General features: G+C 71.8%; 47 protein-coding genes (1 of these 47 running past the window's edge). 30 read left to right on the top strand and 17 right to left on the bottom strand.

Features of this window, described 5'->3' with window-relative positions; translation table 11 throughout:
- The 7 genes from AC156L_RS04715 to AC156L_RS04685 form a co-directional block, all read left to right on the top strand.
- Positions 1–1029, top strand: the end of a protein-coding gene (locus AC156L_RS04715) for a beta-xylosidase/alpha-l-arabinosidase (RefSeq protein ID WP_330882148.1). Its footprint begins 1326 nt before the window's first position; only the last 1029 of its 2355 coding nucleotides appear in the window; its start codon lies off the left edge, out of view; its stop codon occupies positions 1027–1029.
- Positions 1026–2000: an ABC transporter permease gene (locus AC156L_RS04710; RefSeq protein ID WP_330882146.1), complete on the top strand. Its 975-nt coding sequence runs from the start codon at positions 1026–1028 to the stop codon at positions 1998–2000. Before AC156L_RS04715 ends, AC156L_RS04710 begins: the two co-directional genes overlap by 4 nt.
- Positions 1997–2932, top strand: coding sequence for a carbohydrate ABC transporter permease (locus AC156L_RS04705; RefSeq protein WP_330882145.1), 936 nt, complete (start codon positions 1997–1999; stop codon positions 2930–2932). Before AC156L_RS04710 ends, AC156L_RS04705 begins: the two co-directional genes overlap by 4 nt.
- Positions 2933–2980: 48 nt before the next feature.
- Positions 2981–4606, top strand: coding sequence for an ABC transporter substrate-binding protein (locus AC156L_RS04700; protein WP_330882143.1), 1626 nt, complete (start codon positions 2981–2983; stop codon positions 4604–4606).
- Positions 4607–4669: 63 nt separating this feature from the next.
- The gene (locus tag AC156L_RS04695; protein WP_330875070.1) at positions 4670–6181 is read left to right on the top strand and encodes a GH39 family glycosyl hydrolase; all 1512 of its coding nucleotides are present in this window, start codon (positions 4670–4672) and stop codon (positions 6179–6181) included.
- Positions 6178–6864, top strand: a complete 687-nt coding sequence (locus AC156L_RS04690; RefSeq protein WP_330875069.1) for a glycosyl transferase — start codon at positions 6178–6180, stop codon at positions 6862–6864. Before AC156L_RS04695 ends, AC156L_RS04690 begins: the two co-directional genes overlap by 4 nt.
- Before the next feature lie 46 nt (positions 6865–6910).
- Positions 6911–7426: a beta-galactosidase trimerization domain-containing protein gene (locus AC156L_RS04685; protein ID WP_330875068.1), complete on the top strand. Its 516-nt coding sequence runs from the start codon at positions 6911–6913 to the stop codon at positions 7424–7426.
- On the opposite strand, the gene AC156L_RS04680 is transcribed toward AC156L_RS04685, so the two are convergent.
- The gene (locus AC156L_RS04680; protein WP_330875067.1) at positions 7420–9387 is read right to left on the bottom strand and encodes an alpha-glucuronidase; all 1968 of its coding nucleotides are present in this window, start codon (positions 9385–9387) and stop codon (positions 7420–7422) included. The two genes, AC156L_RS04685 and AC156L_RS04680, sit on opposite strands and share 7 nt — an antisense overlap.
- A gap of 50 nt (positions 9388–9437) precedes the next feature.
- Positions 9438–10196 (bottom strand): SDR family NAD(P)-dependent oxidoreductase, encoded by a 759-nt coding sequence (locus AC156L_RS04675; RefSeq protein WP_330875066.1) that lies wholly within the window; start codon positions 10194–10196, stop codon positions 9438–9440.
- 253 nt (positions 10197–10449) lie between these two features.
- Here AC156L_RS04675 and AC156L_RS04670 point away from each other — a divergent pair, with 253 nt between their 5' ends.
- Positions 10450–11247, top strand: a complete 798-nt coding sequence (locus AC156L_RS04670; protein ID WP_330875065.1) for a S1 family peptidase — start codon at positions 10450–10452, stop codon at positions 11245–11247.
- Positions 11248–11292: 45 nt separating this feature from the next.
- Here AC156L_RS04670 and AC156L_RS04665 read toward each other — a convergent pair whose 3' ends face one another.
- From AC156L_RS04665 to AC156L_RS04650, 4 genes are all read right to left on the bottom strand, one after another.
- A complete protein-coding gene (locus AC156L_RS04665; RefSeq protein ID WP_330875064.1) occupies positions 11293–12222 on the bottom strand; it encodes a GNAT family N-acetyltransferase in 930 nt (309 codons plus the stop codon).
- Positions 12223–12290: 68 nt separating this feature from the next.
- Positions 12291–13295 carry an aspartyl/asparaginyl beta-hydroxylase domain-containing protein gene (locus tag AC156L_RS04660; protein WP_330875063.1) on the bottom strand — a complete coding sequence of 335 codons (1005 nt, stop codon included), beginning with the start codon at positions 13293–13295 and terminating at the stop codon, positions 12291–12293.
- A gap of 90 nt (positions 13296–13385) precedes the next feature.
- A complete protein-coding gene (locus AC156L_RS04655; protein WP_330875062.1) occupies positions 13386–14615 on the bottom strand; it encodes an MFS transporter in 1230 nt (409 codons plus the stop codon).
- Positions 14615–15685 (bottom strand): GNAT family N-acetyltransferase, encoded by a 1071-nt coding sequence (locus tag AC156L_RS04650; protein WP_330875061.1) that lies wholly within the window; start codon positions 15683–15685, stop codon positions 14615–14617. The genes AC156L_RS04655 and AC156L_RS04650 overlap by 1 nt, the downstream gene beginning before the upstream one ends.
- A gap of 87 nt (positions 15686–15772) precedes the next feature.
- Between AC156L_RS04650 and AC156L_RS04645 the strand changes: the two genes are divergently transcribed.
- Positions 15773–16327, top strand: coding sequence for a flavin reductase family protein (locus tag AC156L_RS04645; protein WP_330875060.1), 555 nt, complete (start codon positions 15773–15775; stop codon positions 16325–16327).
- Between the two features lie 36 nt (positions 16328–16363).
- Here the strand turns inward: AC156L_RS04645 and AC156L_RS04640 are convergent, their stop codons facing one another.
- Genes AC156L_RS04640 through AC156L_RS04630 form a run of 3 tightly spaced genes read right to left on the bottom strand, consistent with a single transcriptional unit; the run spans position 16364 to position 21135 of the window.
- Positions 16364–17224 carry an ABC transporter permease gene (locus AC156L_RS04640; RefSeq protein WP_484406624.1) on the bottom strand — a complete coding sequence of 287 codons (861 nt, stop codon included), beginning with the start codon at positions 17222–17224 and terminating at the stop codon, positions 16364–16366.
- Entirely contained in the window at positions 17221–19998 is a 2778-nt protein-coding gene (locus tag AC156L_RS04635; protein WP_414719841.1) for an alpha/beta fold hydrolase, read from the bottom strand. Before AC156L_RS04635 ends, AC156L_RS04640 begins: the two co-directional genes overlap by 4 nt.
- 48 nt (positions 19999–20046) lie before the next feature.
- Positions 20047–21135 (bottom strand): glycerophosphodiester phosphodiesterase family protein, encoded by a 1089-nt coding sequence (locus tag AC156L_RS04630; protein ID WP_330875058.1) that lies wholly within the window; start codon positions 21133–21135, stop codon positions 20047–20049.
- A 168-nt stretch (positions 21136–21303) separates the two neighbouring features.
- Here AC156L_RS04630 and AC156L_RS04625 point away from each other — a divergent pair, with 168 nt between their 5' ends.
- The 8 genes from AC156L_RS04625 to AC156L_RS04590 all read left to right on the top strand — a co-directional run bounded on the left by AC156L_RS04625 (position 21304) and on the right by AC156L_RS04590 (position 32702).
- On the top strand, positions 21304–22020 hold the full coding sequence (locus AC156L_RS04625) for a tryptophan 2,3-dioxygenase family protein (RefSeq protein ID WP_330875057.1): 717 nt from the start codon (positions 21304–21306) through the stop codon (positions 22018–22020).
- Positions 22017–23165: an aminotransferase class V-fold PLP-dependent enzyme gene (locus tag AC156L_RS04620; protein ID WP_330875056.1), complete on the top strand. Its 1149-nt coding sequence runs from the start codon at positions 22017–22019 to the stop codon at positions 23163–23165. Before AC156L_RS04625 ends, AC156L_RS04620 begins: the two co-directional genes overlap by 4 nt.
- Positions 23166–23167: 2 nt before the next feature.
- Positions 23168–24421, top strand: coding sequence for a tryptophan 2,3-dioxygenase (locus AC156L_RS04615; protein ID WP_330875055.1), 1254 nt, complete (start codon positions 23168–23170; stop codon positions 24419–24421).
- An 8-nt stretch (positions 24422–24429) separates the two neighbouring features.
- Positions 24430–26028 (top strand): FAD-dependent monooxygenase, encoded by a 1599-nt coding sequence (locus AC156L_RS04610; protein ID WP_484406622.1) that lies wholly within the window; start codon positions 24430–24432, stop codon positions 26026–26028.
- 19 nt (positions 26029–26047) lie between these two features.
- The gene (locus AC156L_RS04605; RefSeq protein ID WP_330875053.1) at positions 26048–26449 is read left to right on the top strand and encodes a Rieske (2Fe-2S) protein; all 402 of its coding nucleotides are present in this window, start codon (positions 26048–26050) and stop codon (positions 26447–26449) included.
- A 2-nt stretch (positions 26450–26451) separates the two neighbouring features.
- A complete protein-coding gene (locus AC156L_RS04600) occupies positions 26452–27219 on the top strand; it encodes a cyclase family protein (RefSeq protein WP_330875052.1) in 768 nt (255 codons plus the stop codon).
- Between the two features lie 8 nt (positions 27220–27227).
- A complete protein-coding gene (locus tag AC156L_RS04595) occupies positions 27228–29483 on the top strand; it encodes an excinuclease ABC subunit UvrA (protein WP_330875051.1) in 2256 nt (751 codons plus the stop codon).
- 108 nt (positions 29484–29591) lie between these two features.
- A complete protein-coding gene (locus AC156L_RS04590; RefSeq protein WP_484406621.1) occupies positions 29592–32702 on the top strand; it encodes an NACHT domain-containing protein in 3111 nt (1036 codons plus the stop codon).
- A gap of 16 nt (positions 32703–32718) precedes the next feature.
- Here AC156L_RS04590 and AC156L_RS04585 read toward each other — a convergent pair whose 3' ends face one another.
- From AC156L_RS04585 to AC156L_RS04570, 4 genes are read right to left on the bottom strand one after another with little or no spacing between them, the layout of a single operon-like run.
- The gene (locus AC156L_RS04585; protein WP_330875049.1) at positions 32719–33162 is read right to left on the bottom strand and encodes a cobalamin B12-binding domain-containing protein; all 444 of its coding nucleotides are present in this window, start codon (positions 33160–33162) and stop codon (positions 32719–32721) included.
- Entirely contained in the window at positions 33156–34745 is a 1590-nt protein-coding gene (locus tag AC156L_RS04580) for an acyl-CoA mutase large subunit family protein (protein ID WP_330875048.1), read from the bottom strand. Before AC156L_RS04580 ends, AC156L_RS04585 begins: the two co-directional genes overlap by 7 nt.
- Positions 34742–35548, bottom strand: coding sequence for an aminotransferase class I/II-fold pyridoxal phosphate-dependent enzyme (locus tag AC156L_RS04575; protein WP_330875047.1), 807 nt, complete (start codon positions 35546–35548; stop codon positions 34742–34744). Before AC156L_RS04575 ends, AC156L_RS04580 begins: the two co-directional genes overlap by 4 nt.
- A 44-nt stretch (positions 35549–35592) precedes the next feature.
- The gene (locus AC156L_RS04570; RefSeq protein WP_330875046.1) at positions 35593–36504 is read right to left on the bottom strand and encodes an SDR family oxidoreductase; all 912 of its coding nucleotides are present in this window, start codon (positions 36502–36504) and stop codon (positions 35593–35595) included.
- Between the two features lie 89 nt (positions 36505–36593).
- Here AC156L_RS04570 and AC156L_RS04565 point away from each other — a divergent pair, with 89 nt between their 5' ends.
- Complete coding sequence (locus AC156L_RS04565) at positions 36594–37388, top strand: arylamine N-acetyltransferase family protein (RefSeq protein ID WP_330875045.1); 795 nt, start codon at positions 36594–36596, stop codon at positions 37386–37388.
- Between the two features lie 69 nt (positions 37389–37457).
- Here the strand turns inward: AC156L_RS04565 and AC156L_RS04560 are convergent, their stop codons facing one another.
- From AC156L_RS04560 to AC156L_RS04550, 3 genes are all read right to left on the bottom strand, one after another.
- Positions 37458–38954: an MFS transporter gene (locus AC156L_RS04560; protein WP_330875044.1), complete on the bottom strand. Its 1497-nt coding sequence runs from the start codon at positions 38952–38954 to the stop codon at positions 37458–37460.
- Positions 38955–39053: 99 nt separating this feature from the next.
- Positions 39054–40655, bottom strand: coding sequence for an FAD-binding oxidoreductase (locus AC156L_RS04555; RefSeq protein WP_484406619.1), 1602 nt, complete (start codon positions 40653–40655; stop codon positions 39054–39056).
- A gap of 151 nt (positions 40656–40806) precedes the next feature.
- A complete protein-coding gene (locus AC156L_RS04550; protein ID WP_330875042.1) occupies positions 40807–41496 on the bottom strand; it encodes a GPR1/FUN34/YaaH family transporter in 690 nt (229 codons plus the stop codon).
- 190 nt (positions 41497–41686) lie between these two features.
- Here AC156L_RS04550 and pabB point away from each other — a divergent pair, with 190 nt between their 5' ends.
- The 12 genes from pabB (at position 41687) to AC156L_RS04490 (ending at position 56637) form a co-directional block, all read left to right on the top strand.
- Positions 41687–43771: an aminodeoxychorismate synthase component I gene (pabB, locus tag AC156L_RS04545; RefSeq protein ID WP_330875041.1), complete on the top strand. Its 2085-nt coding sequence runs from the start codon at positions 41687–41689 to the stop codon at positions 43769–43771.
- The gene (locus AC156L_RS04540; RefSeq protein ID WP_330875040.1) at positions 43768–45234 is read left to right on the top strand and encodes a 4-hydroxyphenylacetate 3-hydroxylase family protein; all 1467 of its coding nucleotides are present in this window, start codon (positions 43768–43770) and stop codon (positions 45232–45234) included. Before pabB ends, AC156L_RS04540 begins: the two co-directional genes overlap by 4 nt.
- A gap of 29 nt (positions 45235–45263) precedes the next feature.
- Positions 45264–45704 (top strand): DoxX family protein, encoded by a 441-nt coding sequence (locus AC156L_RS04535; RefSeq protein WP_330875039.1) that lies wholly within the window; start codon positions 45264–45266, stop codon positions 45702–45704.
- Entirely contained in the window at positions 45701–47479 is a 1779-nt protein-coding gene (locus AC156L_RS04530; protein ID WP_330875038.1) for an ABC transporter ATP-binding protein, read from the top strand. Before AC156L_RS04535 ends, AC156L_RS04530 begins: the two co-directional genes overlap by 4 nt.
- Positions 47476–49287 carry an ABC transporter ATP-binding protein gene (locus AC156L_RS04525; RefSeq protein WP_330875037.1) on the top strand — a complete coding sequence of 604 codons (1812 nt, stop codon included), beginning with the start codon at positions 47476–47478 and terminating at the stop codon, positions 49285–49287. The genes AC156L_RS04530 and AC156L_RS04525 overlap by 4 nt, the downstream gene beginning before the upstream one ends.
- Before the next feature lie 12 nt (positions 49288–49299).
- Positions 49300–50757, top strand: coding sequence for an FAD-dependent monooxygenase (locus tag AC156L_RS04520; protein ID WP_330875036.1), 1458 nt, complete (start codon positions 49300–49302; stop codon positions 50755–50757).
- A gap of 69 nt (positions 50758–50826) precedes the next feature.
- Positions 50827–51561, top strand: coding sequence for a class I SAM-dependent methyltransferase (locus AC156L_RS04515; protein ID WP_330875035.1), 735 nt, complete (start codon positions 50827–50829; stop codon positions 51559–51561).
- Between the two features lie 19 nt (positions 51562–51580).
- Complete coding sequence (locus tag AC156L_RS04510) at positions 51581–52402, top strand: DUF5602 domain-containing protein (RefSeq protein ID WP_330875034.1); 822 nt, start codon at positions 51581–51583, stop codon at positions 52400–52402.
- 2 nt (positions 52403–52404) lie between these two features.
- Positions 52405–53316 carry a thiamine pyrophosphate-dependent dehydrogenase E1 component subunit alpha gene (locus tag AC156L_RS04505; protein ID WP_330875033.1) on the top strand — a complete coding sequence of 304 codons (912 nt, stop codon included), beginning with the start codon at positions 52405–52407 and terminating at the stop codon, positions 53314–53316.
- On the top strand, positions 53313–53543 hold the full coding sequence (locus AC156L_RS04500) for an acyl carrier protein (protein WP_330875032.1): 231 nt from the start codon (positions 53313–53315) through the stop codon (positions 53541–53543). Before AC156L_RS04505 ends, AC156L_RS04500 begins: the two co-directional genes overlap by 4 nt.
- Positions 53540–55612, top strand: a complete 2073-nt coding sequence (locus AC156L_RS04495; protein WP_330875031.1) for a 2-oxo acid dehydrogenase subunit E2 — start codon at positions 53540–53542, stop codon at positions 55610–55612. Before AC156L_RS04500 ends, AC156L_RS04495 begins: the two co-directional genes overlap by 4 nt.
- Positions 55613–55626: 14 nt before the next feature.
- A complete protein-coding gene (locus AC156L_RS04490; RefSeq protein WP_330875030.1) occupies positions 55627–56637 on the top strand; it encodes a 3-oxoacyl-[acyl-carrier-protein] synthase III C-terminal domain-containing protein in 1011 nt (336 codons plus the stop codon).
- 53 nt (positions 56638–56690) lie between these two features.
- On the opposite strand, the gene AC156L_RS04485 is transcribed toward AC156L_RS04490, so the two are convergent.
- Positions 56691–57671 (bottom strand): non-ribosomal peptide synthetase (locus AC156L_RS04485; RefSeq protein ID WP_484406617.1); only part of this gene is annotated, 981 nt, incomplete at its 5' end.

The following is a 57671-nucleotide window of genomic DNA, read 5'->3' as shown; positions in this document are numbered from 1 at the left end:
GCGCACATCGGCGTGCGCCACCCCGGCACCGCGCTGGGGCTGGAGGTCCCGACCGTGCTGTCGGCGCTGCGTGACGCGCTCGGCCCGGTCGCCCACGCCCGCGGCTGCGAGGTCCGGTCCGACGAGGCCGACTTCACCGAGGCCGTCGCGGTGGCGCGGGAGGCGGACGTCTGCGTCGTGGCCGTCGGCGACCTGGCCGGGCTGTTCGGCGGCGGCACGTCCGGCGAGGGCTGCGACGTGACGGAACTCGTGCTGCCCGGCGCGCAGGCCGACCTCGTGCGCGCCGTCGCGGCGACCGGGACCCCGGTGGTGCTGCTGCTGATCACCGGCAGGCCGTACGCGATCGGCGACCTCGCGGACGAGGTCGCCGCGGTCGTGCAGACGTTCTTCCCCGGCCAGCTCGGCGGCCGGGCCGTCGCGGACGTGCTGACCGGCGCCGTGTCGCCGTCGGGGAGGCTGCCGGTGAGCATCCCGGCCGACGCCTCCGGGCAGCCGGGCACCTACCTGTCCGCGTCGCTCGGACTGCGCTCCGAGGTGTCCACGGTCGACCCGACGCCCGCGTTCCCCTTCGGCCACGGGCTCGGGTACGGCACGTTCACCTGGTCGCCGCCGCGGGCGTCCGGCTCCACGTGGGCCGTGGACGGCCACGTCGAGGTGGAGCTGGAGGTGCGCAACCCCGGCGACCGCGCGGGCGCCGACGTCGTGCAGCTCTACCTGCACGACCCCGTCGCCCAGGTGACCAGGCCGGTCGTGCGGCTCGTCGGCTACGCCAGGGTTCCGCTGGCGGCGGGCGACGGAGCGCGGGTCGTGTTCCGCGTCCCCGCCGACGTCACGTCGTTCACCGGCCGCGACGGGCGGCGCGTCGTCGAGCCCGGCGCGGTGCGGCTGCTGGTGTGCCGCTCCAGCGCCGACGTGCACGGCGAGGTGGACCTGGTGCTCACCGGCCCGCTGCGCGAGGTCGACCACACCCGCGACCGGACCACCGCGGTGACCGTGACCCCGGCCGGGCGGGAGGTCGTGGTCGCATGATCGTCGACACGAGGGGACCGGAGGTCCAGCCTGAGGGGACCACCGCGCGCAGGACGCCCGAGCGGGTCCGGCGCACGTGGCGCAAGGCTCTGCGGAGGGACTGGCAGCTCTACTCGCTCGCCCTGCTGCCGCTGCTGTTCTTCCTGGTCTTCCGCTACTTACCCATGGTCGGCAACGTGATCGCGTTCCGCCGGTTCGTGCCCGGCGGTGACCTCTTCGGCGAGACGTGGGTCGGCCTGCGGTACGTCAAGATCTTCCTGAGCGACCCCACGTTCTGGCAGGTGTTCGGCAACACGTTCATCCTGGGCGCGCTGACGCTGCTGTTCTGCTTCCCGCTGCCGGTCGTGCTGGCCCTGCTGCTCAACGAGGTCCGCTCCCGCCTGTTCAAGCAGTTCGTGCAGACCGTGTCGTACCTGCCGCACTTCCTGTCGCTGGTGATCGTCGCCGGGATGGTGCTCCAGCTGACCTCCGTCGAGGGCACGGTCAACCAGGTCATCGGGGCGTTCGGCGGTGAGCCCATCGCCTTCACGCAGGACGCGGACTGGTTCCGCACGATCTACGTCTCCTCCGAGGTCTGGCAGACCGTCGGGTGGGGCACGATCCTCTACCTCGCCGCGCTGACGACCATCGACGACCAGCTCTACGAGGCAGCCCGGATCGACGGCGCCAACCGGTGGAGGCAGACGTGGCACATCACGCTGCCGGGCATCCGGCCGACGATGGTGACGCTGCTGATCCTCAACATCGGCACGTTCATGGCGGTGGGCTTCGAGAAGATCCTGCTGCTGTACAACCCGCTGACCTACCCGACGGCCGACGTGATCTCCACCTACCTGTACCGGGTCGGCCTGGTGTCGAACAACTTCAGCTACGCCGCGGCGATCGGCCTGTTCGAGTCGATCATCGGCCTGACGCTGGTCCTGTCCGCCAACGCGATCTCGCGCCGCACAGTGGGGACGAGCCTGTGGTGATCACCCCGCCCACCGAACTCGCCGAGCGGGTGACCAAGCCCGCGGTCGTGCGACCCACGCGCGTCGGCGACACGCGGGGCTACCGGGTCTTCCGCGTGGTCAACGTCGCCGTCCTGCTCGTGGTCGTCGCGCTCACGCTCTACCCGTTCGTCAACATCGTGGCGCAGTCGTTCAGCGACGAGCAGGCCATCCGCACGGGCGGGGTGAACCTGCTGCCGCAGGGCTTCAACGTGAAGACCTACGAGGTCATCATCTCCGACTCGGCCTTCTGGAACAGCTACCTCAACACCGTCGTCTACACGGTGACCGCCACGCTGATCTCGCTGGTGCTGACGACGACCTACGCGTACGTGCTGTCCAAGCACCACCTGAAGGGGCGCGGCACGCTCGTCGGCATCGCGGTGTTCACGATGTTCTTCAACGGCGGACTGATCCCGAACTACGTGCTGATCTCCGAGCTGGGCATGAAGAACACGATCTGGGCGGTCGTGCTGCCCAACGCGATCAGCGTGTTCAACCTGCTGGTGATGAAGGCGTTCTTCGAGGCGATGCCGAAGGAGCTGGAGGAGGCGGCGACGGTCGACGGCCTCAACACCTACGGGGTGCTGTTCCGGATCGTGCTGCCGCTGTCGAAGGCCGTGATCGCGACGATGGTCCTGTTCTACGCGGTGGCGAACTGGAACTCGTGGTTCTCGGCGTTCCTGTACTTCGACCGCGCGGACCTGTTCCCGGTCACGGTCTACCTGCGCAACATGGTCGCGGGCGCCACGACGGCGGCGTCCATGGGCAGCGACCAGGGTGACGTCGCGCAGGTCAACTCCAACATCAAGGCGGTGACCATGGTGCTCACCGTGCTGCCGGTCCTCGCGATCTACCCCTTCATCCAACGGTACTTCGTGTCGGGCGTGATGCTCGGCGCGGTCAAGCAGTAGCTCGCGCTCCGCACGTCGACGACGGTGTCACACCCTGAGGAGAGCCAGATGCGAACGAAGTGGAACCGCTTAACGACGGCGTTGGCGGCCGCCGGTCTCGTGGTGGGCCTGGCGGCGTGCAGCGAGGGCGAGGGGGCGTCCGGCGGTGTCGACCTCGACGGCAAGCGGGTCGCGTCGATGACCGACTACAAGGAGGGCGACCAGTTCAGGGCGACCGAGCCGGTCGAGTTCCGGGTGCTCTACAGCGACCACCCCAACTACCCGGTGAAGGACGACTGGCTGCTGTGGTCGGAGATCACCAAGCGCACCAACGTGAAGGTCACGCCGACGATCGTGCCGTCGAGCGACTACGAGCAGAAGCGGAGCCTGGTCGTCGGCGCGGGGGACGCGCCGGAGATCATCGCCAAGACCTACCCCAACCAGGAGGACGCCTTCGTCGCCTCGGGCGCGATCCTCGCGGTGAGCGACTACCTCGACCTGATGCCGAACCTGAAGGCCAAGATCGAGAAGTGGAAGCTGCAACCCGAGTTCGACACGCTGCGCCAGGACGACGGCAAGTTCTACCTGCTGCCCGGCGTGCACGAGGCGCCGTGGCCGGACTACACCCTCACGTTCCGCACCGATGAGCTGACCAGGCTCGGCCTGGCCACGCCGAAGACGTGGGACGAGGTCCACACCGTCCTCAAGGCGATCAAGGCCGCGCACCCGGACAGCTACCCGCTGTCTGACCGGTTCGAGGGCAAGAACATCCTCAACGTGGCCTCGCAGTCGTTCGGCACCACGGCGGGCTGGGGCTACGAGCAGACGCAGTGGAACGAGAGCACGGGCAAGTTCGAGTACACCGGCGCGACCGCCGAGTACAAGGGCCTGGTCGAGTTCTTCCACAAGCTCGTCGCCGAGGGGCTGATGGACCCCGAGAGCTTCACGCAGAAGGACGAGCCCGCGATCCAGAAGTTCGCCACCGGCAAGTCCTTCGCGATCAGCGGCAACGCGCAGACCATCGTCAACGACTACCGCCCGGCGATCAAGAACATCCCCGGCGCGACCGTCGCGAAGATCCCGATCCCCGCCGGGCCCAAGGGCGACGTCCTGCGCATCACCCGCCTGGAGAACGGTCTGATGATCTCCGCGAAGGCCGTCGAGAGCGACAGGTTCGTCTCGATGATGCAGTTCATCGACTGGCTGTGGTACTCCGACGAGGGCGCCGAGTTCGTCAAGTGGGGCGTGCTCGGCACCACGTACGACAAGGACGCGTCGGGCAAGCGCGCGCTCAAGCCGGACATCGGGTTCGGCGGCATGAACCCGGACGCGCCGAAGAAGCTCCAGAGGGACTTCGGCTTCCAGGGCGGCGTCTTCTCCTACGGCGGCAGCACCGAGCTCCTCCGGTCGATGTTCACCGAGGAGGAGCTGGTCTTCCAGAAGGCCGTGGCCGGGAAGAAGAACCGGCCGCTCGCGCCCCCCGCCCCCCTCAGCGACGAGGAGCGCGAGCAGGCCACCCTCTGGGAGACCCCGCTCAAGGACCTCACCTCGCAGGCCACGCTCCAGTTCATCCTCGGCGACCGGGACCTGTCCACGTGGGACGCCTACGTGCAGGAGCTGGACGCCAAGGGGATGGGCCAGTACGTGCGGCTCGTCAACGGCGCGCACGAGCGGTACAAGCAGAAGAACGGCTGACCCCCGCGGGCCGGTCGCTCCGGCGCCCGGCCCCCCCCCCACCGACCCAGGGGAGTGGCACCCGTGAACCCCACCCATCGCCTGTCCGACTCGTGGCGCCACTGCGTGGGCACCGGGAGGCTCAACCTGGCCCTGCGGTCGGACTACCGGGAGTCGCTCGCGCTCGTCCAGCGCGACATCGGCTTCCGCCACATCCGCGGCCACGGGCTGCTGTCCGACGACATGGGCGTGCACCGCAAGTCCTCGGTGGACGGCAGCGTGCGCTACTCGTTCACCTACCTGGACCAGGTGTTCGACAGCTACCTGGAGCTGGGCGTCCGGCCGTTCGTCGAGCTGGGCTTCATGCCGACGGCGCTCGCCTCCGGCGAGGACACGGTGTTCTGGTGGAAGGGCAACATCACCCCGCCCCGCGACCCGGACGAGTGGGCCGCCCTGGTGCGGGCCGTGCTCCGCCACCTCGTCGACCGCTACGGCCTCGACGAGGTGCGCACGTGGCCCGTCGAGGTGTGGAACGAGCCGAACCTGGTGGACTTCTGGAAGGACGCCGACCAGCAGGCGTACTTCCGGCTCTACGAGAACACCGCGCGGGCCGTCAAGGACGTCGACGCGGGCCTCCAGGTGGGCGGTCCCGCGCTGTCCCCCGGAGCGGACGGGTGGTGGGAGCCGTTCGCCGACTTCGTGGCGCGCCGGGACGTGCCGGTCGACTTCGTCAGCAGGCACGCCTACGCCTCCGGTCCCGCCCAGCCCATCCCGTTCGGCACCTACCAGACGCTGACCGCGCCGCAGGAGCTGCTCGACCAGTTCGACGCGCCCCGCAAGCACCTGGCGGGCACGGCCCTCGCGGGGCTGCCCGTGCACATCACGGAGTTCAACACCTCCTACCGGCCGGACAACCCGATCCACGACACGGCCTACAACGCCGCCTACCTGGCGCCGGTCCTCGTCGGCGGCCTCGACCTCGTGGACTCCTACTCCTACTGGACGTTCTGCGACGTGTTCGAGGAGGACAACGTGCCCACCTCGGTGTTCCACGGCGGATTCGGCCTGCTGACCCACCGCCAGGTGCCCAAGCCGACCTACCACCTCTACGCGTTCCTGGCCAGGATGGGCGCGTGGGTGCTCGCGCGCGGCGAGGACCACCTGGTCTGCGCCGACGACGACGGCCGGGTCACCGTGCTGGCGTGGCAGCCGGTCGGCGGCACCGACGGCCCGGACGCGCCCGACCGGCACGAGGTCCGGGTGTCGCTGCCCGTGCGGGCCGCCCGCGCGTTCGTCCGCCGGGAGCGGGTGAACGAGCACGACGGCAACGCCTTCGCCGCGTGGCGGGAACTCGGCCGACCCGCGTCGCCGGACCTCAGGACGTTCGACCTGCTGCGCGACTGCGCCCGCCCGGCCGTCGAGCACCGGTCGGTCGCGGTCCACGGCGAGCGGGTGGAGCTGCGGCTCCCGCTGGCCCGCCACGAGGTCACGTTCGTCGAGGTGCTGCCGGTGCGCCCGCAGGGGTACGCGGGCCTGGACGACCGGCGGCTGCTCGGTGCCTCCGACGACCGGCTCGTCGCGGAGCACGAGCGGTGAGGCCCGCACCCGACCCGGCGGCCGAGATCGGCGGTGGGTTCCTGGCGCGCTCGGCGGCCGTCGTCTACTGGCTGCTCGTGATCGAGGTGCTGGTGGTGCTCACGACGGCCCCGGCGCTCGCGGCGGTCGTGCTGCTGGCGGGAGGGAGCGGGAACGCGCCGCTGATCGGCCTCTGCTTCGTGCCGGTGGCCCCGGCGCTGTCGGCGGCGATCTTCGCCTGGCGCGTGTTCCTCGCCGACCGCGACCTGTCGCCCGCCGCGCACTTCTGGCGCGGCTACCGGCTCAACTGGCTCGACGTGCTGCGCTGGTGGCCGCCCGCGCTGGTGGTGCTCACCGTGCTGGGCTTCACCCTGGCGAACCTGGACGTGGCGGGCGTGCCCGCCGGGTACGGCCTGGTGCTTCTGCTGGTGGGGCTGGCGGTCCTGCTCTGGTCGGCGCAGGCGCTCGTCCTGTCGTCCGCGCTCTCGCTGCGCACGCGGGACCTCGTGCGGCTGGCCGGGTACTACCTCGGCGCCCGCCCGGCCACCACGCTCGGCACGGCGTCGCTGCTCGTCGCGGCGGCCGGGACCGTGGTGCTGACGTCGGACTGGGTCCTCCTCCTGCTCGCCTCACCCCTCACGCACGTCCTGCTGCGCACCGCCGAACCGGTGCTGCGCGACGCCACCGGGAGGTTCACCGCGTGAGCCGGATCGCCTACGGCGGCGACTACGACCCCGAGGAGTGGCCGACGTGCCGAGACCGTTCGCCGGACTGCTCGGGCTGCGGGTGGAGGAGACCGACGCCCAGCGGCCCGACGTCGTGAACCCCGTGCGGTTCGGGGCGGTCGAGCACGACGCCCGGCACGTGTTCGAGGTGGTGGTGCCGGAGCCCTCCACGGAGGTGCTCGGGACCTACGGCGCCGACTTCTACGCCGGGACGCCCGCGGTCACCCGCGCCGCGCGGGGCGGCGGCAGCGCCTGGTACGTGGCGACCCTGCTCGACGACCCCGGTGTGGCCGCGGTGGTGCGGGCGGTGCTGGACGAGCACGGGCTCGCCGGACCGCTGGCCGACGTGCCGGACGTCGAGGTCGCCGAGCGCGTCACGGAGGAGGGCGTGCGGCACCTGTTCCTGCTGAACCACAGCGGTTCCCGCGTCGTCGTGCCCTGCCCGGCCGACGGTGTCGACCTGCTGGGGGGCGCGGCCCGCGCCGCCGGGGACGAGGTGGTGCTCGACCCGGCGGCGGTGGTCCTGCTGCGCTGTCAGTAGATCCGCCTGCCCCGGCCGTCCGGTGCGCCGGACTTGCGGTGGAAGTAGGTGTTGACCTGGTCGCGCCACTCGGTCGCGCACCGGAGCTGCTCGGTGAGCAGGTCGGTGACGCGGTCGAACACCGCGGCGGGCACCCGGCCCTCCAGCGCCGCCCAGGTGGCGGCCGTGCGGCGGACCTCGTCGTGGCCGTCGAAGTGGGTGTCGTAGATGTGCTGGACCACGGTGGTGCCGGAGTGCAGGACGTGGTCGTACGGGACGTGGTGGAAGAACAGCAGCAGCTCGTCCGGGCAGGTGTCGAGCGATTCGTAGACGTCCCGCCACGGCGCCGGGTACTGGCCGGTGAACCCGGTGCCGGTCGCCCGCGTGCGGTCCACGCCGACGCCGTCGCGGTCGGCGAAGTGGTAGGTGCCCCAGCGGGAGTACTCGTAGCCGTCGACGGCGGGCCCGTAGTGGCCGCTGGGGTTGACCATGAACCCGACGCCGAGCGGAGCGGTGTACCGCTCGTAGGTGCGCCACGAGTCGTCCATCACCCGGTGCAGCGCCTCCCGCACGCCGTCGTCGGCGAACGTCAGGCCGATCCACTCGTCCAGCACGGCACCCTGCGCCAGCCGGTCGTCCCACGCGAGCCTGCCGAACCCGTAGAGGTTGGCCTGCGCCAACGGGTGCCCGGTCCAGAACGGGTCGGTGCCCGCGTTCGACACGGCCACCACCCCGGCCACCGCGTCCGCGACCGCGCCGCCCCCGTCGCCCCACGGCCGGAACGCCAGCACCTCCCGCCACTGCGGGACCAGGTAGCAGACGTGCTTCTGCTGCCCGGTGTACTCCTGGGTCACCTGGAACTCCGCGGCCAGCCGCGTGCTCGGCATGGACGCGATCACCGGCGACACCGGTTCGCGCGGCTGGAAGTCGATCGGACCCGCCTTCACCTGGAGGACCACGTTGTCGTCGAACCCGCCGTCCAGCGGGGCGAAGTGGTCGTGCGCGGCGCGCGCCCTGTCCGTCGACCGGTCGCGCCAGTCCTGGTGGTGGTCGTAGACGAACGCCCGCCAGAACACCGTGCCGCCGAACGGCTTCACCGCCCGTGCCAGCGCGTTCGCCCCGTCGGCGTGGTCGCGGCCGTAGGCGAACGGCCCCGGCTGGCCCTCGGAGTCGGCCTTGACGACGTAGCCCGCGAAGTCGGGGATCGCGGCGTACACGGCGGCCGTCGTGCGGGCCCACCAGTCGCGCACCTCGGGGTCGAGGGGGTCCGACGTGGCCAGCCCGCCGAGCACCACCGGCGAGGCGAAGCTCACCGACAGGCCCACCCTGATCCCGTGCGGGCGGAACACGTCGGCGAGCCGCACCACGTCGGGCAGCAGGTCGGTCAGCAGCCGCGCCTCGGTGCGGTGCACGTTGACGTTGTTGAGACCGACCCGGTTGACGCCGATCGAGCCGAGCAGCCGCGCGTAGGCGGCCACCCGGCTCAGGTCGGACCGCACCGCGCCGTCGTCGTAGAACAGCGAGCCGCCCGCGTACCCGCGTTCGACCTGGCCCATCACGGGGTGGACGTCGACGTTGTCCCAGTGGTCGAGCATCCGGATCGGCTGGCGGGGGGCGAACTCCCCCGCCGCGGCGGCGCTGAAAGCTGCTTCACCCAGGCGGACGACGTGGTGGAGGCCGTAGAGCAGTCCGGCGCCGCTCGCGCGGACCGTGGTGGTCGTCGCCGTGCGCTCCACGGTGAACGCCTCCGGATCACCGCCGGAGTCGTTCGTGCCGACCAGTTCCAGGTCCACCGCTCCGTCGCCGACCACCTCGCCGCCGTGGTCGCGCACCGCCGCGGCGACCTCGCCGCGCACCGTGGCGACGAGCGGCCCGTCCCCGACGACCCGCACCCGGCGGGAACCGAGCGGGCGGAACGCGGACGGCGGCAGCCAGGCCGGGTCGACACCCTCCGGCAGCGCCGCGACGGAGTAATCGTTCATGCAATGAACTTAAACAGGGTTCCGCGGCCGGGCAAGGGCCGCCCGCCGGGTCAGAGGTGGTAGCCGCCCGAGACCTCGATGTTCTGCGCGGTCACCCAGCGCGAGTCGTCCGACAGCAGCGAGGCGATGACGAGGCCGATGTCGTCTGGCTCGCCGAGACGGCCCAGCGCGGTCCTCTCGACGATCGGCGGGATGACCTCCGGGTACCTGTCGAAGGCGTCGCCGCCGATCCGCGTCCTGGTGGCGCCGGGCGCGACCGAGTTGACCCGGATGCCCCGCCCGCTGAACTCCTTGGCCATGTACCTGGTGAGCACCATGAGACCGCCCTTCATCGTGCCGTAGGCGGAGTAGCCGACCTCCACGCAGTGCGGCAGGCCGGAGTTGCTGGCCGTGTGCACGATCGCGCCGCCGTCCGCCATGATCGGCAGGAGCGCCTGGGTGAGGAAGTACGGCCCCTTGAGCAGGACCCGCGTGAGCGCGTCGAACATCTCCTCGGTCGTGTCCTCGAACGGCGCGCTCTGCCCGAAGCCCGCGTTGTTCACCAGGTAGTGGAACTCGTCCGTCCCCCAGGTTCCGCGCAGGGCCTCGGCCACCGAGTCGCGGAACGCGGGGAAGGCCGCGCTGTCACCGACGTCCAGCGGTAGGGCGACGGCCTGTCCGCCGCCGCGCTCGATCTCCGCGACGGTGTCCAGCGCGCCCTCCTTGTTCTTGCCGTAGGTGACGACGGCGCCCGCGCCGCGCTTGGCGATCTGGACGGCGGCGCTCCGGCCGATCCCGGAGCTGGCGCCGGTGACGACGGCGATCCTCATGGTGGGTTTCTCCCCGCTTCTCGCGTGCTGGACCGGTGTGGTGGCAGTCAACCGCTCCGAGCCGCGGGGGTGTGAGGGCAAAGATCGCGGATCCTTGCCCGATCCTGCCGACGTGAGCCGGAACGGGTGCTGGGCGGGCCGAGCGGCTGAGAGCCGGGGGAGAGCGCGGGGCGCGACCGTGGGGAGCGGACGTGTGCGCGGTGCGTCAACCGCGGGCACGCCGGGTTCCTGTTGTCCACACCTGGAGGTTCCGATGCGCTTTCTGGCCCGCCGCCTCGTGGCGGCGGTGGTCGGGGCGGTCCTGCTGGCAGCGGTGGCACCGCCGCCTGCCGCCCTCGCCATCCACAACGGCTACGACGCGCCCTTCCGGCAGTACCGCTTCATGGTGTCGCTGCGCTTCGCCGAGGCTCCTGACGACCACTTCTGCGGCGGCACGCTCATCGCGCCCGACGTCGTCCTGACCGCGGCGCACTGCGTCGCCGACGCCGGACCGACCGACCTGGTCGCCGTGGTCGGTGTCGACGTGCCCGGCTGGCCCCGCGCCCAGCGGGTCCCCGTCGTGGACCGCCGGGTCCCGGCCGAGTACGACCTGACCGTCGACAACCGGGGGGACGTCGCCGTGGTGCTGCTCGCGTCGCCGCAGTCCGCGCCCACCGTGCGGCTGGGACGTGGTGAGCCGTCGACGAGGGACCACGCCGTCACGGTCGGCTGGGGGTACACGGACGCGCCGCCGGACCACGGGACCGCCCCGACGTCGTTGAGGGGCGCGCACCTGGTCGTCGAACGGGATTCGGCCTGCGGCGCGGACGTGATGTGGAACCCGCCGTCGCACGGGGCGGGTTCGATCTGCGCCAGCGGGAACCGGGCCGCGGTGAACTACGGCGATTCCGGCGGGCCGCTGCTGGTCGGCGACGGTCGCGGCGGTGTCCGGCAGGTCGGTGTCGTGTCGCTGTTCTCCGACAAGCCGGGGGCGAGGTACGCGTCGTTCACGTCCGTCGCGGTCGAGTCCCGGTGGATCGCGGGCGCGGTCGCGTCGATGCGGAGGGGGTGACGAGCGGGGCACCCCTCGGATCCACGAGGGGTGCCCCGTACCGGCTCAACCGACCGCCAGCACGTCCACCCCGGTCAGGAACGGCGCGCCGTAGGGGGAGGTGTCGGTGTCCGGGTCGCCCGCCAGCACGGTCAGCCGCAGCGGTGGTGCCGTGGCCCGCCCGGTTCCGCCCACGTCGTAGGACACCAGCAGGGACGGGTCGGTGAGCGAGTCGAGGCGCAGCGCCATCGTGGCCTCGTCCGGGTCGTCCATCGAGCCGAACAGCCGCGCGGGCACCGGGGTGAAACCCAGCCCGCTCTTGAACGAGAACAGGCCCGGCCTGGTCAGGTGGCCGTACAGCGCGGGGTCGGTGCCGAGGGAGATCTCGGCGTGGCCCATCTCCCTGGCCGTCTGGAACACCTTCATGTACAGGGCCCGCACCAGGCGCTGCTGGCGGCTGCCCGGCGCCGTCGTCGCGAAGCGGATCACCACCGTGGAGATGTCCCGGCGGATCCGGCACACGCACGAGCCCACCAGCTCGTCCGCCGCGAACGCCTGCACGGCGAAGTAGTCGTCGCCCTGCTCCAGTATCTCGTCGCGCTCCAGCGCGGCGTAGGGCACGCCGTGCCGCATCGCCGCGATCTGGGGCTCGTACAGGCCGAGGAACACGTCGAACGACTGCGCGTCGAGCGGGGTGACCACCTTCATCCCGATGCCCCGCTCCGAGGCGAAGCGCTGCCCGGCCCGGATGCTGCGGCGCTCCTTGCCGTCCAGCCGCGCCAGGAACTCGTCCTCCGACGCGCCGACGGGAGCGGTCCAGGTGATCCACGAGGGGTGCACCCGGAAACCCGCGGCGTGCAGGGCGGGCCAGGAGTCCGGCGGGGGGTCGACGACGCGGACCAGGTCCAGCCCGGCCGTCGCACCCCAGTCCGCGCCGAGCGCCTCCTGGACGGTGATCAGGCCGGTCGTCAGCCCGAGGTCGGTACTGACGTCCATGCGCGCCTCCTCGACGTGGAGCGTCCCGCCGGGCGGTAGCCGCGCCCGGCGGGACTCGGTGGTGTGGGTCAGACGGCGGGGGCGCGGACGGCGGCGTGCACGTCCAGCCGCTGCTCCCGCCCGCCGTGGCGGGTGCGCAGGACGACCGTCGGGCGGTCACCGTCGAGCACGAGCTGGACCGTGCGCTCGTCGGTCCAGCCGGAGAAGCGGAACTCGCCGTCGCCGATGTGGACGAGGCCGAACGTCGGCTTGCCGTCCACCGAGAGCACCAGCCGGTCGCCGTCGACGTCCACGCTCGCCGGGAGGTACTGCTGCGGCCGGGTGAACTCGCCCTCCGCCTCCTCGAAGTCGGTGAACGACAGGGGGACGGTGAACTCGCAGGGGTAGCGCTCCAGGTCGTCGAGCGGCACCACCGGGCTGTTGAAGAGCACGTCCTCGGGGTCCATCGCCTCCCGGAACTCCGGCGGGAACAGCGCCAGCAGCTCGGGGGTGAGGGTGGTGTCGACGACCATGTGGACGCGCTTGCGCTTGCCGGTGTTCTCCACCTGGTGCATCCGGCAGAAGTCGCCGAACCAGAACGTGCCGGGCTCCCACACGTGCAGGTCGCCGTCCATCAGCAGCGTGGCGCCGGGGTTGGTGATCAGCGGCACGTGCAGGCGGAGGTTCGCCCACGGGAACCCGATCTTGGTGTCGAAGTGCAGCTCGCTCTGCGCACCGGGCCCGAGCGCGAGCAGCCGGACGCAGCGCAGCGGAGCGGGGATCGAGGCGAGGACCTCGGCCAGGTACGGCGCTTCGGCGAGCCACTTCGTGTCGGCGAAGTCGTCGAGACCCGCGCCGCCGGGATCGGTGCGCAGCTCGCTGCCCGTGGGGCTGCGCAACGGGAGCGCGCGCCAGTCGAAGTCGGCCTCCTCGGCGGGACCGGTGGTCTCGAACGTCGTCTGCAACGACCACTGGTGGCTGTCGAGGACCTTCAGGTCGTCGAGCAGCCGCGCCACGTCGAACGTCGGCAGCAGTCGGACGGCGGACGGGTGGGTGCCGACGTGGGCCTCGCACAGCCTGTATGGGGCGGTCATGGTGGTGGCATCTCCGGGTTCTGCTCGGTTTCGCTTCTCCTGCCACTGTGTTGGCAGCCGGTATCGGGTGCTTCTCCTCCCCGTCTCACGTCACCCGACGGGTTCGGGCGCCGGTGTTGTCGTCCTGCCGCTCGGCAGCAGCGCCCTGGTGCGGCCCGCCGCGAGGAACAGCGCGGCGAGCAGGAGGCCGCTCAGGCCGCCCAGCACCACGAACGAGAACCTGCCGGTGAGCTGGTAGAGCACGACGCCCGCGATCGGGCCGAAGATGTTGCCGACGTCGGAGATGAACCCGAACAGCCCGAACGCCTTGCCCTGGTTGGCCGAGGCCGACTTCAGCTCGACGATGCCCCGCCGCGCGCTCAGGAAGAGCGCCGCGTACCCGATCATGAACACCACGAACCACGCCGCGACCGGCACCGTGCTCGCGCTGATGGCCACACCGGCGAGGCCGACGGACATGAAGCCGAGACCGATCTGGATCATGGTGACCAGGCGCAGCCGCTCGGCGAAGCGGCCGAGCAGCCACATGCCCAGTCCCGACGCGGCGAGCCCGGCGACGAACACGACCGAGATGGCCGACCTGGCCGAGCTGTCCTGCGCGGAGCTGAGGTAGAGCGGGAGCACGGGTTCCAGCGCCGAGTAGATGAACGCGGTGAACATGTCCAGGCCGCCGAGCACGAGCACCCAGATCCACCACCTGGTCACCGGAGCGGTGCCGGAGACGGGGACGGACATCGACGTGTCCTCTTCGGCCGGGAGGACGGCCTTCGACGGGATGGCGCTCAGCAGGCCGAAGGCGGTGGCGGCCGTGATGACGGCGCCGACGAGGAACAGCGCTTCGAGGCCGAGCGGCGTGGCCACCCCGGCGATCAGCGGACCGAGCAGGAACCCGGCCACGGCGGCCGAGCCGAAGTTGCCCATCATCCGGCTCGTGGAGATGTCGTAGTGCTTGCACAGCGCGGCCATCCCGGCGTAGAGCGCGGGGGACACCAGCCCCTCGCCCACACCCCACAGCGCGCGGCCCGCGAGCAGCGTGGCGGAGTCCCCGGCGTACGCGGTGACCACGATGCCGGCCGTGGCGATGAGCAGGGAGGCGCACGCGACACCGTTGGCGCGCCAGCGGTCCACCCACCAGCCGCCGACGGGTTGGGCCAGCGTCTTGGTGGCCGCGAACAGCGCGAACATCAGCGCGATGACCGCGGGGCTCGCCCCCACCCGGTCCTCGAGGTCGGGGACGAACGGGATCAGCACCGTGTACGACGCGTTGACGCTGATGACCGCGATGAGCAGCAGCGCGGCTCGGCGCTGTCCGGGGCCCATCACGTGCCCTCGATGTAGGCCGACAGCAGGTCGTGCATGCCGTTCAGCGCCGGGACGAGGTCGGGGCGGGCTTCCGGGGCGTAGACGAGCGCCCAGAGGTCGGTGCCGGTCAAACCGTGCTTCTCCTTGAACCTGTAGTTGTCGCGGCCCCACTCGATCCGGCGCATGCCGTTGTCGTAGGCCCACTTCGTGCCGCCGTACATGAGCGCCACGTACGTGCTCAGCTCCTTGAGGCCGGCGTACTCGACGCCCCCGCACATGTAGGTGACCTCGTCGCCGTGCCGGAACGCGAAGAACGCGCCGACCAGCCTGCCGTCGACCTCGGCGGCGAGCATCATGGCTCCGGGCACCCGCAGCATCGAGTTCAGCGCGTCCTCGGTGAACAGCGCGGGCCAGTCGTTCTTGTCGCTGGTGTCGACGGTCAGCGGGTAGGCGTGGCGCACCAGGTCGTGCGCGTCGGGGCCCTCGACCATCCGCACGCGCAGGCCGCGCTCCTCGGAGCGGCGCAGCCGCCGCTCGACGTCCCGCTTGATCTTGTTGGGCAGCTTGGTGACCAGGTGGTCGGTGAACGTGCCCGCCGTGTCGCAGCTGTACGTGCGCTCCAGCAGCACCTTGCCGACCGGCGGTCCGACGGCGGCCAGCCAGTCGTCGACGCCCTCGGCGGTGAGGTTGGGCACTACCAGCAGCTCGGCGTCACCGCCGGAGATCCACTCCATCGCGGTCGCGTGCGCGCCGCGGGCCAGCTCGGCGGGCACGTGCCCGCGCTTGCCGTACATGGAGTACGTGGACCCGGCGAAGACGATGGGCGAGCCGAACCGGCCGATGAGGTCGCACTGCACCTCGTAGCCGTGCCAGAACGGCGACAGGGTCACTTCGTAGAGCGGGACGACGGACGCCCCGCCCGCCACTTCCGCGCTGATGTAGGTGTGCCGCGTGCGCCGCTCGACGGGGTTGGTCTCCCACGTGCGCAGCCAGCCCGCCGAGTCGTACAGGCTGCTCGCCACGACCCGGTCGGGCAGTCGATCGGACTGCAACCATCCGGTCCCCTGGCCGATGTGTGTGATCGTCATGCCGCGTACCTCCCTGTGCGAAAGGTATTCAGCGCCGGTCTCACCTCGGTCTCACGTCATTCTCGGCGCGTGCGCGATCGTTGAGAGTTGGCTGATACGACGCGCGCCTACCGTGGCGGTGTGGAGCCTTCAATCATTGTTGAACGGGATGACCAGCCTTCTGTCGACGTGGCGACCTTCCGTCGGGCGATGGCTCAGCTTCCCGCCCCCCTTGCCATCCTGACCTGCTACGGGCCGACCGGAACGCTCATCGGCCTCACCGTCAACGCGGTGTGCTCGGTGTCGGTGTCACCTCCTCTCGTGCTGGTGTGCCTGAACCGGGCGAATTTCAGCCACGACATGGTCGTCGATTCCGAGCGCATTTGTCTGCACGTCCTCGAACCGGGCCAACAGGAATTGGCGCGGCGATTCGCCTCGCCGGTCGACCGGTTCGCCGGGCAGAACGTGCGCCACGGCTGCGTGCCCGAGCTGACCGACGTGCGGGTGCGGATCATCTGCTCGCCGGGCGGGGTGCGCGACGGCGGTGACCACACGATCCTGCTCGGTCGGGTGGTGGAGGTCGTCGACCCCGACAGCGGCGACGGCGGCGGTCTGGTGTGGCACCGGCGCGGCCCCGCGCAGGCGATCCGCAGGGTGTCCTGAAGCCCGGTCCGCCGGGCTCCAGGACACCCCGCGGGGTCAGCTCGTGATGTCCTTGCGGGCGAAGCGCCACGCGGCCAGCGCGCCGAACAGGGCCGTGTACCCGAGCGAGAGCAGCGCGCCGTTGGCCATGTCCGTCCAGTCGACGGTGGTGGAGAAGACGTCGATCCAGTCGAACGCGTGGTGCGTCGGCAGGTAGTTGCGGACGCCGCCGAGCGCGGTGATCGAGTCCAGGATCTGCGACAGGACCACCGCCAGCACGCCACCGCCGACCGCGCCGAGCGGTGCGTCGAGCGACACCGACAGGAACAGCGTGAACCCGGCGATCCAGCTCAGCTGCACCACGACGTACGCCGTCGTGATCGCCATCGCCACCACGCTCGTGCCGAAGGGGACCGCGTCCCCGGTCGGGCTGGTCGCGTCGCCGACGCCGTACCAGATCACGCCCACCAGCAGCGCCGTCGCCGGGAAGAGCACCAGCGCGAGCGCCGACAGCGCCCCGGCGGCCAGCGCCTTCTGCCGCAGCAGCCGCAGCCTCGGCACCGGGATCGAGAGCAGGTACTTGAGGCTCGACCAGGACGCCTCGCCCGCGACCGTCTCGCCGAAGAGCACCGCGACCACCAGCGGCAGCAGGAACGAGCCCGCGACGAAGAACCCGAACACCACGAAGTTCGGCGCGCTCACCACCGCCAGGTCGGCGAAGGTGCCGCCGCGGCGGTCGGGGTCGGGCTCCTCACCCATCCCGAACGCGATCACCAGCACCACCGGCAGCACCACGACCATGCCGAGCAGCAGCTTGGTCCGCCTGCGGCGGAGCTGCCTGCGCAGCTCGACCCCGAGCCGGAGCGTCCGCGACGACCGGTAGCCCGGCACCGCGTCGATGTCCTGAACCTCGCTCATGATCCTTCTCCGACCAGTTGCAGGAACGCGTCTTCCAGCCGCCGCCTCGGTCCGGCGCGCTCGACCGAGACGCCCGCCCCGACCAGCGCCGCCACGGCGTCACCGCACGGCACGCCGTTCAGCACCGCGTGCACCTCGCCGCCGTCCACGTCCACGTCGGTCACGCCGGGGACCGCGGCGAGCGCGGTCGCGGCCAGACCCGGCCGGTCGACCGCGAAGCTCGCGGCACCGCCCGCCGAGGCGATCTCGTCGACCGTCCCGGCCGCGATCACGTGCCCGTGGTGGACCACGACGACGTGCGTCGCGGTCTGCTCCACCTCGGCGAGCAGGTGCGAGGACACCAGCACCGTTCGGCCCGCCGCCGCGTAGCGGCGCAGCACGTCGCGCATCGCGTGGATCTGCGGCGGGTCCAGCCCGTTGGCGGGCTCGTCGAGCACCAGCAGGTCCGGCAGGCCCAGCATCGCCTGCGCGATGGCGAGCCGCTGCCGCATCCCCTGGCTGTAGGTCTTCACCAGCCGGTGCGCCGCGTCGCCGAGCCCGGCGATCTCCAGCGCCTCGTCCAGGTGGGCCTCGTCCGCGGGACGGCCGGTGGCCGCCCAGTACGCCCGCAGGTTCTCCACACCGGACAGGTGCGGCAGGAAGCCCGCGCTCTCCACGAACGAGCCGATCCGCGACAGCACCGCCGCGCCGGGCGTGACGAGGCTGCCGAACACCCTGATCGTGCCGCCGGTCGGCGTGATGAGGCCCATCAGCATCCGCAGCGTGGTCGTCTTGCCCGCGCCGTTCGGGCCGAGCAGGCCGAGGACCTGGCCGCGCTCCACCCGGAACGACAGCCCGTCGACCGCGGTCACGCCGCTGGTGTACGCCTTCGTCAGCCTGTCGATCACCAGCGGGGTGTCCACCAGGTCCGGGTCGACGTCGCGCCCGTGCCGCCGCCGCACGCGGGCGACGACCGCCAGCAGCGCGACCGCGGCGAGCACGGCGCCGATGCCCGCCAGCTGGGCCACGGGCAGCGCCGACCCCAGCGGGACCGCGGGCACGACGGGAACCTCCACCGGGCCCGCCAGCGACACCCGGTAGGCCGCGGGCGTGGTGGGCGTGCGGTAGGTCTGGTCCGTGGTCGCGACCGACAGCTGGAGTTCGTGGCCGTTCTCGAAGGGGCGCACGATGCCCGCCAGAGCGACGTCGACCTCGACGGGCGAGCCGTCGGCGGGCAGCGGCGGCAGGCGCACCGGGGCGACCGCGTTGCCGGGCAGCGTCCTGGTGCCGTTGGGGTCCTTGTCGTAGACCTTCAGGAACAGCACGCCGTCACCGGGCGGCCCGACCGCGGAGACCCGCAGCCGCACCGTGGCCGCGCCCGCCGCCAGCAGCTGCGCGTCCACCGGCCCCGACGTGAAGGTCGCCTGCTGCCCCGGCAGGTCCATGCTGAACAGCGACGCCATCCACGACGTCTGGCCCAGACGTCCGTTGAGCGCGGGCATCCCGCTGATCGCGGCGGGCAGTCCGCCCGGTGGGGTGATGACCACCTGCTCGTCGCCGCTGAGCCGGAGCTGCTCGCGGCGGGTCGAGCCGTGGTGCAGACCGGGGTAGGAGTCGGTCCGGACGGTGCGCGCCGACGGCGTGCCCTCCGGCGTGATGCCGCCCTGGACGTCGTACTCGAAGGCGCCGAAGGGGTTCTCCCCCTCGCGCAGCAGGCGGAACCGCAGCCAGTCGACGATCCGGCCGCGCAACCCCTCGTCCGGGTAGGCGCCGTCGTGGCCGCCCGCGAACCAGACGACCTGGACCTCGCCGCCCGCCGCGGTGATCTGCCGGGCGTTGGCGTCGGCGTGGTCGAGGCCGAACAGGGTGTCCTGCTCGCCCTGCACCAGCAGGGTCGGCGCCGTGACGGCGGAGGTGACCGACGCCGGGGAGAGGGTGCTCAGCAGCCGCAGGGTCTCCTCACCCATGGTGCCGGTCGTGGCGACCTCGGTCCAGGCGCGGCACACCTCGTCGGTGAACCGGCCGCACACCGATCCGAGGTCGGTGTCGCGCTGGGCCGCGACGGGGCGCAGCTCGTCCTCCGGCGACACCTCCGGGTCCAGGCCCATCGAGTAGAGGAAGCCGCCCCACGAGCTCTTGAACACGCCGCCGGGGGCGAACCCGCCGGGAGCCGGTGTCGTGCCGTCGACCTCCCGCTCCGAGACCGCGTTCGGCAGCAGCCCCTGGGCGAGGTCGTTGTAGGTGATCACCGGCACCAGCGCGTCGACCCGCCGGTCGGTACCCGCCAGCAGCAGCGACAGCGAGCCGCCGTAGGAGGCGCCGGACACCGCGATCCGCGGGTCGCCGGGACCGTCCAGCACGACGTCGGGTCGAGCGGCCAGCCGGTCGACGAGCGCGCGGGCGTCGGCGACCTCGGCGTCGGGGGCGTTCAGCCCGATCTTCCCCGTGCTGCGGCCGAAACCGCGCGCGGAGTAGGTCTGCACCACGAACCCGGCCTCGGCCAGCTCGCGGGCGTCGGTGTCGACGCTGTGCTTGTCGCCGCCGAACCCGTGCGCGAGCAGCACCGCGGGCGCGGGCGTGCGCTCGGGGAGGAACAGGCTCGTCTCCAGCGACACCCGTTCCGCCGAACCGGGTGCCGCCGGGACCTCGACGAAGCCCTCCTCCACCCGGAGCGGGCGGGTCGTCGGGTCGCCGCCCGACACCCACACCACCGTCGTGCCCAGCAGCACCGCGACGACGGCACCGAGCGCGACCAGCCTGCCGCGCGACCACGTGACCTGCCAACGGATCTTCACGGGGACGACGCTAGGCGGGCCCCGTATCAACCGGGTCTTGCCGAGCGGTCACCGGTGCCCGTGCGCCCGCCGCGCGGCCACGGCGACGTCGACGTGGTCGCTGAACACGCCGTCGACCCCGGCCGCGAAGTAGGCCGTCAGCTCGTCGGCCAGCCTGCCGTGGTCCGCGGGGTTCGCCGACGACCGGTAGGCCGCGGGCAGGAACTCGTTCTCGGCGGCGAAGGTGTAGACGTGGACGGCCAGCCCGAGCCGGTGCGCCTGGCGGACCAGCGCGGTCGGGCCGCCCAGCGTCCCGTCCTCCCGCCAGGGGATGACCATGGTCTGCTCGGCGCCCACCGCGTCGGCGTACCCGGCGATCTCGCGCAGCCGCTCGGGGGTCACCTGGTCCGCGCTCCAGACGAGCTGGACCAGCGGCACCCGCAGCTGCGCGTCGAGCCGCCTGAGGTTGTCGACCTCGAAGGACTGCACGAACACCTTGGCGTTGGGCCGGTTCAGGCCGTTGGCGTCCAGGGTGCGCACGAGCGCGGGTTCGAGCGGGAGGCCGAGCGAGGCGAAGTACGCCGAGTGCTTGGTCTCCGGGTAGACGCCGATCGTGCGGCCGAGCCTGCGCGACAGGGTCCTGCTCAGGTCGACGACCTCCTGGAAGGTCATGATCGGGTACCGGCCGTCGTGGACCGCGTTCGCCGGGCGCAGCTCGGGACGGGCCTCCTTGGCGCGCAGGGTCTTCAGCTCGGCCAGGGTGAAGTCCTCGGTGAACCAGCCGGTCATCTCCCACCCGTCGACGGTCTTGGTGGTCTTCCGGTCGGCGAACGCGGGGTGGTCGGCGACGTCGGTCGACTGCCCGATCTCGTTCTCGTGCCGGGACACCAGCACACCGTCCTTCGTGGACACCAGGTCGGGTTCGAGGTAGTCCGCGCCCATCCGGGCGGCCAGCTCGTAGGACGCGGCCGTGTGCTCGGGGCGGTACCCGGCGGAACCCCGGTGCCCGATCACCAGCGGCGCGCCGTGGCCCTGCCGTGCCTCGTGGGCCGTGCCGGTGGGCCCGGTGGCCGCCGACGGGGCCGCGAGGCCGAAGTGGAGCAGCAGCACGGCCGCGGTGGCCGCGGCGGCCCGTGCGGGGGACGGGATGCTCGTCATGGTGTTCTCCTGGCGTGCGCTGGAACGGCTTCGTCGGGGCAATCCTGTGGTGCGCAAGGAGAGCGGGCAATCGGATGAGAGCCCGGTGAAGACCCGGATGATAGGTGGGCTCCGTAGCGTCGCCGTCGTGATCGTCCACCAGGCTGCGCGACAGTAGAGGTTCGCCACATGAAGGACTACTCCCAGCAGGTGCTGGCCGGCGAAGGCGGCGACGACTACGCGCGGTACATGCGCACCGACACCCTGCTGTCGTTGCAGCGCGGTGCCGACGAGGTCGTGCACCGCGACGAGCTGCTGTTCCAGGTCGTGCACCAGTCCACCGAGCTGTGGTTGAAGCTCGCCTGCGCCGAGGTGGCGGAAGCCGCCGACTGCATCGGCGTGGACAACCTCGACACCGCCATCCGCCTGCTGGGCAGGGCGTCGCTCGGCGTCGTGCTCGTCACCGACCAGCTGGAGATGATGCGACACCTGTCCCCTTGGGACTTCCAGACCATCAGGACCGTGCTGGGGCACGGTTCCGGCGCCGACTCGCCGGGGTGGAAGTCCGTGCAGCGGCGCAGCCGCCACCTCGGGAGCGTCTTCCGCGACCTCGTCCAGCGGCGCGGCATCGACCTCGCGGACCTGTACCGCAGCAAGGTCGACAGCGCGGAGCAGCGGCTCGCCGAGGCGATGATCGACTGGGACGAGCGGATCTCGCTGTGGCGCGTGCAGCACTACAAGATGGCCACCCGCGTGATCGGCCACCAGGTCGTCGGCACCCAGGGCACCCCCGTCGACGTGCTGGCGAAGCTGATCTCCTACAAGTTCTTCCCCGAGCTGTGGGACGTCCGCACCGAGCTGACCCTGACCGGGCCGATGGCCGAGCCCCCCGAGGCGCGGACATGACCGCCACGACGGCGGGTGGCGCCGTCACCGCGACCGCGTTCCGCGCCCGCTTCCCGGTGCTGGGGCGCAGGACGCACCTGTCCAGTTGCAGCCTCGGCGCGCGGTCGGACGACCTGGACCGCGCGCTGCTGCGGATGGCCGACGACATGACCGGCGGCGGCGGGGCGTGGGAGCAGTTCGAGGAGCAGGTCCGCGGCGCCCGCGAGGGGTTCGCCGCCCTCATCGGCGCGAGCGCCGACCAGGTCGCGCTGGTGCCCAACGCCTCCACCGGCGCCTACCAGGTCGCGTCCACACTGGACTACTCGCGGCGCGGGAGGATCGTCTCGACCGTCGAGGAGTTCCCCTCGCTCTCGCACGTGTGGCTGGCGCAGCGCCCGCGCGGCGCCGACGTCGTGCACGCGGTCGACCCCGTGGACCAGGCGGGGCTGGTCGACCGGCGCACCAGGCTGGTGTCCGTGCCGCTGGTGACCTACGGGCGCGGACTGCGGTCGCCGGTCGGCGACGTGACCCGCGCCGCCCGCGCGGCGGGTGCCGCGGTGTTCGTCGACGCCTACCAGGCGGTCGGCGTGCAGCCCGTGGACGTCGGCGAACTCGACTGCGACTTCCTGGTGGCGGGCGCCATGAAGTACCTGCCCGGCCTGCCGGGGCTCGCCTTCCTCTACGTGCGGTCACCGGACCTCACCGACCGCGACCCCCGGCTCACGGGCTGGTTCGGCCGGGTGGACCCGTTCGCGTTCGACCCCGCCGTCCTCGACTTCCCGGCGGCCGCGACCAGGTTCGAGACCGGCACCCCGGCGGTCCCCGCCTGCTACGCGGCGAACGCCGCCCTTGGCCTGATCGGAGCGCTCGACCTCGCGGAGGTGCGTATGCACGTGCTGCAACTGACGGAGCTGGCCGCGGAGATGCTGGGCGGACAGGGAGAAGAGGTGCGCGTCCTGCCGCCCGAGCGGCGCGGCGCGCACATCGGTCTGGTGGACCCGGATCCCGGCGCGCTGGCCCGCGCGCTGGCCGCCCGCAACGTCTCGGTGAGCCCGCGGGGCGACGTGGTCCGGCTGTCCTTCCACTACTACAACGACTCCGACGACGTGGCGGCGCTGTGCTCGGTGCTCGGCGACCTGCGCTCCTCGACCAGAGCGGGGCGGTAGCCATGTCCACCGCCGAACTGAACTCCTGGCTGCGCGCACCGGACGTCAAGCGGTTCCCCTACGGAGCCGTGGTCCGCGAGTACCACAGCGCCGGGAAGCACTTCGTCGCGCCGGAACTGCTGGAGCTGCTCGCGAACGTGCGCGACCTGCTCCCCGAACTGGGCGGCCCGTGGTCCCACGTGCAGACGCTGGTGTCGTTCCTGGGCACCGCGCTGGACAAGCCGGACAAGCGCTACGACTACCCGTCCTACCTGGCGCTGCCGCTGCTCCAGCTCCCCGGCGCGGACGACCCGGTCGAGCAGGCGCCGTTCGCCAGGACGCGGTGCGACCGGCTCACCGCCCAGCTGGTGGCGGACGCGCTGGCCTTCGAGCTGTCCGCCGCGGACGGGCGCACCACGCTGCTGCCACAGGCCCGGCCGGACGGGGTCGTGGTGCGCAAGCGCTTCCGGCACGGGCTGAGGGTGATCCTGCCCGCGCTCGCCCGGATGTCGCTGGACGCCGGGCTCACCGCCACCGAGCCCGGTGACCTCGCCCGCCAGGCGTGCGCCGCGGTGCGCGGCGACATGTCGTACGCGGAGCGCAGGGCCGTGCAGCTGAGCATCCTGCCCGTGCACACCCTGCACGACGAGTACCTGTTCCTCCGGTCGCTCCAGGCGTTCGAGACCACGTTCTCCCTGCTGGCCACGCAGATCCGCGGTGCCGTCGCGGCGCTGGGGGAGGGCGAGATCGAACGGGCCGTGCACTTCATGAGCAGCTCGGAGGTCGCGCTGCGCGAGTCGTCACCGCTGTTCTCGATGCTGGCGACCATGCAGGTCGAGTCGTTCCGGACGTTCCGGAACTTCACCGAGGGCGCCAGCGCGATCCAGTCCCGCAACTACAAGCTCGTCGAGTCGCTGTGCCGCAGGCCGGACGGCGACCGGGTGGAGTCGGCGGCCTACCGCTCCGTGCCCGACGTGCGGGCGCGGGTGCTCGGCGACCAGCCGACGCTCGACGAGGCCTACCGGCGGATGTGCGAGTCCGACGTGGTCGCGGAGGACGCGCGCAAACCGCTGGCGGAGGCCATGAACTCGTTCGCCCGCGCGATGCTGCGCTGGCGGAGGACGCACTACCGGCTCGCGGTGCGGATGCTCGGCGACGTGCCGGGCACCGGGTACACCGAGGGCACCCCCTACCTCCGCGCCGTGCGGGACATCCCCGTCTTCCACGCGGTCGAGGTGGACGAGAAGGTCGACAACGAGACTACGGGGGCACCGTGACCACCCTCATGAGACCACCGGTCGGCATCGTCGGCGCGGGACCGGTGGGACTGGTGGCCGCGCTGCGGCTGGCCGGGCTCGGGGTTCCCACCGTGGTGCTGGAGGCCGATCCCGAACTGGTGAAGCAGGGCTCCAAGGCGTGCCTGATCCAGGGCGACGTGCTGGAGGTGCTCGACAAGGTCGGGTGCGCCGAGACCATCGCGGACGAGGGCGTCACGTGGACGGTCGCCCGCACCTACGTGCGCAACCGGGAGATCCGGGCCGCGGAGTACCCGCGCGGACCGGGTTTCGGCCCGTTCGTCAACATCTCCCAGCACCGCATCGAGCAGGTGCTCGCCGCGGCGGCGGAGGCGGAACCGCTGTGCGACGTGCGCTGGGGGCACCGGGTCACGGGCGTCTCGCAGGACGCGGGCTCCGTCACCGCGCGGGTGTCCACCGCGCTGGGCGAGGAGGATCTGGTCTTCTCCCACCTGGTCGCGTGCGACGGTGTCCGGAGTGGACTGCGGGAGCTGATGGGCGTGGAGTGGACCGGGTACACGCACCGGGACCGGTTCCTGATCACCGACATCAGGGCCCGGCTGCCGCTGGCCAAGGAGCGGCACTTCCACTACGACCCGGTGTTCAACCCCGGCCGCCAGCTCGTGATGCACCCGCAGCCCGACGACGTCTGGCGGATCGACTGGCAGCTGCCGCCCGACGCCGACATCGAGGCCGAACGCGCCGACGGCCGGTTCGACCAGCGGGTCCGCGCCGTCATCGGCGACGTCCCGTACGAGGTCGACTGGGTCAGCACGTACCGGTTCCACCAGCGGGTCGTCGACCGGCTGAGGGTGGGGCGGGTGCTGTTCGCGGGCGACGCCGCGCACGCGCTGCCGCCGTACGGGTCGCGCGGCATGAACAGCGGCATCCAGGACGCCGACAACCTCGCGTGGAAGATCGCGCTGGTCCGCGCGGGCACCGCGGGTGAGGAGCTGCTGGAGACCTACCACGGCGAGCGCTACGCGGCGGCCGAGGAGAACCTGCGCGTCACCGAGGCCACCATCCGGTTCATGGTGCCGCCGAACAGGATCCGCCGCTGGACGCGCGCGGTGCTGCTGACGCTGTCCCGGTCCCTCGGACTGGCGCGCAAGCACGTCAACAGCGGGCGGATGGCCGAACCCTTCACCTACACCGGGTCGCCGCTGGTGGAGACCGGGCACCCGCTGCTGGGCGCGTTCGCCCCGGACTGCCGGGTGGTGGTCGAGGGCGTGCCGACCCGGCTGCGCACGCTGCTCGGCGGGGGCTTCGTCGGACTGGTCTTCGCCTCCACCGGGCAGGGGGCCGCCGCCGTCGCGGAGGCCGCGTGGGCCCGGCCGTGGGACGTCCCGGCCCGCCTGGTGGCCGTCCTGCCGCCGGGTGCGCCGGTCGACGGCCTGAGCCCGGAGATCACCGTCGCCACGGCCGTGGACGACGCGGTGGACGCCTACGGCACCGGGTGGTGGCTGGTCCGTCCCGACGGCCACCTCGCGGCGCGGGACCGGTCGGGCGAGTCGTTCCCGAGCGCTCTTCGAGCGGCCGCGGGCATCGTCGGGTCGGAGCTGGTCGACAGGGTCGCTGAACCGTCGTGAACGTGGAGGGGAACCGGACATGGGCAACACCTACAGCAGGCGCGCGGTGATCGCGGGCACCGGTGCGGTGATCGCGGGTACCGCGGTGGCGGCCTGCGGCGAGGTCGTCCGCACCGCGGAGCCGCCGCCGCCCGGCACGCCGCTGGGCACCGCGTCGGACATCCCGGTCGGCGGCGGGCAGATCTTCGCTGAACAGGGCGTGGTCGTCGTCCAACCCCAGGAGGGCGTGTTCAAGGCCTTCTCGTCGGTCTGCACGCACCGCGGCTGCGCCATCACCGGCTTCGGCAACGGGACGATCAACTGCGACTGCCACCACAGCACGTTCTCCATGGCCGACGGGTCCGTCACCGGCGGACCGGCCAAGCAGCCGCTGCCGCAGTTCGACGTCGAGTTCGACGGCGACGACATCCGGACGGTGTAGCGATGGGCGTGCTCACGGACCTGGTGGGGGCGCTGCGCGGCGGTGCCGTCGAGGTCGTCGACCTCACGGCGCCGCTGTCCGAGCGGACGCCGATCATCGCGCTGCCACCGGACCGCGGCCAGCCGTGGCCGTTCTCCCGCGAGGTCATCAGCGACTACGACGCGGCCGGGCCGACGGTGTACTGGAACAACATCCGGCTGTCCGAGCACACCGGCACCCACTTCGACGCGCCGGTGCACTGGCTGTCCGGCAAGGGGTCGCAGGACGTGTCGGAGGTGCCGCCCGCCCGGCTGGTCGGCCCCGCGGCGGTGCTGGACCTCTCCGCGCGCGCCGCCGCCGACCCGGACTTCCTGCTGCGCAGGGACGACGTCGAGCGGTGGCAGGCCGAGCACGGCCCGCTCCCGGACGGCGGCTGGCTGCTCTACCGCACCGGCTGGGACGCCTACCGGGACGATCCGGCCCGGTTCCTCAACGACGGGCACACGCCCGGCGTCGACCAGGAGTGCGCGCGCTGGCTGGCCGAGGAGACGCCGCTGACCGGCATCGGGGTCGAGACCGTCGGCACGGACGCGGGGCTGGCGGGCGAGTTCGACCGGCCCTACCCGTGCCACTGGTTCTTCCACGGCGCGGGCAAGTACGGCCTGACCCAGCTCCGCAACCTGGCCCTGCTGCCGCCCACCGGCGCCGTGCTGGTGGCGGGCCCGCTGCCGATCGTTCGCGGTTCGGGCAGCCCCACCCGTGTCCTCGCGCTGGTCGAACGACCCTCATGATGTCCGGCATGGGTTCCGACAGCCACAACGTGATCGAGGTCCGCGGTGCGCGGCACAACAACCTGGCGGACGTCTCGCTCGACATCCCGAAGCGGAGGCTCACCGTCTTCACCGGTGTGTCCGGTTCCGGGAAGTCGTCGCTGGTGTTCGGCACGATCGCGGCCGAGTCGCGCAGGCTGCTCAACGAGACCTACACCGCGTACGTCCAGGGCCACCTGCCGTCGATGAGCAGGCCGGACGTCGACGCGCTGAGGAACCTGAGCGTGGCGCTGGTGGTCGACCAGGAGCGGATGGGGTCGAACTCGCGGTCGACCGTCGGCACCGCGACCGACGCCCAGACGATGCTGCGGGTCGTGTTCAGCAGGCTCGGCGACCCGCACATCGGCCCGTCCAGCGCGTTCAGCTTCAACACCCCCGAGGGCGCGTGCCCGGTCTGCGAGGGGCACGGGTACGTCTCGGACATCGACGTGGACGCCGTGCTGGACCGCCGGAAGTCGCTGAACGAGGGCGCGATCACGGCACCGCACACCGGGATCGGCTCGTGGTACTGGCAGATCATCACCGGATCGGGTTACTTCGACCCGGACAAGAAGCTCGCCGACTTCACCGAGCAGGAGTGGGACGACCTGCTGGAGCGGCCCGCGACGAAGATGCGGAAGGGCGACAGCAAGGCCACCTACGAGGGCCTGCTGGTGAAGATGCGCCGCCACTTCCTGACCAAGGACCGCGACGCGCTGCGCCCCGACCTGCGCGCCTACGTCGACAAGATCGCGACGTTCACCCACTGCCGCTCGTGCGACGGGACCCGGCTGAACCCGGCCGCGCTGTCGTCGCGGATCGCCGGGCGCAACATCGCCGAGTGCGCGGCGATGCAGGTCGACGACCTCGCCGCGTTCGTCCGCGACCTCGACACCCCGTCGGTCGGCCCGGTGCTGGCCGCGCTGTCGTCCACGTTGGACTCGCTGGTGGAGATCGGCCTCGGCTACCTGAGCCTGGACCGCGAGTCGTCCACCCTGTCCGGCGGCGAGGCGCAGCGGGTGAAGACCGTGCGGCACCTGGGATCCAGCCTCAGCGACGTCACCTACGTCTTCGACGAGCCGACCGTCGGCCTGCACCCGCACGACGTGCAGCGGATGAACGGGCTCCTGCTCCGGCTGCGGGACAACGGGAACACGGTGCTCGTCGTCGAGCACAAGCCCGAGGTCGTCGAGATCGCCGACCACGTCGTCGACCTCGGACCCGGCGCGGGGTCGGCGGGCGGCCACGTGTGCTACACCGGTGACGTGGCGGGTCTGCGGGCCTCGGACACGGTGACCGGCCGGTACCTGGACCACCGCGTCGAGCTGCGCTCCGCACCGCGCGAGCCGTCCGGTCGGTTGCCCATCACCGGGGCGTCGCTGCACAACCTCCGCGACGTGTCCGTGGACATCCCGCTCGGCGTGCTCACCGTGGTCACCGGCGTGTCCGGCGCGGGCAAGACGTCGCTGGTCCACGGCTCGCTGGGGAAGCGCGACGACGTGGTCGTGGTGGACCAGTCGGCGATCCGCGGGTCGCGGCGCAGCAACCCGGCCACCTACACCGGGATGCTGGACCCGATCCGGACCTCCTTCGCCAAGGCCAACAAGGTGAAGGCCGCCCTGTTCAGCGCGAACTCCGAGGGCGCCTGCCCGAGGTGCAAGGGCCTCGGCGTCATCTACACCGACCTCGCGATGATGGCGGGCGTGTCGTCGGTGTGCGAGGACTGCGGCGGCAAGCGGTACACGGCCGAGGTGCTCGCGCACACGCTGCGGGGCAAGAACATCAGCCAGGTGCTCGCCATGCCGGTCGCCGAGGCGCTGGAGTTCTTCCCGTCCGGCAGGGTCCACGCGGTCCTGGCCCGCCTCGCCGACGTCGGCCTCGGCTACCTGCGCCTCGGCCAGCCGCTGAACACCCTGTCCGGCGGCGAACGGCAGCGCCTCAAGCTCGCCATCCACATGGGCGAGGGCGCCGCGACCTACGTCCTCGACGAACCCACCGCGGGCCTGCACCTGGCCGACGTCGACCAGCTCCTCGCCCTCCTCGACCGCCTGGTCGACGGCGGCAGCACGGTCGTCGTGGTCGAACACCACCAGGCCGTCATGGCCCACGCCGACTGGCTGATCGACATCGGTCCCGGCGCGGGGCACGACGGTGGCCGGGTCGTGTTCACCGGCACGCCCGCGGAACTGGTCGCCGACGCCGACACGTACACGGCGCAGCACCTGAGGAAGTACCTGCGCCGCTGATCCGTTGCGGCACAACGTGTTTACGCAATAGTGCGGAAAACCTGTCCTGTGCGGGGGCGGTGATAGGTTCGGTGACCCACGGACGGCGCGCTGGAGTGCGGAGCATCCATGCCCAAGGACCACCCCCTGACCTATCGCGGCGCGTTGCGGATCCTCGGCAGCGACGACCCGCCGTGGCTGAAGGCGGTGGACCGCGCGCTCGGCGGCGTCGTCCTCGCCGCACCGGCCGTCGGCATCCTCGGTCCGGCGGGTGTCGCCGCGGCCGTGTGGGGCTCCGTCGACCAGAAGAACCAGGCGTTCACGCTGGCCGGGGACGCGCTCCGCGCGGTGTCCCAGCGGCGGCTCGGCACCGCGGGCTACGAGCGGCGTCAGCTGATCGCGGCCGCGCACACCGTGCTCGTGGTGACGTCCTTCTTCGAAGCGCTCCGGAACCACCTGGGGGACCGGGCGTTCGAGGCGCTGGAACTCACGACCGGCGACCAGGTCGGCCTGGTGGCCGGCTGGGACGGCGAGCACGGCGGCAAGCTGGTGGACCAGCTCTACGCCGCCGCCGTGCCCGCCCCGTCGGCCAGGCGGGGATTCGAGGAGAACACCGCCGCCGTCACGGCCTGGCTGCGCGAACTCGCGGAGCGCGCCACGTCCTTCCTGGACGGCTTGCAGGAGTGGCGCGGCGGCGTCGACTTCGCGGCGGTCGTGGTGGACGCGACCGCCGAGTACCGCGAGCACTACCTCCGCATGGCGGCCGACGTGCCCGAATTCCTGGTGTGGGCGTCGTTCGGGGAGCACGCCGCCACCCGCGACGAGGTGCGCGGCACCCGCGGTGAGCTCGCTGCGGCGCTCGACCACCACGGTGCCGCACTGGCCAGGGTCGAACGGCTGCTCAGCCTGGACCCGCCACCGGAGGCACCGGCCGTGCCGGACTCCCGCACGACCCTCCACCGGGCGAACACGTCGGTGCTCGGCCAGCGGATCGTGCCCGACGACCAGTCCGAGCACCGCGACGACATCGAGTTCCCGACCGTCGGTCGGATCCACGTGAACCCGCGCTACCGAGTCTGCGACCGGCCGTCGTCCGACTCGGCTCCGTGGGACGACCGGTGGTGGCGGGACCAGCCGGTCGGCGACGACCTGGACGTCCTCCTCGCCGCTCACCTCACGTCACCGGACGGTGCGGAGTGGCCCCTGTTGCTGCTCGGCCACCCCGGCGCGGGCAAGTCGCTGCTGACGCAGGTCCTCGCGGCGCGCCTGCCGCTGTCGGAGTACACGGTGGTGCGCGTGCCGCTGCGCCGCGTGGACGTCGACGCGCCGGTGTACGACCAGGTCGAACAGGCGTTGCACGCGACCACCCACGGGCGGGTGAGCTGGCCGGTGCTGGTGGAGCAGAGCGCGAGCACGGTCCGGGTCGTCCTGCTGGACGGCCTGGACGAGCTGCTCCAGGCCTCCTCCAGCAGGCGCGCGGGCTACCTCCAGGAGGTGGTCCGCTTCCAGCAGCGGGAAGCGGACATGGGGCATCCCGTGGTCGTGGTCGTCACCTCCCGCACGGTCGTCGCCGACCGGGTCACCATTCCGCACCGCTCGCCCGTGGTGCGGCTGGAGGAGTTCGACGAGGAACAGGTCACGGCGTGGCTCGACGTCTGGAACGACGCCAACCGGGCAGGCGCGCGGGCAGGCACCTTCCGGCCGCTGGACGTCGACACCGCGATGGTCCACCGCGACCTGGTCGAGCAGCCCCTGCTGCTGTTCATGCTGGCCCTCTACTCCGCCGACCCGAACGCGACGAGCTTGGGCGCGGACCTGTCCAAGGCCGCGCTGTACGGGCACCTGCTGGAGTCCTTCGCCCGCCGTGAGGTCACCCGTCCGTTCGGCGACCGTTCCGAGGAGGACTTCGAGGAAGCCGTCGACGACCACCTGTGGCGGCTCGGGATCGTGGCGCTGGGCATGGTCAACAGGGGGCGGCAGAACATCACCGAGGCCGAACTCGCAGCGGACGCCGCGGCGTTCAGCGAGGGAGACGGCCGGGAGTCCACCGCCGCGAAGTGGACCATCGGGCAGTTCTTCTTCGTGCACGTGGACGAGACGAACCAGCACGTGCAGCGGCTGAGCGAGAAGAGCTACGAGTTCCTGCACGCCACCTTCGGCGAGTACCTCGTCGCCCGGCACCTGCTCGGAGTGGTCGTCCAGCAACTGCCGTCGGGCGGTCGGCGTCGGGACCGCGACTACGACGACCTGCTGTTCGCGGTGACGTCGCACCAACCCCTGAGCAACCGTCGGACGATCCTGACGTTCCTCCAGGAGTTGGTCGAAGAGCTTCCCCCCGAGCGTCGGCGCGCCATCACCCGCATGGTCAGGGACCTGCTGGTGAACCACCGCAAGCGGCACCGGTCCGACCGGTTCGCGAACTACCGCCCGCTGCCCGTGGACCACGTCCGCGAACTCGCCGCGTACTCGGCGAACCTGGTGCTGCTGCGCGTCGTGCTCGGTGACGGCGAGGTGCCGCTGGACGAGGTGTGGCCCGGTGAGGACGACCAGGACCACTGGCGTTCGACCGTCGACCTGTGGCGTGCGGGGCTCGACGTCCTGAGCTGGCAGGACCTGGTGAGCACGCTCAACCGGCGCGTCGACTCGATCACGCTGGACCACGCCTTCGGCGGTGGGATCACGGCGGACATGTCCCACGTGCGGCTGACCGGGGACGAGGACCGGCTGCGGAGACTTCGATACGGGTCCGCCGTGAACGACGCGCTTCTCACATCGAGCAGGTTCGACGATCCGTCCGAGAACGTCGATGTCCTCATCAGCGGTGCGCTCGATTCGCTGTTCCCCGGTCACGGGGTCAACCTGCTTCTTCCGACCAGGTTTGAGCCCTCACCTCGCTTGGACGCGGCTGTCGAGCTGATGAGCCGAGTCCTGGTCGAGCACGGCGCCGCACTGCCCTACGAAGCCGTTTCCCTCATCGCCGACTGGGCGCGGAAGACCAGGTCGGTGGTGCGGCTCCAGCACAGAGCGCTCAGCAGGTTGCTGGAGGCGCATCCCCGACTCCTCGAGGAGTTCTCCGTGCTGTTCGAGGAGGTCCCGCGACACGAGGAGCCCGTCGCCGTTCCGGATGGTGTGACCAGGTACAACATCACCGTGTTGACGGAGAACTTCATGGAGAACCGGTCCACCATGGGCGTGGTGCTCGACGCGGTCGAGGTGAAGACAGCCCCGCACCCGCGGTAGTACCCGCCGCAACGGATCAGCCGCTCCTCGGGGCCTCGACCGCCAGGCGGAGGGGTTCGCGGGCGGCGACCAGGGTGGACACCTGGTCCACGATGTGCGTGAGCGGGCTGCCGACGCCGAACACCTGGTCCACCCCGAGTTCCCGCAGCCGTGCCTGGTCGCGCGGGGGGATGGTGCCGCCGACCACGACGACCACGTCGTGCAGGCCCGCGGCGCGGAAGGCGGTCATCACGAGCGCGCACTCGTCGAGGTGGTTGCCGGACAGGGTGGACAGGCCCACGAGCACCGGGTCCTCCTGCTCCGCGGCGGCGACCAGGTCGGCGGCGGTGGTGTGGCCCAGGTAGACCACGTCCATCCCGGCGTCCCGCAGGGCCTTGGCCACGACGATGGCGCCGCGCCAGTGCGCGTCCATGCCCAGCTTGGCGACGATCGCCTTGCGGCCCTGAAGTGCTGCTACCACAGCGGAAACTCCCATCGTCCCAGCTCGTCGCGGAACAGCCCGCCGAGTTCGCCGAGGGTCACGTCGGCGTCGACGGCGGCGAGCACCGGCGGCATCGTGTTCCGCCCGTCGCGGCAGGCCTCGGCGACCGCGCGCAGCGCGGCGGAGGCGGCGCGCGCGTCACGTCGGGCGCGGACGGCCTCCAGTTGCGCGGTCTGCCGCTCCAGGCTGCCGCTGGGCAGTTCGAACAGCGCCATCTCCTCGTCGTCGCCGTCGAGGTGGGTGTTGACGCCGACCACGAGCGAGTCGCCGGTCTCGATCGCCATCTGGTCGGCGTACGCGGTGCTCGCCAGCTCGGAGTGCACCCAGCCCCGCTCGGTCGCGGCGACGACGCCGCCCAGCCCGTCGATCACCCGCAGCACCTCGGCCGCCCGGTGCTCCAGCGAGTCGGTGAGGTACTCGACGAGGTGGCTGCCGCCCAACGGGTCCGCGACCTTGGCGACACCGGTCTCGTGCAGCAGCACGTGCTGCGTGCGCAGCGCGGTCAGCGCGGCGTGCTCGCTCGGGATGCACACGGCCTCGTCGTAACCGTTGAGGTGCAGCGACTGCGTGCCGCCGCACACCGCCGCCAGGCCCTGGAGCGCGCTGCGGGCGATGTTGACGTGCGCGTGGCGGGCGGCGTTGGTCACGCCGGAGGTCTGCACGTGGTAGCGGAAGAGCTGCGCGCGCGGGTCGGTCACGCCGAACTCGTCGCGGACCCACCGCGCCCACATCCGGCGCAGCGCCCGGTACTTCGCGACCTCCTCGAAGAAGTCGTTGTGGGCGCACAGGAAGAACGAGATCCGGGACAGGGCGGCCTCCGGGCGGTGGCCGCGCCGCACCAGTTCGCGGGCCACGGCCTGGCCGTGGGCGAGGCAGAGCGCCATCTCCAGCGTCGCGTCGGCGCCCGCCTCGCGGTAGTTGTACCCGCTCACGCTGACGGGGTTCCAGCGCGGCATCTCGCGCAGCGCGAAGTCCGCCAGGTCGCACGCCAACCGGAAGGAACCCGCCGGGGGCAGCGCTTCCGGCGCGATGGTGATGGCGGTCTCCATCAGGAAGTCGTTCTGGCTCGTGCCCGCCAGCCGCCGCCGGTCGAAGCCCTGGCGCTCCGCGGACCGGACGAACATCGCCAGGTGGGCGACGGCGCCGATCGGCTGCGACGACACCAGCGACACGCTGACCTCGTCCAGCGGGATGCCCTTGAACAGCACGTCGAAGTCGTCGCGCACGTCGACGGCGACACCGCCCCGCCCGACGTCGGCGCCCGCCCGCGGCTCGTCGGAGTCGAACGCCCGCAGGCTGGGGTAGTCGAACACGCCGTTGATCCCGGTCGAGCCGCCGTCGAGCAGCATCCGGTAGCGGACGTTGGTGTCCCGCGCCGTTCCGAAACCGGCGAGCTGCCGGATCGTCCACGGGCGCTCGCGGTACATCGTCGGGCGGATGCCCCTGGTGAACGGGAACCCGCCGGGCTCGCCCAGCCGCTCCGCCAGCCCCGGTGCCACGTCCTCGGGTCCCACGAACGGCGGGAGCGGGACACCGCTGGCCGTGGTCGTCTCCCGCGTCATCGCGCCGCCCCGATCCGTCCGCCGAGGTCTTCGATCAGGTGGGCGACCTCGTCCACCCGGCCGACCGGGATCCGGACGTGGTCGGCCAACCCGACATCGGCCAGGTCGGACCGTCCCGGCATCCTGGCCAGCACGAAGTCGGCCGAGGACGGGATGAACTCGATGCCCAGTTCGGCGAGGCCGCGGCACAGCAGCGCGCGGGCGGCGCGGTTGTCCTCCCTCGCGCGGGAGAGGGACTCCCGGTCCGGCAGCGCGTCGAACGCGGCCGACCGGCCCGCCGCCCCGACCGCGGGGCCGCCGAGCCGCTCGACCACGGCCGGGTCGCCGATCAGGTAGCCGACCGGCACCTCGGGGAACGACCGCAGCACGCAGACGCCGCGGCCGTGGGACGCCCACCAGCGGGCGGAGGTGAAGTCGGGGCCCAGCGCGTACTCCGCGCAGGTCTCGTCGAACACCACGAGCGCGCCGTTGTGCCGGGCCGCCGCGCAGATCCGGCGCACCGACCCCGCGCTGAGCACCGTGCCGGTCAGGTCGTGGGGGTTGCTCACGAACGCGAGCCCGACGCCCCTCTCGAACCGGAGGCACAGCTCGGCCGCGGGAACGCGGTAGTCCAGCAGGGGCAGTTCCACCACGGGGACCCCGGCCGCGCGGAGGTGGCGGGCGTGGGACGTGTGGCCGCCGACGAGGACCGGACCCCGCGTCCTGGCCAGCAGGAGGACGAGTTCGTCGGTGCCGCCTGCCACGACGATCCGGTCCTCGTCGACGAAGTGATGGGCTGCGATGCTCTCGACTAGGCTCCTCACCAGCCGAAAGTAGCGCGGACGCCTCTCAGCGCGGTCTTCGCCGGTCAGCGGTAGCCGGTGGTGTCGGCGGGCTTGCCGGGGTCCTGCACCTCGACCATGTAGCGCCACGCGTCGGGCCGGCTGCCGTCGAGGTCGGTGAACCCGTACACCCGCGCCAGCTGTCCGCTGGAGAGCGACCGGCCGTTCCAGCGGGCCACGTCCGGGTCGGCGGCCAGCGCGGCCACCGCGCGCCCCACGTACGCCGGGCTCTCCGAGATCGCGAAGTGCGGCTGGAACTTCGTCGCGTCCCGCCAGTTCTCCTCGGTCACGCCGAACTCGCCGAGCATGAACTCCGAGCGCAGCCAGCCGGGGGTGAGCAGGACGGCCGTCGCCCCGTGCGGGGCGACCTCGTGCGCCAGCGCGAAGGCCATCCGGCTCACCGCGCCCTTGGCGAGGTCGTAGAAGAAGGAGTTCCGGTAGTTGACCGAGTTGTACTCGTCGGTCCCGTCGGTCACCTCCACGACGAGCCCGCCGGGCGACTTGATCAGCAGAGGGAGCGCGAAGTGGCTGGTGATGGCGTGCGTGTCCACGGCGAGCCGCAGCGTGTGCAGGCCGTTCTCCAGGTCGGACTCCCACACCGCCTTCTGCCACTCCACCGCCGTGGTGCCCCAGATGTCGTTCACCAGGACGTGCAGCGCGCCCTGCTCGGCGTCGATCCGCTCGACCAGGTCCCGCACCTCGTCCGGCACGAGGTGGTCGACCCGCACCGGGATGCCGACACCGCCCGCCGCGGTGACCTGCTCGGCCGTCTCCTCGATCGTCTCGGGGCGGTTCATCTCCGACTTCTCGGAGCGGGTCGTCCGACCGGTGACGTAGACGGTCGCTCCGGCCGCACCGAGCTGGACGGCGATGCCGCGACCCGCACCGCGGGTCCCTCCGGCCACCAGCGCGACTTTGCCTGTCAAGGGTTGAGTCATGCGGTCGACCGTATCGGCGTCCTCTCAACTCGCGCTCGAGCCGGTCTTCGCGGGCGGGGCGCGCGCGTGCGCGTTGGCACCATCGGGGCATGGACCAGCGGATGGTGCGCGACTACCTGGAACGCATCGGTGCGCCGATGCCCGGCGCGGCGGATCTCGACACGCTGCGGGAACTGCACGAACGGCACCTCTACGCGGTGCCGTTCGAGAACATCTACACCCGGATGGGCACGCCGGTGGAGCTGGACGAGGACGTGTACGTCGACAAGATCGTCCGGCTGCGGCGGGGCGGTGGCTGCTACGAGCTGAACGGGGCCTTCGGCGCGCTGCTGCGCGCGCTCGGGTACCGGGTGACGCTGCTGGCCGCCGCGCCGTTCAAGCCCGACGGCGAGCCGATGTTCGCGCTCGACCACCTCGTCCTGCGGGTCGACCTCGACAGCCCGTGGATGCTCGACGTCGGGTTCGGCCAGGGGTACGTGTTCCCGCTGCGGATGGACACCGACGAGCCCCAGGTCGATCCGGCGGGCGAGTTCCGCGTGGTCGAGGCCCCGTACGGCGACGTCGACGTGCTGTTCGACGGCGCGCCCAAGTACCGGGTGGAGGCGCACCCGCGGCGCTGGTGCGACTTCCAGCCCTCGTGGGACTGGCACCACGCGTCGCCCGAGTCGTTCTGGAACACCATGGACCTGTGCTCGCTGAAGACCCCGACCGGCCGGGTCACGCTGCACGGCAACAGGCTGATCACCACCGACCGGGGCACGACGACCGAGCGGACCCTGGACGAGCCGGAGCTCGTCGAGGTCTACCGCACCACGTTCGGCATCGACCTCGACCGCCCGCCGTCGGCGTTCCGCCGGGTGCCGGAGGCGCTCGGCGCGCACTGACGCGACGACCCCCGGCACGGCGAACGGCCCCTGGAAGTTCTTCCAGGGGCCGTTCGCTCGACCGCGGAATCACCTGGTCGTGTGACTCTCCGCGGGTTCCGGGCTCGGCTCGACGACCACCCCGGCCGCGCGCCGGGACCGGATGAGCAGCGCGGCGAGCGCGGCGGCGGCCGCGAACACGGCGCCCGTCGCGAAGCCCGCCGTCATCGACTCGCCGAACACGAACCCGTCCAGCGCCTCCGGCGGGAGGTCGGACGGCGGGCTCGCCGCCGCGGCGGCACCGGCCGTCGCCGCGACCGCCACGATGATCGCCAGCGAGAGCGACGAGCCGACGTTCTGCACGGCGTTCACCACGCTGGAGGCCGATCCGGACCCCTCGTCCTCGACCCCGGAGGTCGCGCGGATCGTGGCCGGGATGATCGTGAACGCCAGCCCGGCACCCACGAGCAGCAGGGACGGCAGCACGGCGGTCCAGAAGCCGTCACCCGGACCCATCCGCACGAGCCACGCGTTGGCGGCCAGCAGCATCAGCGCGCCGACCACGACGACCGCCCTGGCGCCCAGCCTCGGCTCCAGCCGGGCCGCCTGCCCGGCCGCGCCGACCATGCCGACCGACACGACCAGGAACGCCAGCGCCACGGACATCGCGGAGTAGCCGAGGAACATCTGGAGGTACTGGCTGAGGAAGAAGAAGATGCCGATCTGGGTGCCCGGCATCAGCAGCAGCACCAGGTAGGCGCCGACGCGGGTCCGGTCGCCGAACAGGCCGAGGTCCAGCAGCGGTTCCGCGGTGCGCCTGGTGACGAGCACGAAGAGCCCGATCAGCACCAGCCCGCCGACGAAGCACGCGATCACCGGGCCGCTGCGCCAGCCGTCGCCCGTCGAGTTCGCCAGCGCGTAGACCAGCGCCACCAGCCCCAGCGACGACAGCAGCCCGCCGGGCACGTCCAGCCTGCCGGACTGGCGCGGAGTCTCCTCGACCACCGCGGGCGTGGCCACCAGCAGGGCCAGCCCGATCACGCCCGCCAGCAGCATCTGCGCCTGCCACGACCCGACGGAGCCGAGCGCGCCCGCGACCAGCAGGCCGACCGCGGCACCCGTGCCGCCCGCGATCGTGTAGACGCCGATCGCCCTGCGCCGCAGCGGACCCTCGCCGAACGTGTTGAGGATCAGCGCCAGGACGCAGGGCGTGGCCAGCGCCGCGCCGGTGCCCTGCACGGCCCTCGCGGTGATGAGCGCCCACGCGTCCGGGGAGACGGCGCGGGCCAGGCAGCCCACCGTGTAGAGCGCCGTGCCCGCGATGAAGACCCGGCGCTTGCCCAGGATGTCGCCGAGCCTGCCCCCGAGGAGCAGCAGACCGCCGAACGGGAGCAGGTAGGCGTTGACGACCCAGCCCAGTTCGGTCTGCGTCAGCTGGAGGCCCTCGGCGATCTGGGCCAGCGAGATGTTGACGACCATCTCGTCGACGAGGATGAGCCCCCAGAAGCTGACCACGACGGCGAGCGCGACCGCCGTGCGGCCCCTGATTCGTGCGGGTTGGCCTTCGACCAACGGTTTCGCGGACATGGCGGCTCCTTGTGAAGGGGGGCTCCTCGTGGACTGACGGGGGTGGGGAGAGCAGCGGTCCCCGCCGGGTTGGGGCCCGGCGGGGACGGCGGTCACCGGCTAGGACGCCGGGACGATCGACATTCCGTGCTTGAACACGTTGCGCGGGTCGTAGCGCTTCTTGATCCGCTGGAGCCGCGGGTAGTTGTCCCGGTAGTACAGGGTGTGCCACGGGACGCCGGAGGTGTTCCACGCGGGGTCGCGCAGGTCGCTGTCGGCGTAGTTGATGAACGCGCCGCCGTTGATCGCGTTGGGGACGGGCACGCCGCCGGTGTCGGCGTAGACGTCGCGGTAGAGGTTGCGGATCCAGGTCATGTTGGTCTGGTCCTCCCACTCCCCGGTCCAGCCGCCCGCGGTGAAGTAGACGCGCAGGATCGAGTCGCGGTGCACCGCGGCGGTCGCGTCGGGGGCCACGCCGTTGATCGCGCCGCCGAAGCCGGTGATGTTCACCAGCGCGTTGGGGTTCGCGTAGTTGGTGTCGGTGAGGTGCCGGTACATCGCGGAGATCTGCTGCTCGGTGTAGCCCTTGCGCAGGTCCGCCGTCTTGTTCTTCTGCCTGCCCGCCGGGTCGCTGACCCAGTTGCGCGGGTCGAGCCACGAGGTGACCTCGCCGAAGTCCGACATCGGCGGGACGCCGACGCCCGCGGTGATCGTGTCGAAGTGCGCGTTCAGCATCGCCTCGCCGCCGGGGACGGTGTCCTCGACGCCCGCGAGCATCCCGATCGTCCCGGCCGAGGCGTGGTTCGCGAACAGGGTTCCCCAGACCTTGGTGTTGGGCGACCCCGGAGCGCTGTTCTGCTCGAACCAGGCGCAGTAGTTGCGGATCAGCGTGACGAAGGCCTGCTCCGACATGGAGTCCCAGGACCACATGAGCATCCTGGCCCGCTGGTTGCCGGTCTTGGGCAGCAGCTTGGAGGGGTCGGTGGACGAGACGCCCGGCGTGCGGAACCAGTAGCGCGTGGCCACGCCGAAGTTGCCGCCGCCACCGCCCGTGTGCGCCCACCACAGGTCGCGGTTGGGATCGTTGGCCTCGCGCGTCGCGGTGATCAGCCGGGGCGTCCCGGAGGCGTCCACCGTCACGACCTCGACGGCGTGCAGGTGGTCGACCGTGAGCCCGTGGCGGCGGGAGAAGAACCCGTAGCCGCCGCCGGGGATGTGCCCGCCGACGCCGACGGCCGCGCAGCCCGTGCCGGGGATCATCACGCCCCAGCCCTTGAACAGCGTCTCGGCGACCTTGCCGATCGTGGCGCCCGGCTCGACGGCGAAGGCGCGCTTGGCCTCGTCGTAGTACACCTCGTCGAGCTGCGAGAGGTCGATGAGCGCCTTGATGTCCGGCGTGGTGGTGAAGTCCTCCATGCAGTGCCCGCCCGAGCGGACCGCGAGCCGCTTGTTGTTCGCCACCGCCTCGCCGACCGCGTCGAGGACCTGTCGCGGGGTGCCCACGACCTTCGCGTAGTCGGGAGCGCCGGTGTACCGGGTGTTGTGGGCCTGCTGGATGCTCTTGTAGCGGGGGTCGCCGGTCGGGATGGTGACCGGACCGAAGGGGCCGCAGTCACCTGCGGCCGGCTTGGCGCTCGCGGCCGCGACCGACGTACCCGTCACCAGGCTCGCACCGCCGATCGCCGTACCTGCCAGGAATCCTCGACGGGTCAGTCCGTTCATTTCTCGCCTCTCGATGACGTGGAGCGGTGTTTCCTGTGCGCCGAACGCGACCCCTCCGACCTCGGCGGCGGAAGTTTTCCGAATCCCGCCGCCGAGATCGAGTGAGACCACCGGTTCAGCTTCTTCCTCAGACCTTTCCGACACTGCTGGGTCAGCGCTTGAACGGCTTTCCCATGGGGAAGGACTTGCCGCCGAGAGCGGAGTTGACGGCGCTCGCGAAGAGGTACATGCCGACGACCGGCATCACGAACAGCGCCACGACGCCGGGGTGCAGGATGAACGGGTCGCCGCCCGCGCCCGGACGGGCGATGCTGACCGCGGAGAACAGCGTGATCAGCGAGAAGTCGATGAGCACGAACAGCAGCGTGTAGACCTTCTGGAGCCGCAGCGTCGCGAAGGTCATGACGACCATGGTGACGAACCAGATCAGCAGGAAGTTGGCCTGCGCGCCGCGCTGGGCGGGCTCGGGGAGCTTGCCGAACCAGTTGTTCAGCAGGCCGAGGACCAGCACCGAGAAGCTGAGCCAGAAGGTGCCGAACAGGCCGAACATCGAGGCCATGACGCCTTCGTCGCGGCGGATCGCCCACGCGGTGGCGGCGAACAGCAGACCGCTGGCCAGGATCATGATCGGCAGCGGCGCGGCGAGCGTGCTGGGGATCGTGGTCTGGTTGAAGCCCGTGAGGAACAGCGCGAGCGACAGCGCCGCGATCGCGAAGGCCGGGAAGCCCAGCAGCGCGGGGCTCGCGCTGGAGGACGACGGCACCTTGGCCGGTGCGGGAGCGGGCGCGGTCTCGACCGCGTGCCCGTTCGTGGTCTGGGACGGAATTGCCGTTGTGGTCATGAGACTCTCCGGTTGCTCGACATCTGGCGAACCGAAAGCTAGACCGGCCTGTTATCACTTCAGTAAGCGCGCGCATTCGAAAGGGTCTTGCGCTGCTCTCACGACGCTCTTGCGGTCTTGTTCCCGCGTGCGCGCCTCCAATTTACTGCCCAAGGTGGCACGCCGATAACCAGGCTGAAATGGGGGTTGTATGCGCACGCTGCTCATCGACAACCACGATTCGTACACCTACAACCTCTTCCAGTTGATGGCCGGCGTTTACGGCACGCCCCCGGTGGTGGTGACCAACGACGACGCGCGCTGGGCGACGCTCGCGGTCGACGACTTCGACGCGGTCGTGGTCTCGCCCGGTCCGGGGCACCCCGGCCGCGAGCGGGACCTCGGCGCGGTGCGGGACCTGCTGCGGCACACGAACGTCCCGCTGCTGGGCGTGTGCCTCGGCCACCAGGCCATCGCCCTGCTCGCGGGCGCCGACGTGGTGGGCGCGCCCCAGCCGCGGCACGGGCACCTGACGCGCGTGCGGCACAACGGGGCGGGTCTGTTCGACGGGCTGCCGCAGGACTTCGTGGCCGTGCGCTACCACTCGCTGTGCGTGCCCGCCCAGGACCTGCCCGCGGTGCTGGAGCCGACGGCGTGGGCCGAGGACGGCGTGCTGATGGGCCTGCGGCACCGCGACCGGCCGATGTGGGGCGTGCAGTTCCACCCCGAGTCCATCGCCTCCGAGCACGGCGCCGCCCTGATCGAGAACTTCGGCAGGGTCGCGGCGAAGACGCTGGCGGAACAGGGGAAGGCGCTCGGCACACCCCTCGTGCTACCCGTGTCGCGGCCCGTGCCCGCCGCGCGAGTGGCTCCGGAGGCGGCGCGCTGGCGCCTGCGCCACCGCGAGATCGACCGGGAGGTCGACACGGCGGGCGCGTTCACGGAGCTGTTCGCCCACCTCGACCACGCGTTCTGGCTGGACAGCAGCCGCGTCGAGCCCGGCCTGTCGCGCTTCTCCTTCCTCGGCGCGCCGGAGGGGCCGTCCGGCGAGGTGCTGACCTACCGCGTCGGCGACGAGGGCGGGTCGGTGTTCGACGTGCTGCGCGCCCGGCTCGCCGAACCCGTGGACGGTGTTCCCGACCTGCCGTTCGACCTCACGTCCGGCTACGTCGGCTACTTCGGCTACGAGCTGAAGGGCGAGCTGGGGTCGCCGAACCGGCACCGCTCGACCACCCCGGACGCCGTGTGGATGTCGACCACCCGGCTCGTGGTCGTCGACCACGAGCTGCGCCGCACCCACCTGATCGCGTTGGCGCGCCGCGCCGACGACCCGACCGCCGAGCTGTGGCTCGACGACGCCGAGAGCAGGCTCGCCGACGTGGTGCCGCTGCCGGAGACCCGGCAGCCGTTCGACCTCGACTACGACCCCGGTCCCGGACTGCTGCGGCACCGGCAGGACTACCTCGACAACGTCGAGGCGTGCAGGCACCAGTTGCACGCGGGGGAGAGCTACGAGATCTGCCTGACCACCCGCACCACCCTGCCGCTCGACGTCGACCCGCTGGAGCTGTACCTGGTGCAGCGCCGCACGAACCCCGCGCCGCAGGCCGCTTTCCTGCGCCTGGGCGGGATCACGGTGCTGTGCTCCTCGCCCGAGCGGTTCCTGCGCGTCGGCCGCGACCGGACGGTGGAGTCCAAGCCCATCAAGGGGACCTCGGCGCGCGGCGCCGACCCGGAGCAGGACGAGCGGTCGCGCGCGAGCCTGACCGAGGACCCCAAGGTCCGCGCCGAGAACCTGATGATCGTCGACCTGCTGCGCAACGACCTCGGCCGGGTCTGCGAGATCGGCTCCGTGCACGTGCCCCGGTACATGGCGGTCGAGAGCTACGCGACGGTCCACCAGCTCGTGTCCACCGTGCGCGGAACCCTGCGCGAGGACGTCGACACCATCGCCTGCGTGCGGGCGTGCTTCCCCGGCGGCTCGATGACCGGCGCGCCGAAGCTGCGCACGATGGAGATCCTCGACCAGCTGGAGAGCACGCCGCGCGGCATCTTCTCCGGCTCCATCGGCTTCCTCGACCGCGACGGCACCGCCGACCTCAACATCGTCATCCGCACCGCCGTCTCCGACGGGGAGAACCTGTGCATCGGCGCGGGCGGCGCGATCGTGCTCGACTCCGACCCGTCCGACGAGTTCGACGAGATGCTGCTCAAGGCGCGCGCCCCGATGCGCGGACTCGGCGTCGACCTCAGCCGGGTGGCCCCGCTACCTCACCTGATGGAGACACCGCGATGACGCGCACCGGCAAGGAGTACCTCGAATCGCTGCGGGACGGCCGGGTGATCTGGCTGGACGGCGAGCAGGTCGACGACGTGACGACGCACCCGGCCTTCCGCCGGTCGCTCGGCTCGATCGCGGGCCTGTACGACCTCACCCACGACGAGCGGTACGAGGACGTGCTCACCGCGCCGCTGCCGGGGTCGACCGAGAAGGTGCTGAGGGCGCACCTGATCCCGACCTCGAAGGACGAGCTGCGGGCCAAGGGCAGGGCGTTCAAGGTGTGGTCCGAGGCGACGTTCGGCTTCTTCGGCCGCTCGCCGGACTACATGGCGTCCGCGGTCGCGGGCTTCGCGACCGTGCCGGAGGTCTTCGCGGGCGGCGAGTTCGACGGCTCCGCCAACGTGGTCGCGCACTGGCGGCGGATGGCCGAGAACGACCTCTACCAGGCGCACACCCTGGTGAACCCCCAGATCGACCGCACCAAGCCGCCGTCGGAGCAGGAGGAGGACGACCTGTGCCTGCGGGTCGTCTCCGAGCGCGGCGACGGGATCGTGGTGCGGGGCGCCAAGATGATCGGCACCGCCGCCGCGTTCGCCGACGAGATCCTGGTCGGCGTCACCCAGCGGATGTCGCCCGCCGAGGCCGACTACGCGCTCAGCTTCTCCGTCCAGGTCGCCACACCCGGCGTGAAGTTCGTCAGCCGCACGTCCTACGAGGCCCGCGCGACGAGCGTGTTCGACTACCCGCTCTCCAGCCGGTTCGACGAGAACGACGCACTGGTGGTGTTCGACGACGTCTTCGTGCCGTGGGAACGGGTCTTCGTCTACCGCGAGCCGGACAAGTGCCACCAGCAGTTCTGGAGGACGCCCGCGTTCGTCAGCTTCGTGCACCACGGCGCCATCCGCCTGTGGACCAAGCTCGAATTCCTCACCGGCGTCGCGATCCTGGTGGCGCGGGCCAACAACACCTACGACCTGCCGCCGGTGCGGATGCAGATCGGCAAGCTCATGACGTGGCTCAACACCGCGAAGGCCATCGCGGTCGCCATCGAGGACGGCGCGGAGCCGGTGCCGGGTGGTGGTGGCGCGGTGATGCCCAGCCGCGAGATGTCGTGCGCGCAGCTGGCCGTCGGCCCCGACCTGTACCCCAGGGTGCTCGCCGAGATCAAGCTCCTCGCGGGCGGAGGGCTGATCCAGCTCCCGTCGTCCTTCCGGGACCTGCGGCACCCGGAGGTGGCCGCGCTGCTGGCGAAGTACGTCCGCTCGCCCGGCCACGACTCCGAGTCGCGGATCAAGCTGCTCAAGCTCGCGTGGGACGCGCTCGGCAGCGAGTTCGCCGGACGCCACGACCAGTACGAGCGCTTCTACCACGGCTCGCCGCACGTCTACCTCCCCACGATCGTCCGCGAGGGCGACCCCGACGCGTACGCGGCGCTGGCACGCCGGTGCCTCGACGGCTACGGCCTCGACGACCTGTGACACCACCCCCTACCCGAGAGGACACCGCGATGACCGCCACCGAAGTCCGGCCAGTCACCGGCACCACGACCACGTCCCAGAGCCGGATGCTCGCCGGGTTCCGGGTGGTCATGTCGTTCCTGTTCATCCTGCACGGCTGCATGGGCCTGTTCGGCGCCTTCGGCGGCATCGACGGCCAGGGCGGCTCGGTCTCGTTCCCGACGTGGCCGGACTTCTGGGGATCGGCGATCCCCTTCGTCACCGGCGTCCTCGTGCTGCTCGGCCTGTTCACCAGGCCCGCCGCCGTGCTCGCCTCGGGTGCGATGGCGTTCGCCTACTTCGTCGTGCACGTCCCGATGGGCGGGCTGTGGCCGCTGGCCAACGGCGGTGAGCTGGCCGCGATGTTCAGCTGGATCTTCCTGCTCATCGCCGTGTTCGGCCCCGGTTCGTTCGCGCTGGACGCCGTGCTCCGGCAGCGCAGGCGGCCGTGAGCGGTCCGGTACCCGGCCGCCGCTCCTGGCGGCCGGGGGCGGGCCCCGTCACCCACCTGTCGCTGCTGCGCGCCTACCTCGGGCCGCAGCGCGCGAGCGTCGTGGTGATGATCGTGCTGCTGGTGCTCTCCATCCTCCTGGAGATCGCCGAGCCGCGGATCGTCGCGCACTTCATCGAGTCCGTCCAGCTCGGCCGCCCGGAGAGCGCGCTCGTCGCCATCGCGCTGCTGTTCCTCGGGGTGGCCGCGTTCCGGCAGGTCGGCAGGGTCATCGCCGCGTACGCGAGCGAGCGGGTCTCGTGGACGGCGACCAACGCCGCACGGGAGGACCTCGCCGCGCACGTCCTGGACCTCGACCTGAGCTTCCACGAGTCGCGCTCGCCCGGTGAGCTGATCGAGCGGATCGACGGCGACGTGAACCAGGTCGCCGAGTTCTTCTCCAGCCTGATCGTGCACCTCGTCGGCAGCGTGCTGCTGGTGATCGGCATCCTGACCGCGCTGACGTTCCTGGACTGGCGCATCGGGCTGACGTTCGCCGCGGTGACGCTGGTCGGGTTGTACGGGCTGGCCAAGGTCGCCGCCGTCGCCACGGTCAAGTGGGAGGACGACCGCGAGCAGAGCGCCCGGTTCTTCGGCTACGTCAGCGAGTCCGTGCGCGCGACCGAGGACCTGCGCTCGTCCGCCGCCACCGGTCACGCGCTGGCGCGGTTCCACCGCCACCTCAGGGCGTGGCTGCCGGTGAAGGTCCGCGCCGAGGGCTGGGGCAGCGCGATCTGGGTGGTGCTGTCGCTGGTGTTCACCGCCTGCATGGCGTTCGCCTTCGGCTACGGCGGGATCTTCTACCGCAACGGGACCATCTCGTTCTCCGGCGTCTACCTCGTCGTCGCGTACGCGACGATGCTGACCACGCCCATCGAGGTGCTGCGCCTCCAGGTGCAGAACCTCCAGCAGGCCGGCGCCGCGATCCGCCGCATCGCCGAGCTGTTCGGCCACCGGTCCACCGTGGTCGACGGCACGGAACCGCTGCCGCGCGGGGCGCTGTCCGTGCGCTTCGAGCACGTGGGGTTCGGCTACTCCACCGACGGGGCCGAGCGCGAGAAGGTCGTGGAGGGTCTGTCGTTCGACGTGGCGCCGGGGGAGACCCTCGGCCTGGTCGGGCGCACCGGCGCGGGCAAGAGCACCGTCGCGCACCTGCTGTCGCGGATGTACGACCCGGTCGAGGGCCGGGTGCTGCTCGGCGGGGTCGACGTCCGCGAGGCCACGCTCACCTCGCTGCGCAGCCAGGTCGGGCTCGTCACGCAGGACGTCCAGGTGTTCGACGCCTCCCTGCGCGACAACCTGACCTTCTTCGACACCACCGTCGACGACGACCGGCTGCTCGCGATCATGGACGAGCTGGAGCTGCGGCCGTGGCTCGCCACGCTGCCCGACGGGCTGTCGTCGCGGATCTCGCCGAGCACCCTGTCCGCGGGGCAGGCGCAGCTGCTCGCCCTCGCGAGGGTGTTCCTCAAGGATCCCGGTCTGATCATCCTCGACGAGCCGTCGAGCAAGCTCGACCTGGTCACCGAGGCGATGCTCGAACGTGCGCTGGACCGGATGCTCGCGGGCCGCACCGCGATCGTCATCGCGCACCGGCTGGACACCATCCTGCGCGCCGACCGCGTGCTCGTGCTGGACCGCGGCGCCGTCGTCGAGAGCGGCGCCACCTCCGACCTGCTCGGCGATCCGGGGTCCCGGCTCGCCGAGCTCCACCGCATCGGGCAGGTGCTGCGATGAGCCGGACGACGACGAGGGCGCGGTCCACGAAGGACAGGGCCGCGAAGGACAGGGCGGCGATCCCGCCGACGCTCGCGTTCCTCTGGCGGCTGATCACCTACAGCCCGTGGCGCTACCTGCTGGCCGCGGCCGGGTGGGTGGTGTTCCACCTGTGGCCGCTGCTGCCCGGCGTGCTGGGCAAGCTGCTGTTCGACGTCCTGGAGGGGCGGGCGGCGCCGGGCACCACCGTGTGGACGGTCGTGGCGATCATCGTCGCGGGTGGGCTCGCCCGGTGCACGGCCATCATCGGCGCCACCGTCGCCTGGGCGGGCTGGTACCTGCGGGCGCGCGGCCTGGTGCAGCGCAACCTGCTCGACCGCGTGTTCAAGCTGCCGGGGGCGCAGGCGATGCCGAAGACCGTCGGCGAGAGCATCTCGACGGTCCGCGACGACAGCGACGCCATCGCGCTCATGGGCGGCTGGGGCTTCGACATGCTGGCGGGCATCATCTTCGCCGTCGGCGGCCTCGCCATCCTGCTCACCGTCGACGTCACGATCACCGTCATCGTCATGGTGCCGCTCGCGGTCGTGCTGGCGCTGGCGCAGTTCGCCAGGGCGCGGGCGTACCGGGTCCGCGAGCAGAGCCGCGAGGCGACGGCGCGGGTCACCGGCACCATCGGTGAGATCGTGGTCGCGGTCCGCGCGATCAAGGCGGCGGACAAGAAGGACGAGGTCGTCGAGCGGCTGCGCGGCGACAACCGGGTGCGCAAGACCGCGATGATCCGCGACAAGGTGCAGAGCCTCGCGATCGACTCGGTGTTCAACAGCACCGCGAGCCTCGGCGCCGGTCTCGTCCTGCTGGTGGCGGCGGGCCAGATGCGGTCCGGCGACTTCACCACCGGCGACTTCGTGCTCTTCGCGACCTACCTGATGCAGGTCGCCGAGTACACGTACTTCATGGGCTACCTGGTCCGCACCTACCAGCAGTCCGGGGTGTCGTTCGTGCGCGCGGCGGACCTGCTCCAGGGCGCCCCGCCGATGACGCTGGTCGACCACCACCCCCTGCACCTGAAGGCGGAGCCGCCGCCGGCGGACCCCCTCCCGGTGGTGGAACCGCTGCGGGAGCTGGAGGTCCGGTCGCTGACCCACGTTTTCCCCGGCTCCGGACGCGGGGTGCGCGACGTGTCGCTGACGATCAGACCGGGCACCGTGACGGTGGTGACCGGGGAGGTCGGGTCCGGGAAGACGACGCTGCTGCGCGGCGTGCTCGGCCTGTACTCCGTGCAGGACGGCGAGATCCGCTGGAACGGCGAGCGGGTCGACGACCCCGGCGACTTCATGGTGCCGCCGCGGGTGGCGTACACGCCGCAGAACCCGACGCTGCTGTCCGGGACGATCAGGGAGAACGTCCTGCTCGGCCTGCCCGACGACGGCCGGGTCGACCGCGCGGTGCACACCGCCGTGCTCGGCCCCGACCTGGAGCGCCTCGACGACGGTCTGGAGACGGAGATCGGCGTGCGCGGGGTGCGGCTGTCCGGCGGCCAGGTCCAGCGCACCGCCGCCGCGCGGATGTTCGCGCGGGAACCGTCCCTGCTGGTGATGGACGACCTGTCCAGCGCGCTGGACGTGGAGACCGAGCAGGAGCTGTGGCGGCGCATCTTCGCGACGTCCACCACGTGCCTCGCGGTCTCCCACCGGCCCGCGGTGCTGGAGCGCGCCGACCAGGTGCTGCTGCTCAAGGACGGCCGCGTGATCGCGGCGGGCCCGCTCGCCGACCTGCTGGAGTCGTCCGCGGACATGCGGATGCACTACCGGACCCCCACAGCCTAAGGAGTGATCGCGTTGTCGCCACGGGTGATCGTCGTCGGCGCGGGGCCCACCGGCCTCGCGCTGGCCGCGGAACTGGCCGAGGCCGGGATCGACTGCCACGTCCTGGAGAAGCGGGGCACGCGCGCGGAGCTGTCGCGCGCGTTCACCATGGAGCCCCGGACGATGGAGCTGCTGGACATGCGGGGCCGGGTGGAGGGGGTGCTGGAGCACGGGAGGCCGTGCCCGAACCCGCCGGTCGGCGACGAGACGGGCTACCTGGACTACGGCCTGCTCGACACCCGCTTCCCCTACAGCCTCATCATCCCGCAGCACCGCACCGAGGGCGTGCTCCAGGACGCCGCGGTGAGGGCGGGCGCCGTGCTGCGCACCGGTGTCGAGGTCGTCGGGCTCCGGCAGGACGACACGGGCGTCGAGGTCGACGTGCGCGGCGCGGACGGCACGACCGCGGTCGAACGCGCCGACTACCTGGTGGGCTGCGACGGGGTCAACAGCACCGTCCGCGCCGCGATCGGCGTGGACTTCGACGGCTGGAACTACGACGACTCCGTGATCATGGGCGATTGCAGGCTCGGGAACCCGCCGTCGCCGCCCGCGTTCGCGCGGATCACCAAGCGCGGCATGGTCGCGGTGTTCCCGTTCCGCGACGACACGTTCCGGGTGATCGTCTTCGACCACGAGAAGATGAAGCTGCCCGCGGACCTCCCGCTCCCGCTTGAGGACCTGCGGGAGAGCTGCACGGCCATACTGGGGATGGACGTGGAACCGCACGACCCCGTGTGGCTGTCCCGGTTCCGCAGCTCCCAGCGGCATGCCAAGAGCTACCGCGTCGGCCGCGTGCTGCTCGCGGGGGACGCCGCGCACACGCACATCCCGTCGGGCGGCCAGGGGTTGCAGACCGGCATCCAGGACGCGTTCAACCTCGGCTGGAAGCTGCGCGCCGAGATCGAGGGCTGGGCGCCGCCGGGACTGCTCGACAGCTACGAGGCCGAGCGGTACCCGATCGCCGCCGAGACGCTGCGCAAGACCGACCTCTCGTTCCGCTTCGAGACGTCGAACGGCGCGGGCGCCAGGCTGATCAGGTGGGCGGTGATGAAGCTGGTGCGCGTCAAGGCGTTGCAGCGGATGAACCTGGAGCACCTCGCCGGGCTCACCCTGCGCTACCCCGGCGACGGGCGGGGTTCGTGGGTCGGGCGGCGGGTGCCGGACCGGCCGGTGACCGGCGGACGGCTGTTCGAGTCCTTCCGGGACGGTCGTTTCGTGCTGATCGGCGCGGAGGCCGGGCCGTGGGCGGACCGGGTGAACGCGGTGCGGCTGACCGAACCCCTCGCCAGGCGCTGTCCCCCCGTGGTGCTGGTGCGCCCCGACGGCCACGTCGCGTGGGCCGGTGGGGCCGCCGGACCCGAGCTGGACGCGGCGCTGCGCCGCTGGTGCGGCGAGCCCGCGCGGCGGTACGCGTCGAGAGAGGTCTGAGAGTCCCCCCGCGAACACTCGTGGGTACGGGAAACGCAGAGCCACCGAAACGTTAGGGGACGCAGCATCATGCAGAACTATTCCGCGGAGTCGTACGGCAACGCGATCGCTGCGGTGTTCGACATCGTCAACGACGACCCCCAGGAGGTCGCGGGCATCGTCGGCTTCCTGCGCGGCTACGTCGGCGACGGCCCGGTGCTGGAGCCGGGCATCGGCACCGGCCGCATCGGGATCCCCCTGGCGGAGTCGGGCGTCGAGCTCTACGGCGTGGACATCAGCAAGGAGATGGTCGACCAGCTCAGGGCCAAGCCGGGCGCCGACAAGGTGACCGTCGAGGTGGGCGACATGAACGACGTCGACTTCGGCAGGCAGTTCTCGCTGGTGTACCTCGCCCAGGGCACGTTCGGCTCGCTCCTGCGCGCCGACGCGCAGCGGCGGTTCCTCCAGTCCGCGCGCAAGCAGCTCGCCCCCGGTGGCCGTCTCGTGGTGGAGTCGATGGAGGTCGACGACACCCGCTTCACCCACGACCAGTACGTCACGACGTCGCTGCTCGACGTCACCCACGTGGTGCTCAGCGCGGCGATGCGCGAGCCGGACGAGCAGGTGCTCAGCATCCAGAACGTCCTGCTCACGCCCCACGGGATCCAGCTCTACCCGGTCAAGTTCCGGTACTACACCGCCGTCGAGCTCGACGAGATGGCGGACGAGGCGGGACTGCGGCTGCTGGAGCGGTACTCCGACTGGGAGAAGGCCGACTACACGCCGGGCGACCTGCGCCACATCTCCGTCTACGGCACCAACTGAGCTGGAAGGGACAGCGTCAATGACCACGTCACGCAGACGAGCACGCCGCGGCCTCGCGATGATCCTCGCGGTCGGCACCGCCGCGGCGGGGATCGCGGGGTGCGCGCCCAGCAGGGCCAGCACCGCGGAGAACGGGGACATGACGGTCCTCGGCGACACCGTGGCGCTCGGGCTCGGCATGATGAAGCCCTACGTCACCATCGACAAGTCCGGCAACCCCACCGAGATGGGCATCCGGCTGACCGCCGCGGCGCTGGACGGCCTGCCGCAGGGCGAGGCGCCGTCGCACTGGATGGTCAGCTTCCCGGACGAGGCGGGCCCGACCGTCGTGAAGAACGCGATGGTGAACTGGTACCCCAAGGGCCGCAAGCCCGCCGAGCTGTTCGGCGAGCCGCAGATCGCGTTCCACTTCTACACGATCGACGCCAACGAGGCGATGGCGACCATCGACCCGAAGGGTCAGCCCGCGAAGGCGAACAAGCTGCTGGACCCGAAGTACGTGGCGGTCGACTACATCGCCGAACCCGGCGACCCGGTCGAGAAGACCGTGCCCGGCATGGGCCTGCACTGGCTCGACAAGAACCGCGAGTTCGGCCCCGGCAAGCCGGAGTTCACCGAGGTGTTCGTGCACGGGTCGTGGGACGGCAAGCAGATCTTCCTGGAGCCGCTGGCCACCCGGAAGTTCCTGCTGACCAAGCCGGACGTCACCGCGCCGGTCAAGCAGCCCGCCGCCGTGCAGTTCGACGGCTACTACCCGACCGACTACACCATCCGCTACGACCAGCCGACCGACGAGTACGTGGTCTCCATCGGCCGCATGGTGAAGCGACAGGCGTCCTGACGATGGACGCCTTGTCCGACGGGGACGTGGAACTGCTGGTCGGCATCCGGCACTTCGAGCTGGCGCTGCTCCGCGTGTTCGGCGAGGGCAAGGTCAACGGCACGACCCACACGTGCCTCGGTCAGGAGTACGTCCCGGTGGCGCTGGCGCCGCTGCTCGACGGCGACTTCGTGCTGAGCAACCACCGCGGCCACGGCCACTACCTCGCCCACTTCCGCGATCCCGCGGGGATGCTGGCCGAGATCATGGGCCGGGCCGGGGCGGTGTGCTCCGGCGTCGGCGGCAGCCAGCACGTCCACCGGGACGGGTTCCTGTCCACCGGGGTGCAGGGCCAGAGCCTGCCGCTCGCGGTGGGCATGGGCCTGCACTACAAGCGCACCGGCGCGAACCGGGTGGCCGCCGCCTACATCGGCGACGGCACCTGGGGCGAGGGCGCGGTCTACGAGGCGCTCAACATGGCGGCGCTGTGGCGGGTGCCGGTGCTGGTCGTGGTGGAGCACAACGGGATCGCGCAGTCCACACCGACCACCGCGCAGCTGGCGGGCACCATCGGCGACCGCGTGCGGGCGTTCGGCCTGGACTTCACCGAGATCACCACGCACGACATCCCGGCGATCCGCGCCGAGCTGGCCCCGGTCGTCGACCGGGTCCGGCACGAGCACCGGCCCGCGGTCGTGCAGTTCACCACCCGCAGGCTCGGACCGCACAGCAAGGGCGACGACACCCGTTCCGCGCAGGAGGTCGAGGCCCTGCGGGCCGCCGACTGGTACGCGGAGCTGGCCACCGCGCTCGGCCCGCGGTTCACGGCCGTCGACGAGCGGGTCAGGACCGAGGTCGACCGGCTGGTCGCCGAGGTGGAGGCGCGTCCGCCCTCGACGTGGGCGGACCTGGCGGAGGCGGGAGCGGTCCGATGAGCGAGCTGGTCAACCTGGTGGCGACCGTGCTCCGGGTGCCCGTGGACGCGGTCGACGACGACACCGGCACGGCGACCACGGCCGCGTGGAGCAGCCTGCGGCACGTCGAGATCGTGGTCGGGGTGGAGAAGGCGTACGGCGTCCGGCTCACCCCGCGCGAGGCGCGGTCCTGCCGTTCGGTGCGCGCGCTGCGGGACGTGCTGTCGGACAGGGGGATCACGCCATGACCGAGCTCGCGCCCCGCGTGGTGGAGAGCCTGAACTCGGCCCTGCACAGGCTCTTCGACGAGCGCGCGGACCTGTACCTGCTCGGCGAGGACGTCGTCGACCCGTACGGCGGGGCCTTCAAGGTCACCAGGGGCCTCTCGACGAGCCACCCGGACCGGGTGCTGTCGACGCCGCTGAGCGAGGCCGGGATCGCCGGTGTGGCGGGAGGTCTCGCGCTGTCGGGCGACCAGGTGGTGCTGGAGGCCATGTTCGGCGACTTCGCCGCGCTCATGTTCGACCAGGTGCTCAACCTCGTGTCGAAGTCCGTCACCATGTACGGCGGGCGCAAGCCGATGCGGGTGCTGCTGCGCTGCCCGGTCGGCGGCAACCGCGGCTACGGCCCGACGCACAGCCAGAGCGTGCAGAAGCACTTCATCGGCATCCCCAACCTGGCGCTGTACGAGACCACCCCGTTCCACGAGGCCTACCCGCTGGTCGCGCACGCGCTGGACCACGGGCCGTCGATGCTGTTCGAGGACAAGGTCCTCTACACCCGGCGGCTCTACCGCGACGGCGTGGTCGACGCCGACCTCCGCTTCGCCCTCGTCGGCGCGGCCCCCGGCTGGGCGCACGTGACACCGGTCGACGGCGCGCCCGCCGACGTGGTGCTCCTGTGCCCCGGCGGCGTGGCCCACCGAGCCGTCGCCGCGGCGCACGCGCTGCGCGCGCGGGGGATCTCGGTCCACCTGCTGGTGCCCGGCCTGCTGCACCCCCTCGACGTCGATCCGGTGCTGGACCTGGTGGCGGGCGCCGGGCTCGTGGTCGTCGCGGAGGAGAGCACCGCCGGTGGCACGTGGGGCGCGGACGTCGCCGCCGTGCTGCACGAGCGGCTGTGGTCCAGGCTGGCCGCGCCCGTGCTGCGGCTGTCGTCGGCCGACTCGATCATCCCGACCGCCCGGCACCTGGAGGAGCGGGTGCTGCTGGGGGAGCGGCACATCGTGGAGGCGGTCACCGCCGCACTGGGCGCGCGCCGCTCCACGCCCACGACGGCACCGGTCGTCGTGGAGCCCGAGGCCGCGTCCGGTGTCCCGGTGACGGCCCCGAAGCTGAACAACAACGACGCCACCTACCTGGTGGTGGACTGGCTGGTCGAGGACGGCGCGACCGTCGAACCCGGCACGCCCCTGGTGGAGCTGGAGACGTCGAAGGCCGTCGAGGAGATCGCCGCGGACGCCGCAGGCGTGCTCCGGATCGTCGTGCCGTCGGGGACCGAGGTGGAGTTCGGCGCGCTGCTCGCCGAGATCGGCGGCCCCGGACCGGCCCCGGAGGCCGTCCGCACGGAGGCCGTCCGCACGGAGGCCGTCCGCACGGCGCCGGACGCCGAGCGGGCCCCGACCCGCCCGCACGTCCACCTGCTCGACCGCGCCCAGCAGGGCACGGCCGCCGTGGTCACCCGCGCGCACCGCGAGGTCCCGGCCGCGTTCACCGCGATCGAGGTCCGGGTCGACGCGCTGCTGGAGCGGCTGCGGCGGCTGTCCGACGAGAGCGGCGCCGACGTCGGTGTCGCGGACGCCGTCGTGAAGGCCGTCGGCCTGGCGCACGCCGACTTCGGGCACCTGTTCGGCAGCCTGGTCGACGAGCGCACGGTGGCCCTCACCGACACCGCCGACGTCGCCGTGACCCTGGACGCGGGCCACGGGCTCTACACCCCGGTCGTGCGCGACTGCGCGGGCCGGTCGCTGGTGGACGTCTCGGACGACCTGATGGACTTCCGGATGAAGGCGTGGCGCGGCGAGTTCGCCGCCGCGGAGCTGACCGGTGGCGCGATCACCGTGTCCCTCAACACCGACGACGACGTGCTGCTCGTGCAGCCGATCGTGATGTGGCCGCAGCTCTGCATGGTCTCCGTCGGCGGGCTGCGCGGCCAGGTCGTCCTCGACGACGGCGCACCGGTGGCCACGACGGTCGTCGTGCTCGGCCTCGCCTACGACCACCGGGTCGTCAACGGCGCCGACGCCGTGCGGTTCCTGCGCTTCGTCGCGGACTGCCTGCGCAAGCCGGACCGGCTGGAGAAGCTCGTCAGCAGTTGAACAGGGAGGTCGCGGTGACGTACGGGTTGGTCGCGTTCGGCACGGCCAAGGGGGAGAAGGTCGCCGTCAAGGAGGTGGTGGCCGAGTACACCGAGGACGTCGAGCGGGTGCTCGGCTACGGCTACGACCACGTGCACCGGGCGGGCGGCGACGTCGGGCTGACCGACCTCGCCGCCGAGGCCGGGACCGCGGCGCTGGCCGCGGCCGGGCTCCAGGCCCGCGACGTGGACCTGCTGGTCCTCGCGGTCACCGACATCGCCGAGTACCTGTACTGGGACGCGGCTGCCGCCGTCGCGCACCGGCTCGGACTGCGCCGCGCGGAAGCGGTGCTGGTCGACCAGGGGTGCGTCGGCGGCGTCACCGCGTTCGACGCGCTGGCGGGCAGGTTCGCCACCCACCCGGACTACCGGACGGCGGTGGTGATCGCCGCGAACCGCACGGCCGAGGCCTACTGGAACCGCCTCGGCACCCACTCGCTGCTGTTCTCCGACGGCGCCGCCGCGGCGGTCGCCGTCCGCGGAGCCCGGTCGCTGCGCTGGCTCGCCTCGCACGCCGAGACCGACGGCGCCTACGCGGACTTCTTCCGGATGGACACCGGCGGGGCCGCCGAGCCGTTCGCGCCCGGCGGGCCCGTGCCCGCGGTGCGCGACGCGTGGGACGTCATGGCGCACTTCGACTACGACACCGAACGCTGCACCGCCTTCGCGGAGGAGATCGACGACCGCACCGCGCGGGCCGTGCACCGCGCGTGCAAGCGGGCAGGCGTCACCGAGGAGGACCTGCGGTGGCTGGTGCTGCTCAACGACAACACGAGGGTGCTGACCGCGCAGGCGGACCTGGTCGGTGTGCCGGTGGAGCGGACGAACCTGTGCTGGGCCGCCCAGAACGGCCACTTCGGCGCGGCCGACCACCTGTTCGTCCTCGCCTCGCTGCACGAGTCCGGTGAGCCGGTGGCCGGTGACCTGGTGGCGCTGGCCGCGAACGGTCGAGGGATGCACTGGGCGTCCGCGATCCTGTCCTGGTAGCGCCCGCTCCACCACGTCGCGGCCCTCCGGCCTGGCCGGAGGGCCGCGGTGCGTCAGGAGCCGCCCAGGGTGCGCTGGAGGCGCGGGATCGTGGTGCTCCGCGGCTGTTCCGGCAGCGGTGGGAGGTGGACGGCCAGCTCGGCCACCGTCGGGTGGTCGAAGACCAGGCGCAGGTCCAGCGAGCCGCCGGTGCGGCTGGTCACCCGGCTGACCATGCGGCTCGCGAGCAGCGAGTGCCCGCCGAGGGTGAAGAAGTTGTCGTGCACACCGATCTCGCCCCGGTCCAGCAGTTCCGCCCAGATGTCGGCGAGCAGCTTCTCGGCCGCCGTCGTGGGTGGTTCGTACCGGGTCGGCGCCACCGGGGTGGGGTCGGGCAGCGCGGTGCGGTCGACCTTGCCGTTGGGGGTCAGCGGCAGTGCGTCGAGGGTGATGACCTGGTGGGGGATGAGGTGGTGGGGCAGGCTGCCGCGCAGCGCGGCGAGGTCGACCTCGCCGACGACGTGGGCGATCAGGTGGTCGTCCTTGACGGTGACGACCGCGTCGGTGACGGTCGGGTGTGCTTTGAGGACGGTTTCGATCTCGCCGGGTTCGATGCGGTGGCCGCGGATCTTGACCTGGTTGTCGGTGCGGCCGAGGTAGTCGAGGTGTCCGTCGGTGCGCCAGCGGGCGAGGTCTCCGGTGCGGTAGAGGCGTCCTGGTCCGTGGGGGTTGGGCAGGTAGCGCTCGGCGGTGAGTGCGGGGCGGTCGTGGTAGCCGCGGGTGATGCCGAGGCCTTCGAGGTACAGCTCGCCCACCGAGCCGACGGGGACGGGGCGCAGCGAGGTGTCGAGGACGTGGGCGCGGGTGCCGTCGACGGGCCGGCCGATGGGGGTGCGGTGGTGGCGCGGGTCGGTGGTGGCGTGGGTGGAGTAGGTGGTGTCCTCGCTGGGCCCGTAGAGGTTGTGCAGGGTCCGGATGGTGGGGTGTTGGTGGAGTTCTCGGACGAGTTCGGGGGAGAGCGCTTCGCCGGCGAGGTTCATGGTGCGGGCGTTCGG

The organism is Umezawaea sp., from assembly GCF_057122925.1.
The sequence above is the reverse complement of the archived record's forward strand: the minus strand, read 5'-3'. Positions and strand labels throughout refer to the sequence as shown.

Excerpts from the sequence above, each read along its gene's own strand:
- AC156L_RS04595 (WP_330875051.1), top strand. The coding sequence starts at position 27,228 with ATGGGTTCCGACAGCCACAACGTGATCGAGGTCCGCGGTGCGCGGCAC.
- AC156L_RS04495 (WP_330875031.1), top strand. The coding sequence starts at position 53,540 with ATGACCGAGCTCGCGCCCCGCGTGGTGGAGAGCCTGAACTCGGCCCTG.
- AC156L_RS04630 (WP_330875058.1), bottom strand. The coding sequence starts at position 21,135 with ATGACGAGCATCCCGTCCCCCGCACGGGCCGCCGCGGCCACCGCGGCC.
- AC156L_RS04675 (WP_330875066.1), bottom strand. The coding sequence starts at position 10,196 with ATGAGGATCGCCGTCGTCACCGGCGCCAGCTCCGGGATCGGCCGGAGC.
- AC156L_RS04510 (WP_330875034.1), top strand. The coding sequence starts at position 51,581 with ATGACCACGTCACGCAGACGAGCACGCCGCGGCCTCGCGATGATCCTC.
- AC156L_RS04680 (WP_330875067.1), bottom strand. The coding sequence starts at position 9,387 with ATGAACGATTACTCCGTCGCGGCGCTGCCGGAGGGTGTCGACCCGGCC.
- AC156L_RS04655 (WP_330875062.1), bottom strand. The coding sequence starts at position 14,615 with ATGGGCCCCGGACAGCGCCGAGCCGCGCTGCTGCTCATCGCGGTCATC.
- AC156L_RS04615 (WP_330875055.1), top strand. The coding sequence starts at position 23,168 with ATGTCCACCGCCGAACTGAACTCCTGGCTGCGCGCACCGGACGTCAAG.
- AC156L_RS04560 (WP_330875044.1), bottom strand. The coding sequence starts at position 38,954 with ATGTCCGCGAAACCGTTGGTCGAAGGCCAACCCGCACGAATCAGGGGC.
- AC156L_RS04550 (WP_330875042.1), bottom strand. The coding sequence starts at position 41,496 with ATGACCACAACGGCAATTCCGTCCCAGACCACGAACGGGCACGCGGTC.
- AC156L_RS04505 (WP_330875033.1), top strand. The coding sequence starts at position 52,405 with ATGGACGCCTTGTCCGACGGGGACGTGGAACTGCTGGTCGGCATCCGG.
- AC156L_RS04535 (WP_330875039.1), top strand. The coding sequence starts at position 45,264 with ATGACCGCCACCGAAGTCCGGCCAGTCACCGGCACCACGACCACGTCC.
- AC156L_RS04670 (WP_330875065.1), top strand. The coding sequence starts at position 10,450 with ATGCGCTTTCTGGCCCGCCGCCTCGTGGCGGCGGTGGTCGGGGCGGTC.
- AC156L_RS04605 (WP_330875053.1), top strand. The coding sequence starts at position 26,048 with ATGGGCAACACCTACAGCAGGCGCGCGGTGATCGCGGGCACCGGTGCG.
- AC156L_RS04590 (WP_484406621.1), top strand. The coding sequence starts at position 29,592 with ATGCCCAAGGACCACCCCCTGACCTATCGCGGCGCGTTGCGGATCCTC.
- AC156L_RS04600 (WP_330875052.1), top strand. The coding sequence starts at position 26,452 with ATGGGCGTGCTCACGGACCTGGTGGGGGCGCTGCGCGGCGGTGCCGTC.
- AC156L_RS04555 (WP_484406619.1), bottom strand. The coding sequence starts at position 40,655 with ATGAACGGACTGACCCGTCGAGGATTCCTGGCAGGTACGGCGATCGGC.
- AC156L_RS04710 (WP_330882146.1), top strand. The coding sequence starts at position 1,026 with ATGATCGTCGACACGAGGGGACCGGAGGTCCAGCCTGAGGGGACCACC.
- AC156L_RS04565 (WP_330875045.1), top strand. The coding sequence starts at position 36,594 with ATGGACCAGCGGATGGTGCGCGACTACCTGGAACGCATCGGTGCGCCG.
- AC156L_RS04660 (WP_330875063.1), bottom strand. The coding sequence starts at position 13,295 with ATGACCGCCCCATACAGGCTGTGCGAGGCCCACGTCGGCACCCACCCG.
- AC156L_RS04500 (WP_330875032.1), top strand. The coding sequence starts at position 53,313 with ATGAGCGAGCTGGTCAACCTGGTGGCGACCGTGCTCCGGGTGCCCGTG.
- AC156L_RS04650 (WP_330875061.1), bottom strand. The coding sequence starts at position 15,685 with ATGACGATCACACACATCGGCCAGGGGACCGGATGGTTGCAGTCCGAT.
- AC156L_RS04515 (WP_330875035.1), top strand. The coding sequence starts at position 50,827 with ATGCAGAACTATTCCGCGGAGTCGTACGGCAACGCGATCGCTGCGGTG.
- AC156L_RS04610 (WP_484406622.1), top strand. The coding sequence starts at position 24,430 with ATGAGACCACCGGTCGGCATCGTCGGCGCGGGACCGGTGGGACTGGTG.
- AC156L_RS04665 (WP_330875064.1), bottom strand. The coding sequence starts at position 12,222 with ATGGACGTCAGTACCGACCTCGGGCTGACGACCGGCCTGATCACCGTC.
- pabB (WP_330875041.1), top strand. The coding sequence starts at position 41,687 with ATGCGCACGCTGCTCATCGACAACCACGATTCGTACACCTACAACCTC.
- AC156L_RS04625 (WP_330875057.1), top strand. The coding sequence starts at position 21,304 with ATGAAGGACTACTCCCAGCAGGTGCTGGCCGGCGAAGGCGGCGACGAC.
- AC156L_RS04620 (WP_330875056.1), top strand. The coding sequence starts at position 22,017 with ATGACCGCCACGACGGCGGGTGGCGCCGTCACCGCGACCGCGTTCCGC.
- AC156L_RS04640 (WP_484406624.1), bottom strand. The coding sequence starts at position 17,224 with ATGAGCGAGGTTCAGGACATCGACGCGGTGCCGGGCTACCGGTCGTCG.
- AC156L_RS04540 (WP_330875040.1), top strand. The coding sequence starts at position 43,768 with ATGACGCGCACCGGCAAGGAGTACCTCGAATCGCTGCGGGACGGCCGG.
- AC156L_RS04700 (WP_330882143.1), top strand. The coding sequence starts at position 2,981 with ATGCGAACGAAGTGGAACCGCTTAACGACGGCGTTGGCGGCCGCCGGT.
- AC156L_RS04570 (WP_330875046.1), bottom strand. The coding sequence starts at position 36,504 with ATGACTCAACCCTTGACAGGCAAAGTCGCGCTGGTGGCCGGAGGGACC.
- AC156L_RS04525 (WP_330875037.1), top strand. The coding sequence starts at position 47,476 with ATGAGCCGGACGACGACGAGGGCGCGGTCCACGAAGGACAGGGCCGCG.
- AC156L_RS04580 (WP_330875048.1), bottom strand. The coding sequence starts at position 34,745 with ATGACGCGGGAGACGACCACGGCCAGCGGTGTCCCGCTCCCGCCGTTC.